This window comes from Microbulbifer sp. ABF4_107 (assembly GCF_056312215.1).
Genome location: NZ_CM149983.1, coordinates 230,686 through 288,356 on the forward strand (window position 1 = coordinate 230,686; position 57,671 = coordinate 288,356).

Annotated in this window: 45 protein-coding genes (2 of these 45 only partly in view); 38 read left to right on the forward strand and 7 right to left on the reverse strand. The window is 56.2% G+C overall.

Translation table 11 applies throughout. The annotated features are described in order from the left end of the window. From rpoC to tuf, 5 genes are all read left to right on the forward strand, one after another. On the forward strand, window positions 1-1,732 hold the end of the coding sequence (gene rpoC, locus ACYX4K_RS00820; RefSeq protein ID WP_476178745.1) for a DNA-directed RNA polymerase subunit beta'. It extends 2,498 nt beyond the left edge of the window; the window shows 1,732 of its 4,230 coding nt (coding positions 2,499-4,230); the start codon falls outside the window, past its left edge; the stop codon is at window positions 1,730-1,732. 273 nt (window positions 1,733-2,005) lie between these two features. Continuing rightward, entirely contained in the window at window positions 2,006-2,380 is a 375-nt protein-coding gene (gene rpsL / locus ACYX4K_RS00825; RefSeq protein ID WP_077406714.1) for a 30S ribosomal protein S12, read from the forward strand. Between the two features lie 128 nt (window positions 2,381-2,508). Next, window positions 2,509-2,979: a 30S ribosomal protein S7 gene (rpsG, locus tag ACYX4K_RS00830; RefSeq protein ID WP_010130334.1), complete on the forward strand. Its 471-nt coding sequence runs from the start codon at window positions 2,509-2,511 to the stop codon at window positions 2,977-2,979. 112 nt (window positions 2,980-3,091) lie between these two features. Next, window positions 3,092-5,200, forward strand: a complete 2,109-nt coding sequence (gene fusA / locus ACYX4K_RS00835; RefSeq protein WP_475090665.1) for an elongation factor G — start codon at window positions 3,092-3,094, stop codon at window positions 5,198-5,200. A 42-nt stretch (window positions 5,201-5,242) separates the two neighbouring features. After that, window positions 5,243-6,466, forward strand: a complete 1,224-nt coding sequence (tuf, locus tag ACYX4K_RS00840) for an elongation factor Tu (protein WP_475090664.1) — start codon at window positions 5,243-5,245, stop codon at window positions 6,464-6,466. A gap of 89 nt (window positions 6,467-6,555) precedes the next feature. Here tuf and ACYX4K_RS00845 read toward each other — a convergent pair whose 3' ends face one another. After that, window positions 6,556-9,309, reverse strand: coding sequence for a protein kinase domain-containing protein (locus ACYX4K_RS00845; protein ID WP_475090663.1), 2,754 nt, complete (start codon window positions 9,307-9,309; stop codon window positions 6,556-6,558). A 16-nt stretch (window positions 9,310-9,325) separates the two neighbouring features. Next, window positions 9,326-9,859, reverse strand: coding sequence for an ECF-type sigma factor (locus ACYX4K_RS00850; protein ID WP_475090662.1), 534 nt, complete (start codon window positions 9,857-9,859; stop codon window positions 9,326-9,328). A 240-nt stretch (window positions 9,860-10,099) separates the two neighbouring features. Between ACYX4K_RS00850 and ACYX4K_RS00855 the strand changes: the two genes are divergently transcribed. The 4 genes from ACYX4K_RS00855 (at window position 10,100) to ACYX4K_RS00870 (ending at window position 36,780) form a co-directional block, all read left to right on the forward strand. Beyond that, the gene (locus tag ACYX4K_RS00855; RefSeq protein WP_475090661.1) at window positions 10,100-10,315 is read left to right on the forward strand and encodes a hypothetical protein; all 216 of its coding nucleotides are present in this window, start codon (window positions 10,100-10,102) and stop codon (window positions 10,313-10,315) included. Window positions 10,316-10,462: 147 nt separating this feature from the next. After that, window positions 10,463-11,215 carry a SapC family protein gene (locus ACYX4K_RS00860; RefSeq protein WP_475090660.1) on the forward strand — a complete coding sequence of 251 codons (753 nt, stop codon included), beginning with the start codon at window positions 10,463-10,465 and terminating at the stop codon, window positions 11,213-11,215. 190 nt (window positions 11,216-11,405) lie between these two features. Next, on the forward strand, window positions 11,406-34,940 hold the full coding sequence (locus ACYX4K_RS00865) for a leukotoxin LktA family filamentous adhesin (RefSeq protein ID WP_475090659.1): 23,535 nt from the start codon (window positions 11,406-11,408) through the stop codon (window positions 34,938-34,940). Window positions 34,941-35,106: 166 nt separating this feature from the next. Then, entirely contained in the window at window positions 35,107-36,780 is a 1,674-nt protein-coding gene (locus ACYX4K_RS00870; protein WP_475090658.1) for a ShlB/FhaC/HecB family hemolysin secretion/activation protein, read from the forward strand. 90 nt (window positions 36,781-36,870) lie between these two features. Here ACYX4K_RS00870 and ACYX4K_RS00875 read toward each other — a convergent pair whose 3' ends face one another. Further along, the gene (locus ACYX4K_RS00875; protein ID WP_475090657.1) at window positions 36,871-38,376 is read right to left on the reverse strand and encodes an alkaline phosphatase PhoX; all 1,506 of its coding nucleotides are present in this window, start codon (window positions 38,374-38,376) and stop codon (window positions 36,871-36,873) included. 398 nt (window positions 38,377-38,774) lie between these two features. On the opposite strand from ACYX4K_RS00875, the gene rpsJ reads away from it, so the two are divergent. From rpsJ to ACYX4K_RS01020, 29 genes are all read left to right on the forward strand, one after another. After that, the gene (gene rpsJ, locus ACYX4K_RS00880; RefSeq protein ID WP_010133849.1) at window positions 38,775-39,086 is read left to right on the forward strand and encodes a 30S ribosomal protein S10; all 312 of its coding nucleotides are present in this window, start codon (window positions 38,775-38,777) and stop codon (window positions 39,084-39,086) included. A gap of 110 nt (window positions 39,087-39,196) precedes the next feature. Then, entirely contained in the window at window positions 39,197-39,832 is a 636-nt protein-coding gene (gene rplC, locus ACYX4K_RS00885; RefSeq protein WP_475090656.1) for a 50S ribosomal protein L3, read from the forward strand. An 18-nt stretch (window positions 39,833-39,850) separates the two neighbouring features. Next, complete coding sequence (rplD, locus tag ACYX4K_RS00890; RefSeq protein WP_255875714.1) at window positions 39,851-40,465, forward strand: 50S ribosomal protein L4; 615 nt, start codon at window positions 39,851-39,853, stop codon at window positions 40,463-40,465. Next, window positions 40,462-40,758 (forward strand): 50S ribosomal protein L23, encoded by a 297-nt coding sequence (gene rplW, locus ACYX4K_RS00895; protein ID WP_475090655.1) that lies wholly within the window; start codon window positions 40,462-40,464, stop codon window positions 40,756-40,758. The genes rplD and rplW overlap by 4 nt, the downstream gene beginning before the upstream one ends. A gap of 14 nt (window positions 40,759-40,772) precedes the next feature. Continuing rightward, the gene (gene rplB, locus ACYX4K_RS00900) at window positions 40,773-41,597 is read left to right on the forward strand and encodes a 50S ribosomal protein L2 (RefSeq protein WP_475090653.1); all 825 of its coding nucleotides are present in this window, start codon (window positions 40,773-40,775) and stop codon (window positions 41,595-41,597) included. A gap of 56 nt (window positions 41,598-41,653) precedes the next feature. Continuing rightward, complete coding sequence (gene rpsS / locus ACYX4K_RS00905) at window positions 41,654-41,932, forward strand: 30S ribosomal protein S19 (RefSeq protein WP_020411388.1); 279 nt, start codon at window positions 41,654-41,656, stop codon at window positions 41,930-41,932. Window positions 41,933-41,947: 15 nt separating this feature from the next. Beyond that, a complete protein-coding gene (gene rplV, locus ACYX4K_RS00910; protein WP_078084422.1) occupies window positions 41,948-42,280 on the forward strand; it encodes a 50S ribosomal protein L22 in 333 nt (110 codons plus the stop codon). Window positions 42,281-42,299: 19 nt separating this feature from the next. Further along, the gene (gene rpsC / locus ACYX4K_RS00915) at window positions 42,300-42,980 is read left to right on the forward strand and encodes a 30S ribosomal protein S3 (RefSeq protein ID WP_255875713.1); all 681 of its coding nucleotides are present in this window, start codon (window positions 42,300-42,302) and stop codon (window positions 42,978-42,980) included. Window positions 42,981-42,991: 11 nt separating this feature from the next. Then, window positions 42,992-43,405: a 50S ribosomal protein L16 gene (rplP, locus tag ACYX4K_RS00920; protein WP_010133841.1), complete on the forward strand. Its 414-nt coding sequence runs from the start codon at window positions 42,992-42,994 to the stop codon at window positions 43,403-43,405. Next, the gene (gene rpmC, locus ACYX4K_RS00925; protein ID WP_043320803.1) at window positions 43,405-43,596 is read left to right on the forward strand and encodes a 50S ribosomal protein L29; all 192 of its coding nucleotides are present in this window, start codon (window positions 43,405-43,407) and stop codon (window positions 43,594-43,596) included. Before rplP ends, rpmC begins: the two co-directional genes overlap by 1 nt. Window positions 43,597-43,598: 2 nt before the next feature. Then, window positions 43,599-43,862 (forward strand): 30S ribosomal protein S17, encoded by a 264-nt coding sequence (gene rpsQ / locus ACYX4K_RS00930; RefSeq protein WP_010133838.1) that lies wholly within the window; start codon window positions 43,599-43,601, stop codon window positions 43,860-43,862. 49 nt (window positions 43,863-43,911) lie between these two features. Next, a complete protein-coding gene (gene rplN, locus ACYX4K_RS00935; protein ID WP_043320805.1) occupies window positions 43,912-44,280 on the forward strand; it encodes a 50S ribosomal protein L14 in 369 nt (122 codons plus the stop codon). Window positions 44,281-44,300: 20 nt separating this feature from the next. Next, window positions 44,301-44,618, forward strand: a complete 318-nt coding sequence (gene rplX / locus ACYX4K_RS00940) for a 50S ribosomal protein L24 (RefSeq protein WP_066967187.1) — start codon at window positions 44,301-44,303, stop codon at window positions 44,616-44,618. A 14-nt stretch (window positions 44,619-44,632) separates the two neighbouring features. Then, window positions 44,633-45,172, forward strand: a complete 540-nt coding sequence (gene rplE / locus ACYX4K_RS00945) for a 50S ribosomal protein L5 (protein WP_475090652.1) — start codon at window positions 44,633-44,635, stop codon at window positions 45,170-45,172. Window positions 45,173-45,181: 9 nt separating this feature from the next. After that, window positions 45,182-45,487, forward strand: a complete 306-nt coding sequence (gene rpsN / locus ACYX4K_RS00950; RefSeq protein WP_043320810.1) for a 30S ribosomal protein S14 — start codon at window positions 45,182-45,184, stop codon at window positions 45,485-45,487. A gap of 27 nt (window positions 45,488-45,514) precedes the next feature. Then, complete coding sequence (rpsH, locus tag ACYX4K_RS00955) at window positions 45,515-45,907, forward strand: 30S ribosomal protein S8 (protein ID WP_475090650.1); 393 nt, start codon at window positions 45,515-45,517, stop codon at window positions 45,905-45,907. A 12-nt stretch (window positions 45,908-45,919) separates the two neighbouring features. Further along, window positions 45,920-46,453, forward strand: coding sequence for a 50S ribosomal protein L6 (gene rplF, locus ACYX4K_RS00960; RefSeq protein ID WP_475090648.1), 534 nt, complete (start codon window positions 45,920-45,922; stop codon window positions 46,451-46,453). 9 nt (window positions 46,454-46,462) lie between these two features. Continuing rightward, window positions 46,463-46,813: a 50S ribosomal protein L18 gene (gene rplR / locus ACYX4K_RS00965; RefSeq protein ID WP_043320815.1), complete on the forward strand. Its 351-nt coding sequence runs from the start codon at window positions 46,463-46,465 to the stop codon at window positions 46,811-46,813. A 10-nt stretch (window positions 46,814-46,823) separates the two neighbouring features. Further along, window positions 46,824-47,333, forward strand: a complete 510-nt coding sequence (rpsE, locus tag ACYX4K_RS00970; RefSeq protein WP_043320817.1) for a 30S ribosomal protein S5 — start codon at window positions 46,824-46,826, stop codon at window positions 47,331-47,333. Window positions 47,334-47,399: 66 nt separating this feature from the next. Next, on the forward strand, window positions 47,400-47,585 hold the full coding sequence (gene rpmD, locus ACYX4K_RS00975; RefSeq protein ID WP_010133829.1) for a 50S ribosomal protein L30: 186 nt from the start codon (window positions 47,400-47,402) through the stop codon (window positions 47,583-47,585). 1 nt (window position 47,586) lies between these two features. Continuing rightward, entirely contained in the window at window positions 47,587-48,021 is a 435-nt protein-coding gene (gene rplO / locus ACYX4K_RS00980) for a 50S ribosomal protein L15 (RefSeq protein ID WP_475090647.1), read from the forward strand. Window positions 48,022-48,033: 12 nt separating this feature from the next. Next, window positions 48,034-49,380 carry a preprotein translocase subunit SecY gene (secY, locus tag ACYX4K_RS00985; RefSeq protein WP_475090646.1) on the forward strand — a complete coding sequence of 449 codons (1,347 nt, stop codon included), beginning with the start codon at window positions 48,034-48,036 and terminating at the stop codon, window positions 49,378-49,380. A gap of 39 nt (window positions 49,381-49,419) precedes the next feature. Then, on the forward strand, window positions 49,420-49,536 hold the full coding sequence (gene rpmJ, locus ACYX4K_RS00990; RefSeq protein WP_010133825.1) for a 50S ribosomal protein L36: 117 nt from the start codon (window positions 49,420-49,422) through the stop codon (window positions 49,534-49,536). Window positions 49,537-49,934: 398 nt separating this feature from the next. Beyond that, on the forward strand, window positions 49,935-50,291 hold the full coding sequence (rpsM, locus tag ACYX4K_RS00995) for a 30S ribosomal protein S13 (protein WP_299596269.1): 357 nt from the start codon (window positions 49,935-49,937) through the stop codon (window positions 50,289-50,291). Between the two features lie 55 nt (window positions 50,292-50,346). Beyond that, entirely contained in the window at window positions 50,347-50,736 is a 390-nt protein-coding gene (gene rpsK, locus ACYX4K_RS01000; protein WP_043320820.1) for a 30S ribosomal protein S11, read from the forward strand. Between the two features lie 15 nt (window positions 50,737-50,751). Then, window positions 50,752-51,372: a 30S ribosomal protein S4 gene (rpsD, locus tag ACYX4K_RS01005; protein ID WP_043320821.1), complete on the forward strand. Its 621-nt coding sequence runs from the start codon at window positions 50,752-50,754 to the stop codon at window positions 51,370-51,372. Window positions 51,373-51,417: 45 nt separating this feature from the next. Further along, the gene (locus ACYX4K_RS01010) at window positions 51,418-52,422 is read left to right on the forward strand and encodes a DNA-directed RNA polymerase subunit alpha (protein WP_043320823.1); all 1,005 of its coding nucleotides are present in this window, start codon (window positions 51,418-51,420) and stop codon (window positions 52,420-52,422) included. 123 nt (window positions 52,423-52,545) lie between these two features. After that, window positions 52,546-52,938 (forward strand): 50S ribosomal protein L17, encoded by a 393-nt coding sequence (gene rplQ, locus ACYX4K_RS01015; RefSeq protein ID WP_010133817.1) that lies wholly within the window; start codon window positions 52,546-52,548, stop codon window positions 52,936-52,938. Window positions 52,939-53,057: 119 nt separating this feature from the next. Further along, window positions 53,058-53,318 carry a YeaC family protein gene (locus tag ACYX4K_RS01020; protein ID WP_475090642.1) on the forward strand — a complete coding sequence of 87 codons (261 nt, stop codon included), beginning with the start codon at window positions 53,058-53,060 and terminating at the stop codon, window positions 53,316-53,318. 49 nt (window positions 53,319-53,367) lie between these two features. Here ACYX4K_RS01020 and ACYX4K_RS01025 read toward each other — a convergent pair whose 3' ends face one another. The 4 genes in view from ACYX4K_RS01025 to uvrA are tightly spaced (at most 53 nt apart) and all read right to left on the reverse strand, a layout consistent with a single transcriptional unit that may run on beyond the window. Beyond that, window positions 53,368-54,300, reverse strand: a complete 933-nt coding sequence (locus ACYX4K_RS01025) for a 5-oxoprolinase subunit C family protein (protein WP_475090640.1) — start codon at window positions 54,298-54,300, stop codon at window positions 53,368-53,370. Then, the gene (pxpB, locus tag ACYX4K_RS01030) at window positions 54,297-55,055 is read right to left on the reverse strand and encodes a 5-oxoprolinase subunit PxpB (protein WP_475090638.1); all 759 of its coding nucleotides are present in this window, start codon (window positions 55,053-55,055) and stop codon (window positions 54,297-54,299) included. Before pxpB ends, ACYX4K_RS01025 begins: the two co-directional genes overlap by 4 nt. Then, window positions 55,046-55,798, reverse strand: coding sequence for a 5-oxoprolinase subunit PxpA (pxpA, locus tag ACYX4K_RS01035; RefSeq protein ID WP_475090636.1), 753 nt, complete (start codon window positions 55,796-55,798; stop codon window positions 55,046-55,048). Before pxpA ends, pxpB begins: the two co-directional genes overlap by 10 nt. 53 nt (window positions 55,799-55,851) lie before the next feature. Continuing rightward, window positions 55,852-57,671 carry the 3' portion of an excinuclease ABC subunit UvrA gene (uvrA, locus tag ACYX4K_RS01040; protein WP_475090634.1) on the reverse strand. It continues 1,006 nt past the right edge of the window, so only the last 1,820 of its 2,826 coding nucleotides appear in the window; its start codon lies off the right edge, out of view; it ends in the stop codon at window positions 55,852-55,854.

The window sequence follows — 57,671 nt, forward strand, 5'->3', positions numbered from 1 at the left end:
ATCCCTGGGTGACCGTATCCTCGGTCGTGTGGTTGCGCGTGATGTGATCAAGCCTGGCAGTGAAGAAATCGCGGTTCCGGCTGGCACCATGATCGACGAAGCCTGGGTTGAGCGTATCGAAGGTATGGGGATCGACGAAGTAATCGTGCGCTCCGCGATTACCTGTGAGACCGCACACGGCATCTGTGCCCAGTGTTACGGTCGTGATCTGGCCCGTGGTCACCGCGCCAACCCAGGTGAGTCCGTGGGTGTTGTGGCGGCCCAGTCCATCGGTGAGCCGGGCACCCAGCTGACCATGCGTACCTTCCACATCGGTGGTGCGGCGAGCCGTGCCTCTGCGGCGGACAGTATTCAGGTCAAGCAGCCAGGCACCGTGCGTCTGCACAATCTGAAGACTGTGAAAACCGAAGGTGGCAACCTGGTGGCGGTTTCCCGTTCCGGTGAGCTGGCCGTGGCAGATCCCGCTGGTCGCGAGCGCGAGCGTTACAAGCTGCCGTACGGTGCTGTAATCACCGTTGACGAAGGCTCCAGCATTGATGGTGGCCAGATCGTGGCCAAGTGGGATCCGCACACCCACCCGATCATCACCGAGGTTGCCGGTTGGGTGAAACTGTCCGGTATGGAAGATGGCCTGTCCATTCGCAAGCAGACCGACGAAATCACCGGTTTGTCTTCAATCGAAGTGATTGACCCGGCAGAGCGTCCGGCAGCGGGTAAAGACCTGCGTCCGGCGGTGACGCTGGTTGATGAAAATGGTGAAGAGCTGACCCTGGCCAACTCCAACGCGCCGGCGCACTACGCGCTGCCGCCGCGGGCGATTTTGAGCCTGAAGGACAGCGACAAGGTAAACGTGGGCGATATCGTTGCACGTATCCCGCAGGAATCTGGCGGTACCAAGGACATCACCGGTGGTCTGCCGCGAGTTGCCGACCTGTTCGAAGCCCGTAAGCCGAAAGAGCCGTCCATCCTGGCGGAGATCTCCGGTACTGTTTCCTTCGGTAAAGAGACCAAAGGCAAGGTACGTCTGCAGATCACCCCGAAAGACGGCAAGCCGCTGGCCAACGGCAAGGATCACTACGAAGTACTGATTCCGAAGCACCGTCAGCTGACCGTGTTCGAAGGTGAAACCGTAGAGAAGGGCGAGGTTATCTCCGATGGCCCGTCCAACCCGCACGACATTCTGCGCTTGAAGGGCGTGGAAGAGCTGGCGCGCTACATCACTAACGAGATCCAGGAGGTTTACCGCCTCCAGGGTGTAGGCATCAACGATAAGCACATCGAGACCATCGTGCGTCAGATGCTGCGTAAAGTTGAAATCCTCGAGATGGGCGACTCCGAGTTCATCAAGGGCGACCAGGTGGAATACCAGCGCGTGGTGGAAGAGAACGAGCGTCTGCGTGCCGAAGGCAAGCAGCCGGCTCAGTTCGAGCGTCTGCTGCTGGGTATCACCAAAGCGTCCCTGGCCACCGAGTCCTTCCTGTCTGCGGCCTCCTTCCAGGAGACCACCCGCGTACTGACCGAAGCGGCAGTTACCGGCAAGGAAGACAGTCTGCGCGGCCTGAAAGAAAACGTGGTAGTTGGGCGTCTGATCCCGGCCGGTACCGGTCTTGCCTACCACACCGAGCGCAAGCGCCGCCGCACCCAGCAGTTGACCACCGGCTTTGCCGAAGGTCCTTCTGCAGAAGAGGTGGAAGCCGCGCTGACCGAAGCCCTGAAATCTTCCGGGGAATAAGGTCTACAGAACGGAGTAGTCTGACCGGTTGGTTCGCTGTTTCAGCAGCTGACCGGTCTGTTCCGGATCGCAGTCGCCTGCCGATGTGAGTGTTTACTTCGGCAGGTGGTTGACTCGGGGTGGCCACGTTTATAGAATGCGGCCCCCGCTAATGGGGTGCGATTGTTTGTTGAACGTGAAGGGCGACCTTCGGTTCGGCGGCATATCGCGCACTGACGATAGGCCCTCACTGCTGTTCATGGTGGGGGCGTTTTATTTTTGGAGTGATTTTTAATGGCAACGATCAACCAGTTGGTTCGTAAGCCGAGAAAACGCAAAGTTGAAAAAAGCGACGTGCCTGCACTGCAAGCTTGCCCGCAGCGCCGTGGAGTTTGTACTCGTGTGTATACCACTACACCGAAGAAGCCGAACTCCGCACTGCGTAAAGTTTGTCGTGTGCGCCTGACCAACGGTTTCGAAGTAACTTCGTACATCGGCGGTGAAGGCCACAACCTGCAGGAGCACAGCGTGGTACTGATTCGCGGCGGTCGTGTAAAAGACTTGCCGGGTGTGCGCTATCACACTGTACGCGGTGCACTTGACTGTGCCGGCGTAAACGATCGCAAGCAGGGCCGTTCCAAGTACGGTGCCAAGCGTCCTAAGGCTTAATTGCCCTAGACAACATTGCGTTTCGGTTTAACGAATAACCGGAGTAAGGCTGAGCTCGCCGAGTTGTATTTACTATTTGTTAGTTAGTGCGGCGGCATCTCAGAGTAACCCTGAAGAGAGGCAATCCCATGCCAAGAAGACGAGTAGTCGCCAAGCGCGAAGTGCTGCCCGATCCCAAGTTTGGGAACGTGACCCTGGCCAAGTTCATGAACCATGTCATGATCTCTGGTAAGAAGTCCGTGGCAGAGAGCATCGTTTACGGTGCACTGGATCTGGTTTCAGAAAAGCTGAACAAAGATCCGATTGAAATTTTTGAAGAGTCCCTGGAAAACATCGCCCCGATGGTGGAAGTAAAGTCCCGTCGTGTTGGTGGTGCTACCTACCAGGTACCGGTAGAAGTGCGTCCGGCACGTCGTACCGCGCTGGCAATGCGCTGGCTGGTAGATTTCTCCCGTAAGCGCGGTGAGAAGTCTATGGCCCAGCGTCTGGCCAATGAAATGATCGATGCTTCCCAGAACAAGGGCGGCGCGGTCAAGAAGCGTGAAGACGTGCACCGTATGGCGGAAGCCAACAAAGCGTTCTCCCACTATCGTTTCTAAGATAGTGACGCTTCTAAGTCTGATGATTATTTCCATCGGAAATTAAAACCGAAAGGCAGCAAGGAAGGTAAAACTCCGCGCTGCCTTTTGCCGTTATATCGAGGATACAACTGTGGCACGTAAAACGCCTATCGAACGCTATCGCAATATCGGTATCTGCGCCCACGTAGACGCCGGTAAAACCACGACTACCGAGCGCGTACTGTTCTACACCGGTCTGTCCCACAAAATTGGTGAGGTGCACGAAGGCGCAGCCACCATGGACTGGATGGAGCAGGAACAAGAGCGCGGTATCACCATTACCTCCGCCGCAACCACCTGTTTCTGGGCTGGCATGCAGCAGCAGTTTCCGCAGCACCGCGTAAACATCATCGACACTCCCGGACACGTTGACTTCACCATTGAAGTAGAGCGTTCCCTGCGTGTTCTCGACGGTGCCGTGGTTGTACTGTGTGGTTCCTCCGGCGTTCAGCCGCAGACCGAAACTGTATGGCGCCAGGCCAACAAGTACGAAGTACCGCGCATGGTATTCGTCAACAAAATGGACCGCGCCGGTGCAGACTTCCGCAAGGTTGTAGGCCAGCTGAAAACCCGTCTGAACGCCACTGCAGTACCGCTGCAGATGACCATTGGCTCCGAAGATGAGTTCAAGGGCGTTGTCGACCTGGTAAAAATGAAAGCCATCCTGTGGAACGAAGAAGACATGGGTATGACTTTCGACTACGCCGACATCCCGGCTGACATGCAGGACGAGTGCGAAGAGATGCGCGAATTCCTGGTCGAAGCGGCTGCGGAAGCGACCGACGAACTGATGGAAAAGTACCTGGAAGAAGGTGAGCTGTCCGAAGAAGAAATCAAGGCAGCTATCCGTCAGCGTACCCTGGCCAATGAAATCGTACCGGTTCTGGGCGGCTCTGCGTTCAAGAACAAGGGCGTGCAGGCCATGCTGGACGCGGTAATCGAATACCTGCCGGCGCCGAACCAGGTGAAAGCGATCGAAGGTACTCTGCTGGACAAGGCCGAGACCGTTGAGACCCGTGAAGCGAACGACGACGCGCCTTTCGCTGCTCTGGCATTCAAAATTGCGACCGACCCCTTCGTTGGTACCCTGACTTTCTTCCGTGTGTACTCCGGTAAGCTGGAAAGCGGCACCGCGGTATACAACTCCGTGAAGGAGAAGAAAGAGCGTGTCGGCCGTATGGTGCAGATGCACTCCAACGACCGTAAAGAGATCAAAGAAGTACTGGCTGGTGACATCGCCGCGGCTATCGGCCTGAAAGATGTGACCACTGGTGACACCCTGTGTGCTGAAGATGCGAAGATCGTTCTCGAGCGTATGGAGTTCCCGGAGCCGGTAATCTCTGTAGCGGTTGAGCCGAAGTCCAAGCCGGACCAGGAAAAAATGGGTATCGCTCTGGGCAAGCTGGCTCAGGAAGACCCGTCTTTCCGCGTGAAGACCGACGAAGAGACTGGCCAGACCATCATCTCCGGTATGGGTGAGCTGCACCTGGATATCATCGTTGACCGTATGCGTCGCGAATTCAACGTGGAAGCCAACATCGGTAAGCCGCAGGTGGCCTATCGTGAAACTATCCGCAACACCTCTGAGATCGAAGGCAAGTTCGTTCGTCAGTCCGGTGGTCGCGGTCAGTACGGTCACGTTTGGGTGAAATTCGAGCCGGCAGAAGACGAGTCCCAGGAAGGTCTGGAATTCGAAAACGCCATCGTTGGTGGTGTGGTACCGAAGGAATACATCCCGGCGGTACAGAAAGGTATCGAAGAGCAGATGCAGAACGGTGTTCTGGCTGGCTACCCGCTGCTGGGCCTGAAGGCTACCCTGTACGACGGCTCCTTCCACGATGTGGACTCCAACGAAATGGCGTTCAAAATCGCCGGTTCTATGGCAACCAAGAAGCTGGCACAAGTTGGCGGTGCGGTACTGCTCGAGCCGATGATGAAAGTGGAAGTGGTTACTCCGGAAGAAAACATGGGTGACGTTGTTGGCGACCTGAACCGTCGTCGCGGTCTGATCCAGGGTATGGAAGACAGCACCTCCGGTAAAGTTGTAAACGCGGAAGTGCCGCTGGCCGAAATGTTCGGTTACGCCACTGACCTGCGTTCTGCAACCCAGGGCCGTGCTACCTACACCATGGAATTCCTGAAGTACGCGGAAGCGCCGAAAAACGTCGCTGACGAAATTATTGCCAAGAACAAAGCTTAAGCTTTAGTCCCTTTAAAACTTTTAAGTTAGAGGATCCTGAAAATGGGAAAAGAAAAGTTTGAACGTTCCAAGCCCCACGTAAACGTGGGCACCATCGGTCACGTTGACCACGGTAAAACCACCCTGACCGCTGCGCTGACTCGCGTATGTGCCGAAGTATGGGGCGGCGCTGCCGTTGCCTTCGACGGTATCGACAACGCTCCGGAAGAGCGTGAGCGCGGTATCACCATCGCGACCTCTCACGTTGAATACGAGTCCCCGACCCGCCACTACGCGCACGTAGACTGCCCGGGACACGCCGACTACGTTAAGAACATGATCACCGGTGCTGCTCAGATGGACGGCGCTATCCTGGTATGTGGCGCGACTGACGGCCCGATGCCGCAGACCCGTGAGCACATCCTGCTGTCTCGTCAGGTAGGTGTACCTTACATCGTTGTATTCCTGAACAAAGCAGACCTGCTGGCAGAAGACTGTGGCGGCGTAGGCTCTGAAGAATACGCAGAGATGCTGGAACTGGTAGAGATGGAGCTGCGCGAGCTGCTGGATCAATACGAATTCCCAGGTGACGACACTCCGATCATCGCTGGTTCTGCCCTGATGGCCCTGAACGGCGAAGACGACAACGAGCTGGGCACCAGCGCTGTTAAGAAGCTGGTAGAAACCCTGGACGAGTACATCCCGGAGCCAGAGCGCGCTGTAGACCAGCCGTTCCTGATGCCGATCGAAGACGTATTCTCCATCTCTGGTCGCGGTACCGTAGTAACTGGCCGTGTAGAGCGTGGCATCATCAACACTGGTGACGAAATCCAGATCGTTGGTATCAAAGAAACCACTTCTACCACCTGTACCGGTGTTGAAATGTTCCGCAAGCTGCTCGACGAAGGTCGTGCGGGTGAGAACATCGGCGCCCTGCTGCGTGGCACCAAGCGTGACGAAGTTGAGCGTGGTCAGGTACTGGCTAAGCCGGGCTCCATCACCCCGCACACCAAGTTCGAAGGTGAGGTTTACATCCTGTCCAAGGACGAAGGTGGCCGTCACACCCCGTTCTTCAAAGGCTACCGTCCGCAGTTCTACTTCCGTACCACCGACGTAACTGGTGCGGTTGAGCTGCCGGAAGGCACCGAAATGGTAATGCCGGGCGACAACATTCAGATGTCTGTGACTCTGATCTGCCCGATCGCCATGGAAGAAGGTCTGCGCTTCGCGATCCGTGAAGGTGGCCGTACCGTTGGTGCTGGTGTTGTAGCCAAGATCATCGAGTAATCTTTACTCCTGATCTGAAGCATCAAAAAAGCCGCAGTGGAAACACTGCGGCTTTTTTTGTGTCTGGGCCAGATCGGTCTGAAGGGCTGTTAAATCTGGTGTTTTAGTTCTTTGAGTAATGAATGGTAATACCCGATCACCGGCGCATCTTCCGGGAATATTTCCTCATAAGTGCGTGCCAGAAATTCGCAGCGTTCAATCGCTTTACCGATTTCCCCGGACTGTTGGTAAATCTCGATTTCCAGTGCATCGTTCTTCAGTACGATTGGGTGGTTCCGCTCAAAGGTTTTCAGCCGAATGGAGCGAGAGAGCGCGTTCAGGCGTAGCGCTTCGTTGAAATCCTTATCGTGCAGGGCGATACGTGAAAATCGCATATAAAAGCTCCCGACACCGTAATCCTCCGCACCATACCTGTCGATATTGTCCTGAAGTGCCTCATTTAGGATATGCATGCCGGCTTCTCGCTCACCAGTCAGTGCCATAATCTCGCCGAGATTCGTACGGGGCATGAGCGTCGAGCCAGAGCCGCTTGGGTAGAGTTCGGCGTAAATGGCTACTGCGCGGGCAAAGTCACTTTCCGCCTCGTCAATACGGCCCAGTTTGAAGTAAAACTCCCCGCGCTGGTTGTGCAGTTCTGCGCTTCCCTCTAGTGCAACTAGGTCTTCTTGTAGAAATTCACTAATAATTTCCAGCGCCTTTTCATGATCGCCAAAAGCGCTTAGCAGGCGGACATAAGTGAGGACGCAGTGGCGATAAATCTTACTGTCGGTTGAAAACAGGCTCTGGCTACTATGGTAGGCTTTTTCGGCGAGAACCCTCGCTTCATCCCAGCGACCAATTCGCATATAGCTCCTGGCAGTGAAGCGGTAGCTATTCAGTGTATCCGGGTGTGTATCCCCAAGTAATTGTATTCTCCGTGCCAGCACCTCTGATTCCGATTTCGCCGCCATTGGGAAGTCGGGTTTGTTGTAATAGGCGCTGGATAGACTGTGCCCGGTTGCGAGACCGAGCTCGCCTCCCTTATCGGGCATTTTTTCCCAGATTTGCTGCGCCTTAGTGAGTGTTGTAATGGCATCGTCGGGACTGCCTACACGTGAAATCAATTGCCCTTTTCGGTGTAGTGCTTGTGCCAGCAGAAAGTCATTTGGGTAAACACCCAAAATCCCGATCGCTTTTTCGAGGACGCTTTGTGCTTCGTTTGTCGCGCCGATTTCCCGCTGGTAGCGGCCTTGCTGTATAAGCTGTTCCGCTACATTGTGGGCTAGATCTTTGGGGAAATTTCGGGAAGTCAAATCGCCAAAACTCTCGAAATAGTTCAGCGACTCCTGTTGCAGCGATGCTGCATCATGATATTTGCCCAGGTTGTAATGTACGCGGGCGAGAGCGCTTAGTAATTGCGATTTAACTGCGGGCTCTTCATTGAGGGAGTCGCGAGTTTTGTTGGTGGCAATGTCTATCAATTCATCCACATTTACGGATCTCCCTTGCGCATGGGCAGGGGATGCAGCATCGAACATGTCGACGAGCAAGTCACTGGTTCTTCGTGCTGTACTGACCTGTCTCTTTATTTCTTCCTGTGCGGCCAAGAGGCTATCGCGCTCTCCTCGCAGCTGGTTTGCCAGATGCAAAGACGCGCCGAGCCCGGCAGTAATTGCCAGCACTACCGACGCCGATAGCGCACAGGCCAGCGGGTATCGCGAAATCAGCCTGCCGGTGCGATAAAAAAAACTTGGCGGTGTTGCCAGCACCGGTTCACTGCGTAAGTAGCGCTCGATATCCCGTTGCAATTCGCTGGCACTGGCATAGCGTTGTTCCGGCTCCTTGCGCAACGCTTTACCTGCAATATTGTCCAGATCTCCTCGCAGGGCTCGGCGTTCGGCAAAGGCCGCCGATTTGGCCAGCGCGCGGCTGGGCAGTGTGGGTTCCGTGCGACAAATCGCATCGATTACCTTCTCGGCACTGCTGTCACCTACATCGTGGGGAGACTGCTCGGCCAGCAAGCAGTAGAGCAGGGCGCCCAGTCCGTACACATCTGTTGCGGTTGTGGTGCGCAGTCCTCGCACCTGTTCCGGACTGGCGTAGGCCAGGGTCATGCCCTTGAGTGCGGTGGCATGGGTGCGATCGCCTTCCGCCTGCAGTGCTTTGCCGATACCGAAGTCCAGGAGTTTTACCTGACCGTTTTCAGTCACCAGCACATTTTCCGGTTTGATATCCCGGTGAATGATCAGGTGGCTGTGGGCATAGCTGACCGCTTCGCACACATCCGCAAACAGGCGCAGCCGGGCTTTCAGATCCAGGTTGTTATTGCGGCAATGCTCGTGAATCGGGCTCCCCGCCACATATTCCATGACCAGATAGGGGCGACTGTCATCGGTGGTGCCGCCGTCCAGCAGGGTGGCGATATTGGGGTGCTGCAGTTTCGCCAGTATCTGGCGTTCCTGGTGGAAGTGTTTCAGTTCCTCGCTGCTGGCAAAGCTCGGTGCAATCTTGATGGCGACCTGCTGTTCATAGTTGCCATCTGCCCGTCGCGCGCGAAATACGATTCCCATACCGCCGCGGCCAATTTCTTCTTCGATGGCAAAGGCGCCTAACATCTGCCCTTGCGGCAGGCTCTGGCTCAGGGTTTTCAGTTGCTGGCCGATGATACTGGTCTGGCTGCCATTTGTTGCTGCGGTGTCGTGAAAGGCCAGTAGGCGCTCCACCTCCTGAATTTCTGCAGGGGTGGCATTGCTCATATTCAGTAGCGCTTCGCGTTCGCTGCGGGGGGTGTCAGCGCAGCGGTCGAACAGCGCTTTGACGACTTTCAGTCGCTTGTCGGTCAGTCGCTTGTCAGTGATGGACATATTCGTAGGGGGCCGTTCAGGCGCTTGCCGGGTGGTGGAGTTCCTGGAGGCGGTCGGTAAGGAAAGCGCGTGCGAATTTCAGCTCCCTTTCCACCGTTGCCACGCTGACTTCAAGTACCTCTGCCACCTTGGCCTGTGTGAATCCAGCGAGATAGTGCAGCTCGGCGATACTCTCTAGCCGATCACTGATCTGCGACATCTCGGTCAGAGTCTGATCAATGGTCAGCAGGCCCAGGTTTACATCGATATCTCCCAGCAGACTATCCATCCAAACGGTACGCATGTGTTGCCCGCTGCGCTTCTGGGCTGATTTCGCGCGCGCGTGATCCACCAGCAAGTGGCGCATGGCTTTGGCGGCGCAACGGTACAGATGGGTGCGGCTTTCAAACTGGGTAGGGGACTCCATTAAGCGCAAACAGGCTTCGTGCACTACATCGGTTGTTTGCAGGGTCAACCCTTCCGACTGGTTTGAGAGGATACGGCGGGCACAGCGCCTCAGCTCCTCATAGAGCTGCCCGGTAAGTTCTGGCAAATGTACTTGCTGAGACATGGTGTCGCTATCTTCGGCTTGCTGTTTCGTTGTTCTTGTGAGCGCGGGCCTGATGCTTTTGGGCCCGCTGCTGTTTTAGAGGTTGTTGCAAAATTGATCAATAGAAAATCGCAAAAATAATTTTCCTCAATCATGAGGGAAAGTTCTGCTCAGTTACGTAACTACTTCTAAGGATTCTCATTTGCCATGAATGGCCAACGAATCAGTACCCGAAACGCCCTGACGGCGGGAGGCACACACATGCTCAAACAATTTCTGGTAGGACTTTCCCTGGGGGCTTCCGTGTTTTCATTTGTGGTGCTGAGCGCCCGATCAGAAGTGGGCGACCGTCTAATTTTACGCGGCGCTTCAATAAAAGAGGCCGAAGGCGCTGCTACGAGCAAGTTACCGGATTTCGGGCAGCTCTATTCATTGCCACACAACCTTTACTTACGTGACTTAACTGTAGAAATGTGAATGATACCGGAATTAATTCTAACTTCGTCACGAGAAAGTCGTTAAATTTATCACATTATTCTGTTCCCGCGGGCCTTTTGTAAGGGGCCGATTTATGAAGGGAATCATACAAAAAAATATATATCTAGATTTTTACGGAATAAGAAAATGCGCGAATTACTGTTCTATTCAAAACCTGTTGCCCTGAACCGGGAAAATCACCGCAATCTGAAATTTTCTCCCAGTGACAGATTTCGTTTCTCTAGCGAAATCAATTCAGTGCCCCTCACCGGTATTGAATTCTTCGAAGCCAGTCGCGATCTGCCCATCTTTTTCAGCCGCAATGAAGCCGGCGAGTACTTCCCTCTGGCACTACTTTCCCTGCGTAACAATCAGCACACCCAGGTGGATGAGGAGGGTATATGGCAGGGCAATTACGTACCCGCGTTTATTCGTCGCTATCCCTTCGCAATGACCGATAGCCAGACGGTCTGCTTCGACGAAGAGAGCGGCCAGTTCTCCGAGCAAGATGGTCAGCCGCTTTTTGACGAGAACGGTGAAAACAGCGAGACGCTAAACAATGTGCTGCAGTTTCTTACCAACTTCGACAAGTCTTTCAGGGTAACCCGTGAATTCTGCGCTGCGCTTGCCGAGCAGGACCTGTTCAAATCCTTTGATATCCAGGTGATGGCAGGAGACGGCAAGCCGGTACGCCTCGAGGGGCTGCACGTGGTTGATGAGGCCAAACTAATCGACGTCGATGCCGGCAAGGTGCAGGCCTGGTTCAAGACCGGCCAACTGGCTTGGGTTTATGCGCATCTGCACTCTCTGGGGGCGCTGCGTCAGATGTCCAAAAAGCAGCTGCAGGCAAATGCCGTGGCGGAGGCGCACGAGAAAGCCGAAGCCGGCGCACTGAACTAGCGCCAATTCACTGTGCCGGTCGACCGGCAGAAAGCCGGGCCTGTTGAAGTAGTCTGGTCCAAAGCAGTCGCAATCCGGAAAAACGGTGCGGCTGCTTTGCTGTTTTAGCAAATACTGAAATGGCGCCGCTTGCGCGCACGAAAAATTACAACGACGAAAACCATCCCAGCCGTTTTCAAGGATCCTGAGCATGAAGCCCTTCCGTCACCACCTGCTTGCCCGCGCTATTCGCTTTGCTACTCGCAGCAGCCAAAGTGCACAGCCGAGCCGGAATAAGCGTCCACATACCGGCAAGGCCGTCACCCTCGGTGCGGTGCTGTCCGGTGGCGCGGTGAATCTGTTGGCGGCGACCCATAATATTGATGCGGTGGATGCATTTACCGAGGTCGAGGACCTGGGTAATAACGTCGAAAAAGTTACCAGCAAATACAAAAACGGCAGCGTTGGGGTCAACGTCTTCAACGATTTTGTGGTTGGGGATCTGAACACGGTCAACCTGGAGCTGGATAGCGATATCGACCAGCTGGTAAATATCGTGCGCGACAGTCGCCCGGAAGTGCACGGAGTACTGAACAGCTACCAGGATGGCAGTCTCGGCGGCAACGTGGTGTTTGCCAGTTCCTACGGATTTCTCGTGGGTCCGTCCGGCATCATCAATGTCGGACAGCTCTCGGTAAAAACCCCTTCCCAGAGTGAACTGGACAGCTGGCTGGATCTCGGTGCGACGTCTTTCTCCGAGGATGGACTCGTCGCGCTCGACGACAATTCCTATACCGTTTCCAGCAGCGGCCTGGTAACTGTGTCCGGCAAGATCAATACCGCTACCGGCATCGATATCCAGGGCAATCAGGTGGTGGTGGATGCCGGCGCGGTGATGACCGCGGGCAACGCCATCCAGGCGATTTACGTGGATGCGGCGATGGTGAATGTGGGCGATGCCAGCGCCCCAACCGAGCTGCAACAGGACGGCGGGGGTATCTATATCAGCGCTGCTGGCGGAGGTGTGAATGGTGATCATGTGGCCATCAATGGCGACCTGTTTGCCGATGGCGGCATCACCATCAGTGCCGACAGTATCAATGTTTCCAGCACCGCCACCGTGGATACCCGAGATGCGGTAACGGCAAATGACATTGACTCGATTGCTACCTTTCTCGGGGATACCGTTAATCTCGCCGGTGAAGTAATGGCGAGCAACGTCAATATCACCGCGGATACCGAAGTCACCATCAGTGGCAATATCACCGCGCTGGGTACCGACGACGGCGATACCGTGACCATTGGACTGATCGATATTGACGGCGCTACCGCGACCATCGATGGCGGAGCCAATGCTGTGGTTCTGGCGGATACCGCCGGTGATGCCGAGGCGCTGTCCGCGAGTGCTGGTGATCTGGTACTCGTGGGTAATATCGATGCCTACGACCAGCTGGATATTACCGGCAACCGCGTGGTGATTACCGCGGGTAACAGCGTTTCTGCTTCTGACGCCAGCCTGCACAGCAGCGATATCAATATCGACGGCAGCCTGATTGCAGACGCGACTGCCGCCGACAGTAGTGGACGCATTACCCTGGACGGTGATGCGGACTACGGCGATCTCGATAATATCAGCGCGACTGTTGTGCGCGTCGATACCAGCGGTGACTTCACCATCACCGCCGACGCGACGGGTGTATCTGCCAGTGCCGGCGATATTGTGTGGGAGGAAACCGGTGGTGCGGTCGACCTGGGTTTTGCCCTGGAAGTGGATGCGGACAATGTCACCACGGAAATCGATGTCACCGCTGTGGATATCAGTCTCGCCGCAACCAATGGGGTGCAGGCAGATGGCTGGCTGAATGCTGCCGGCGATGGCACAACCCTCGGTCAGATCGGATTGTCTGGCGGTACCCTGGCTTTCGATTTCGCCAAGCTTTCCGCCGATGGGCTCTCGCTCACCACATCTAACAATATGGTGTTTGCGGCCAGTGCTAGTGACACCGCCTACACCGGCGCGGGTGCTAGTGACTTTAAACACCTTGGCAATGTGGATTTCGATGGTGACCTGACCCTCAACGCCGCCGCGGTAACGGTCACCAGTGGAGCGGATATCAGTGCGCGCAATATTGCCGTGCAGTCTTCCGCGACAGCGGTTGATGGCTCCCTCACCGCAGATTCCGGCAGTGGTAGCATCCGACTGATCGACGATGCGGATTACAGTATTCTCGACAATCTGAGTTTCGGCACCCTTGCCATAGAAACCGACAACGCCATCGTGCTCGCCAATAGCAGCAGTGATGGTGCCGTGACCGGCGCCGGTAGCGATGACATTGTCTGGGTCGACACTGGAAATTTCGATTTCAGCGGCAGCGATATCATTTTCGATGGCGGCGATCTGACCCTCGTAACCGACACCAGCTTTACCGCCGATAATATCGAACTGGATGTCGACAGCTTTACCAATAACGGCACTATGGCAGCGAGCGAAAGTATTCTGCTGCGCTCCAGTATCACCGACAGCCTCGATCTTTCCAGCCTGACCGCAACCAAACTTACCCTGGAATCCGACAGCCTCGTCTGGACCAAGGCGTTGATTTATGCCGGTGAACTGGCCTTTATCGCCGACGATATCACCATCGAATCTACTGCCGATATTTCTGCCGCGGCCATTTCCATGGAGGCGGATAGTATCGATGTAGCTGGCACCCTGCGCACCAGTGCAGGCACCGGCGATACGGTGGGCAATATCGAGTTGGATGCCGCCACCATTAACCTGGCCAGCACCAGTGTACTGGATACCGCTGACGGCGATACTGACACGACCGACGGCGATGTGATCCTTACCGCCACGCAAAAGGATTCTGTTGGCTACGCGTCTGCCAGTGCCGAAACCGGTATCACCATCGCCGGCGCCATCGACGCGAACAATGTCACTGCAACTGCATTCAGTTCTGCCATCAGTTCCATGTACGAAGAGATCGGTATGACCCTGGGGTTGAAAGCGGTGTCCGCACTGGGTGGTGTCGATTTCAACTATATGGAGGCTGATGCCGACGCAACGGTAACCGTGGAATCCTCCGCGGACATTACCGCTTCCGGCGACGTCAACCTGTCGGCCACGTCTCACGCTGTAGCCGAGGCGATGGCGTTGGTGATGGGGGGCGATCTGTTAACTGCATCACTTGCTGGCATCTATGTTGGCGGTAGTGCCACCAGCACTGCAAAAGTGAAGTCCGGCGCGACCATTTCTGCCGGTGGGGACTTGTCGGTTACCGCGCACAACGAGGCTTACGTATCTTCCAGTGCCTTTGTGTTACAGGCGGACGATGCCAATAAGGTGGTGGCTGCGGTCGCGGTGGGCGAAGCGGACGTCGACGCGAATGCAATTATCGAAACCGGCGCGAACCTGGAAGCCGATAACCTCCTGGTGGCCGCAGAAAACCTGAATCGCTTTTATGCCTCGGCGTCGGTCTATGGTTTGGCCAACACGCGCTATGGCATCGCCGTGGCAATTGGAGATTTTGATACCAGTGCCACCGCGGAAATGGGGGCGGACCTCGGAACTGATCTGGCGCAAGTGGGTGATGTCTCCGTGGTCGCCCTGGACCGCACCGTGGAGCAGCGTGTGCACTCGGGTGTAACTGTTGGCAGCAGTATTCTCGCGCGCACCATCGGCTCAAAGCTGGTCAAAGGGATGGGTAAGGTTCAGGGAGGTGTTTCTACCCTGGTAAGCAAGTTCATGCCGGACGGCGTCGAACTTAGTGAGTCGGATGACTCTGCCGATTCTAGTGACGACGCCGGTGATGATGCCGGGGATGAAGCAGAAGATAGCGCAGAAACGTCAGGCACCGTTACGTGGAAGGGAGGCCTCGCCTTCTCACTGAACCTCTCGGACAAAGAAGCCTACGCCTATCTCGGAAACAACGTTGGTGGTGCAGAAGATGCGCCGACCATCAACGCCAGCGGCAATGTGCTGGTGGCCGCTGCCACGGATCTTGGAACCGACAACGACGAAGTGATCGGCGGCGATGGTCGTGGAGCTGTTGGTGGTGACCAGGGTGGTTACCGCACCTCCGCGGAAGCGGTGGTAACTTCGCCGAAGGAAGGTACGGTCGGCGCACAGCAGACCAGTGCCGCAGAAAAGAGTGCCGCATTCGCGCTCAACTTTGCCATTCACGAAGGCGATGCGGTGGCGGAGATCGGCGATTACACCACGATAATTTCACAGAACCTCGGCGTGGTGGCAGAGCAGAAAATGCCCATCGTCTCCACCTATGACCGCTGGGAATCACTTTCCGATGTCATAGGCAAGTTCAACGGCACCGGTGGCCTGCAAAATAATATTCTTACCAGCTTCGCCAATGCCGGTGCGGGTGCCGACAAGGAAGCCTACGGTGGCAGTGTCGATGTTCAGTGGAACGAGATCGGTACAAAAGCGTGGATTGGCGACGGAGTACAAGTCACTACCACTGGTACAAGCGACTGGAGTGTTTCTTACGATCTCGATTCGGAACTGGCCAGCCCGGGTATCTTCAGTGATTTTGAACCTTTCAAGGACGTCACCTACAGTTACGACTTTGACAGCTCGGTGGCGGTGCGTGCCTATAACCTGATTGAAAGTGCCCATGTGGCCGGCAATATCGGTACTCTCGGTATCCTGCCAAATGGCAACGGCACCAACGACGAAGGTAAATCGGTCGGTGGTACCATCGCCTATGTCCAGCAGAATGCGCAGGCGGTAGCGGGGGTTGGTGATGCCAGTATTACCGCCGCCGACGATGTGGAGATTACCGCGGAAACCGACGAGCGCCATTTTGTTATTACCCCGTCTTCCGGCATGGGTACCGGTACCGGATTCAACGGGGTGATCGCGATTCTAAATAGTGAATCCCTCACCCACGCTTCCCTATCCAACAGCGCCTATGTCAGCGCGGATGACCTGGTTGTTGTCGCCGACCATCAGATGGGCAACTGGACCGGTGCCGGTGCAGTGAACTGGACTGCCGGTGAAAGCGCGGTGGGCATCGCCATCGCTACCAATATTACCCAGGGCGATACAAAAGCCTTTATCGGTGATAACAGCGAAGAAGCGGAAAAAGTCGATTTCAAAAACGGCACGCAGCCGGCCCCTACTGCTCCGACCAACCCCGAGCAACCGAGTTCGCCGGTGATTATTGCGCGTAACGTCGAAGTGCGAGGTAAATCCAGCGGCACCAACGGCAGTGTTGCCGCTGCCGGTGCTTTGCTGACAGAAGATACCGGTGAGCCTGGTGTCGGTCAGAAATTTGAAGACTGGTACGGTAGCAAATTCGGCAATTACTCGGCCGATCTTTCCAGCAATACTTCGGACAGCGCCAACAGCGCCAACAGCGCAAACAGCAGCTCGGGTGACAGCTCTATTGGTAAATCGTCCGAGAGCGGTTCCAACGATAGCGACAGCGCCAGCAGTGAGGAAAGTGTCGCGCAAGTAGACTCCGATGCGACCAGTTTCGCCGGCGCTGGTAGTGTCACTATTGTGGTGCAGAACCTGGATGCCAAGGCCATAGTGGATGGTGTCACCATCAAGGGACACACCGGTGAAGAGGTCACCCTGGATATCCAGGCGCTGCAAAAAATTGTTTCTGCTTCCGCCTCTGGCTCTGCCGCCTTCAACCTGTCTACATCGACCAAAACACCTACCAGCAGTGCCATGGCGGGTGCCATTGCCTACCAGATCAGCTTTAACGATGCTTTGGCGTGGTTAATTGATTCCGATGTGCGCAACCTGGATGACCTCTCGATTCAGGCGCTGCACGGTGGTGAACTGACTTCGGTTGGCCTGGCATTGGCTGTGGATAAACCCTCGCAGGGCGGAAAGTCTACATCTGCGGGTCTCTCTATTTCCGGTGCCCAAGTGCGCGATGGCACCTCCGCGCGTATGGAAGGCACTGTGGTCAGCGCCAGTGGTGTTGGCGACAACGATTTTGAAGTTTCCGCCTACAACAATACCGATATCGGTGTGGGTGGTGGCACCCTGTATGGTGGTGGCCAGCAGGGTTACGGCCTGGCAATTACCTTTGCGGATATCGACGATCCGGGCAACCTGATCGGCGACAGTAACCCCGATGGTAACAATGTTCTGTCTTCGGCTTACAACGAGGACGTATTCAGCGGCAAGGCCGTTGAGGCCATCGTTACCGATTACGAGAAGGGGGGCTTTTTCTACAACAGTCAGATATATAACTTTGACAACATTGATATCAGTGCGCGTGGATTACAGCGCATTGGTATTGGTGCGGCCGGGGTCGGTTATAACGATAACGCTGAAAACTCCATGGGCTACATGGGCAGCTTTGCTATCGGCTCGATCAAGGGCGACACCAAAGCGTTGCTTGAATACGTCACTATCAATGGAGCAGATAGCGTTGCAGTCAATGTGGCTGGCGCCAAAGTAGGTAGTCTCGACAGTATTCTCGATGGACTGGGCAACAGCGAAGTCAACAAGGATTATGATTTTACCGGTGCTGCGGCCATCGACAATACCGAAGTGCATACCAGTGACGACGGCACCGGATCTGCTTATGACTACAGCTCTGAAGGGGAGCGGATTATCGCGGTCGCCGGTGTGGTGCAGGTGGGTAAATCCAACCTGGGCCTTTCCTACGCCCATGCGGATGTACAGACCGAAAAAACTGCGCGTATTCAGTACTCCGATATCAATAGCGGCGATACTGCTGCAAGTAGTGTTGATGTATCAGCGCGCAACGAAGCACTGCTGTACAGCGTTGCCGCGGGTGTCGGTGTCGCCACTGGCAAGTGGTCCGGTATCGGTTCTGTTGCGGTAAACAGTGTCAACAATACTGTAAAAGCGGAAATAGGTGATTGGAACGGCTACGACTACGGCACCATTAATACGGATGACGTCTCGGTGCTGGCTCAGAACGATATGGATCTGGTGAACGTTGCCGGCGCGATTGGTGTTTCCACCGGCAGCGGCGCAGCGGTGGGCCTGGCGGTTGCCATGAACCTGATCGGCGATAGCGGCCACGAAACCCGCGCGCGTATCGGCAACGTGGATCTGCAGGCGTCCGGCGACGTAACCGTTAAAGCCGCCAGTGGTGCAGATGACGATCACAACCTGCTGGTGGGCAATGCCATTGCGATTGGCGCGTCTACCGGTAGCGGCGGCCTCGGCTTCGCCGGCGCGCTCAGCGTGACCGATCTGGATCAGACGGTGCAGGCGGGGATCAAGAATACCGGCGATAATTCCGCAGGCTCCGCGAGCAGTACCGGTGGCAATATCAATGTCCTGTCCGGGGACTTCACCGACAGCGTATCCACTGCGTGGATGGGCGCCGGCTCTTCCAGCGGTTCTGCTGGTGGTATTGCTGCGGCGGTGAATCGAGTTGACTCCGATGTGACCAGTGAAATTCTCGGCAACGGCAGCAGTGACACCAGTGCCAAGTTCAAGGCAAAAAATGTCCATGTGATTGCCGAGCGGGACAACTGGCTGCTGACCATCGATGCCGGTGTCGCAGCGGCGAAACAGGTGGGCATTGCCCCGTCGATTGGTACCGGCGTAGTGGATGGCAATGTCACCGCGCGCATCGCCGATAACGCCCATATCAATGCCTATGGCAATGTCACTGTGGAGGCGGAAGCCAATACGGAAAATCTGGTGGGCAGTGGTGCCGTGGGCGTGGGCCTGAGCGGCGGTGCCGGTGCGGTGGCAATTTCCACCGCGGCGGAGTACGGAAAAACCCAGGCGTATATCGAAAACGCCACGGTGAAAGCCCTGGGCAATGCGGGCGACTACGCCATCAACAGTGGCGAACTGGTGGGCACAACCGATCTGCCGGATCTGTCCGCCACCGAAGAAGACGGCGACGGCAATTCCAATGCGGTGGGTAACTCCGATGTCAGCATGGATGATCTCACCACCGCGTTTGGCTCACAGAACCTGAGCGAGCGCACCGAGCGGGTTACCGGTGTGGTGGTCAATGCCACCAGCTATGTCAAACAGCAGGCGATTACCGTTGGCGGTTCCGGCGGCAAGAATGTGGCGATTACCGCAAACGTCGCCACCAACGTGTTTGAATCCAGCACCGATGCCTACATCAAGAATTCCACCATCAACAGCGGTGTGTCCGGCGAAGACAATGCAGATGTGGTGGTGCGTGGCTCCAGTCACGATTACGGCCTCAGTGTGTCTGCCGGTATTGCCCTGTCCACCGGTGGTGCCGGTGTGGGTGGCTTTGCCAGCAACCATATGGGCAAATCCGCAAGCGCCGAGATCAACGGCTCTAGCATCAAGGCGGACGAACTGACCCTGGACGCAAACTCCACCCAGCTGGCGCAGGCGGTTTCTGCCGGTATTGCCGCGGGCGTAGGCGCCGAGGGTGGCATCGGCGGCACCGCTTCGGTCACCATCAACAACATGCTCGGCGGTACCAAAGCCTGGCTGCACGACAGCACCGTCACCGCTTCCGATGTGGTGGTAAATGCGGAGCGCCGTCAGGACGTTAATTCCGCAGCGGGCTCGGCCGGTATCGGCACTTCCGTGGGGGTGGGGGTTGGCCTCGCGGTGAATGTGATCGGCGGTAACAGCACCGCATTGATCGGCAACGACCTGGACGATTCCGGCGATGCGGATAGCACCGTAATCAAAGCCGACAACGTCACCGTGGATGCGGATCGCCTGGAAAGCGTGAACAGCTATTCCCTGGGTGCTGGTGTGAGCACCGGCTTTGGCATCGCGGCGATGATCAACGTCACCGAATTCCGCGGTGAGACCCGCGCCGGGGTGCACGGCCTGCTGCACGACAACGGCACCAGTGGCGATAGCGCCGACGATTACTTCACTACGCAGATTCTCGGTAAAGACGGCGCCTCCGATGCCACCAGTGTAACCGTCAATGCGCAGGAAATTCTCGACGTCGACCAGGAAACCCTGGGTATCGGTGCGGGTAATACCGTGGGCGTGGGTGCTGTGGCCAACGTGGTACTCGGCCGCAGCCAGGTGTACTCGGAAGTGGTGGGTTCCGATATCGACGCGACCCTGCTCGATATCGACGCCACCGCACAGCGCGAAGCCTGGATGATTTCCATGGCCGGTGGTGCATCCACCAATGTGGGCGCGGCGGTGAGTATCGGTGTGGCCCTGTTCGGCCAGGGCAATACCACCACCGAAGACGGCACCAACGCGGAAAACGAATTCGATCCTTCCCGCCAGGCCGCCAACAATGTGATGTCGGAAGACACTGCGGCCTACAACCCGCATCTTTCTGACGATGATATTGCGGCGATCGAAGAAGAGAGTGGCGTAACCATTGAGGCAAGCGCCGTACCCTCTACGGCCACCAGTACCGAATCCGGCGAGTCACTGAAAATCGGTGGCGAAAGCGTGGTGGCTGCGCGTATTTCCGGCGGCGATATCGATGTGGACACCCTGGATGTGGACGCGCAGACCATGCTGTTCACTTATCAGGGCCTGGGTGCAGTCTCCCTCGGCAGCATTGCCATCTCTGGTGCTGTGGGGGTTACCCGCCTGTATGACATGACCATCGCCACGGTGGACACGGATCTTACCGCCAACGACGTCACCGTCGATGCGCAGGTGATGAATGTGTCCGACGACGATGCGGCCGGTGAAATGAAATCCTGGGTGGTCAGCGGCGGCGGCACCGGCGTGACCGTCAATTACAACGATGTGCGCAGTGAATTGCGCACCGTGGCCGGTGTGACTTCTGCAACCGGTGACGACACCGGGGATATTTCCGTATCCGCCCGCGATACCACCGAACTGCGTGTGGGCGACCTGGACAGTGGCAAACCGGATGACCCAACCGAAGGCTCTCTGAGCGTTACCGTCGGTGCCGGTGCCATCGGCGTTTCCATTGGCTTTGCGGAAAAGAATAGCGATGTGGATGCCTGGCTGGGTGAAGCGGGCCAGGCCATCAGCGGATTCAATAATGTCGAGCTGGAGGCATTCTCCGGAGGTTTGGTAACAACCAGTGCCTTTGCGTTAGCCGGCGGTTTGCTGGTTGGTGTTCAGGGCGTGATTACCGATGCCCGTGACGAGTCCAATGTCAATGCCACGGTACACGGCACCATTGATGCGGATGGTGTGGTGAATATCGATGCCCAGGCGACTCCGGAAGTTTTCTCCCGCGCATACGGCGTTACCGTAGGCGGCGGTGGAGCCATGGGTGGCTCCTTCTCCTATGCCATCGCCGATACCAAAGCACAGGCGGAAGCCGGTGACGGTACCTATTTCACCGGTACCGCGGATGTAAATATCCGCGCGGAAACCGGCGATGGTTCCGATGACGATTATGTCAGCGCCGATGCCAATGCGTTCGCCGCATCCGGCGGTTTGCTGGCCGGTGTTGCCGGCTCCGAAGCATTGGCAGAAAACAGTTCCCAGGCTGTAGCCAAAGTCGGCGACGGTGTGCGTATTCCGGATAACGATTTCGGTGTTTACGCGCGCAATACCGCGGTGCAGTACGCGGATGCCAATGGCTACTTTGTTGGCCTGTATGCGGGCGGCTTCAACTGGTCCACCGCGGAATCCAGTACCTCTGCGCGGGTGGAATACGGCAGCAACCCGATTTCCAACGCGGTGCTGCGTACCGGTGATTTTATTCTTGACGCCTACAACTACGACGAAAACCAGAGCTTCACCACCGCGGGAGGTGGCGGTTACTACTCCGGTTCCGCCGCCGTCTCCAATGCCAACAGCTACAACAATTCCAGTTCCAATAAGGCGGCCAGTGTAGAAATCGCCGATTGGGCCTCAGGCTATACCGCCGTCCCGATCATGGGTGGCGAAGTGCGACTTTCTGCGGCACACGAAAGTCAGTTCTTTGCCGGTACCGATTCCACCACGGTTTCCGTGGTTGGTGGTTCCGGTGCGGTATCCAATTCCGATATCGATAACGATGCGGAAGTCATCCTCGGCAACAACGTCAGCTTTGAAGCGCTGCAAATCGAAATTGAAGCGGACAACGCGGCGCTGCAAATCCAGAATGCCGCCAAGTCCGGTTTCGAAACCAGTATCAATGCCGGTGCCGGCGGCGCAGCCAATGGCTCTGCGGGTCTGTCCTATCAAGATCTCACTGGTGTCGATGCGGCGGTGGAAATTGGCAACAACGCCGTGCTGGCCATCAGCGACCTGGCTTGGGTCGACAGCACATACGATCACGGCATCTTTATCGATGCTCACACCCGTTTCTATGTGTATGACGCTGCCGTTCTGAAAGTGGGTGGCGCTTTGCAAGGAGCCGGTTCCGAATCCGATGTGGATGCCAAGTCCAGCAATACGGTCACCATCGGCGACGGCGCATTGTTGTACAACCCGGTAGGTGAAATTGGAATTGGTACTTACACAATTGGCTCGGCCACCGCGCAGGCGGAAACCAGTGTATGGGCGATTGCCGGCGTCGCCGGTGGCGTTTCCGATGTAAATGTCACCGTCAATAACAAGGTGGATATCGGGGAAGACGTAATCATCAATGCCCTGGAAAATGTCGGCATCTACGCCGGCCGCGGTTCCCGTTATCTGTTTGAAAACCAGCTGGTGGCAGACGCGCGCACCAATGTATACAACTGGACCGCGGTACCTATCCCCGCGGGCAACAAAGCTGACGCGGACGTAAATGTTACCAACAAGGTTGTTTTTGGAGATGACATCGATATTGGCAGCGACAGTCATGTCACCATTGAAGCCAATGAGGGTTCTGTGTATGCCAACGCGGACGGTGTAGAACGCAACCCGTACCTGGAACTTTTCTCTACCGAAACCACTTTCGGTTCCAACGATACCGACAGTGAAAATACCCTGGTATTTGAAGGCTCCGGTTCCGTGGTTGCGGGGCAGAATGCCTATCAGTGGGTTGATGTGGATGACGAAGGCAATATTACTTCCGACCTCGCCGGGTACGGTACTGCGGAACAGTTAAGTGATAAGTTCTCTTCCCGTGCGAGCTTGCAGGCCTATATCGATGAATTGCAGACCCTGGTAGATGAGTACGAAGCCTGGACCGATGCTGGTACCAGTAATGACGGTAGCAAGGCGGATGGCAATGAGGACACTGGTGATACCGGCAGCGGTGGATCCAGTACTGAAACCAGCACCGGTAGCTCCGGTGAGAACCCTTACACCGACGAAATCAATGAGCTGAACACAGAAATTGCCGCTCTATCAGTAATCCTCGATACCTTGTCGGCAGAAGAAAACAATGTGATTTCTGTGACCGATATCTATGCCTCTGCCGGTAACGTGAGTCTGGTGGCGGACAGTATTGACCTTGAAGGTGGAAGCAGTAATCACCCGGAAATTATTGCCCGTGGTGACGCTTACATTGATGTTAGTAATCGCGATGACCAGCATCTTCTGGTTGGTAATTTATACATTGCTAATCAGACCGGCGGTAATGTCTATGTCACCGGCGGTGCGTCACTGGATGCGGCGTATATCACTGAAGAAGACAGCACGACGACCGGTGTAAGCTCCGGTATTCATATTAATCACAACCCGGCGGGTGACGATAAGCTGAATTCCGATGTGATTGTGGATGGTGCTATTACAAATTTGCTCTCTACGGTAAATATCACCCTGGAAGAGGGTGACCTACTCCAGCAAGCTACTATCGAAGCCAACACCATTAATTTAACGGTGGAAAATGGCAGCTTGGTGGTGAACGCAGGCAACAGTGATGTTTACTACGGCCGCTCGCCGTCTTCGCTGGTTAACTTTGTCGACAAGTGGAAGCCTACGGATGCGCAAGATTTTGTTCAGTACTGGATCAACTACACCTACGAAGATGATATTGATGCGACCGGTATAGATGAGTTTAACAACTGGTTTTATTCCTGCGCTACTGCCAAAGACTGTTACATTAGGGGTGTTGAAGACAACAGCGAAGACCCCTACTACGCCGGCGATTATGACACCGTCCATGTTTTCTTTAACTGGGGCTTCAGTGATTCACAGGAGTATGAAGGTGCCGATCAGATTCGACTGAAGTTTAAAATCGACAGTAGCAGCCGCGGTGGTAGGAACTGGCGCTTCAAACCAGTGGAGGACAAGCAGAGTAACCTGATCCGCACCGCGAATTATTCGAGCGTGAAGAGTGATATCGGAGCGCCCGGATCCACGATCGTGGGTGAAAAGGTCGTTATCAATGCGCGCCGCGTCGACCTGAATGGCACCATTGAGGTAGGCACCGACAACAACTGGTCGGTTAGCGTGGGTAGTGGCTTTGATGCGGCGATTGCCGAATACATCGATAGGATGGGGCTATCCAGCGGAGACCAGATTGAGCTGGAACCCGGAGAGACACTGCGGGTAGAAAACCCGGCGTACGTGAATGATTTTATCACTCCGTTTGAACAAGAATACATCTACATAGATCCGCAGATTTCCAAGGTCAGTGGTGCAGAGAGTATTACATTGACCTATGACGTTGCCTCCGGTCAGTTGCTGGTGGATGACGTGCCGGTCTCCGGCGGCGGTTACCTGTCTATCAATGCCAAAATTTCCTCTACCAGTGAAGATGGAAAAATTCTGGTGCGCGATGGCCTCGGTCAGATTGATATTGACAATGCGTCAAGCACCGAACTGGTGATTAACAGTCTGGATGCCGGTGATGATGCGGTGGGTATCGTGCGGATCACCGATTACAACTTCACCAAAAATATGAATGACGGTGGCAGTACCAGTGATTACTTTAGTCACTGGTATGTACACAGCCCCGGCGGCAAGATTCAGGAGTACGAAACCACTTCATACGCCACCAGCTATGAAGACGGCACCTTTATCGGGACCTCTGGTGGTACCGGTACTACGTCGAGTACGACATATACCCCGCTGACCGGGCAGCTGTATTACATCCGTGAAGACGCCTCGGTTAGCCGGACCTATACCGACTTCGAAGATGGATATCTGGCGAAATACCCCAATACAGTGGGCGAGTGGCAGGGGACCGGTGCCGGCGGTGCGCTGGAGTGGAATGTGGAGGCCAATTACTACACTACCTGTGCAGCAAACCCGGATGTGTGTACCAATGGCACTGCGACGGATTATATTCGCCACGAATTCGATGCAGATACCATTCGTCGCTATTGGTGGGCGATTGGCTACAGCTACGACAAATACTACGGCTCCAATTGGACCGATACTGACCCCAGTGTGTATATCCCGTATTACCTCAATATGGAAACGCACACCTATGTAAAGGCGGATCACAGTATCGGCATTTCTTTTACCGGTTTGGCTACCGGTAGTATCGATATCGACTCTACAGCCAATGTCACGATCAACGGTAATATCTATAACCCACTGGGTACCACTGACATCAATACCCTGGGTGCCCTAAATGTGGGGACAGGCTCCTCGTTCGATGCAGAAACCCTGCGGCTGTATGCCGGGCAGGGCGATCTGGGTACGCTGGACGACCCGCTGAATATTGCTACCAATACGGTATCTCTGGATGCAGATAACGGCTCTCTGTACTTCGATATCACCGGTAAATCCGGTGCGGTGCAGCTGGAGAAATTCCGTGCGCGATATGACATCGTCGGGACCGTAGACAAAGGTCTGGAAGGGGTGGGCAGTGGCACCCATATCCAGGGTGATACTCTGGACCTGGTGAGTTACTCCGGCAGTATCGGTTCCGCGGGCACTATTGGTGAAACCTCCACTTACGACTACATCAACCTCGATGTAAACGAAGTGACACTGGAAGCGGCAGATGACATTGTGATCTCCCAGGCCTCCGGTGATCTCGCGGTTAATACCATTACTGCCAGCGAAGATGTGGTAATCAGACTCGGCAGCGGTAGCCTGATTAACGGCATCGGTCAGAATGAAAAGACCGATGAAGAACTGGCCTACTTGCAGACCGTATGGGATCGCCTGGGTCTTCAGGATGATGATGCCGGCGAGGTCGCGGTCACCGGTTATGAAAACCAGTTCACTAGTAAGTATCACAGTTACTGGTTGATCAAGCAGCGCCTGAGTGATTCTTCTGAAGCGGGTTTCACCATCGACAGTGCCTTCGAAGAAACCTTTATGAGCCGCTACGGCGTTTCAACCGTGGCGGAAGCCACCGCGCTGGCGAAAGAGGAATTCCTCGGTCTGGAAGACTGGTTTGCCGACCAGGTCGCGGCGCCAGATGTCTATGCCAATGAGGAAGACGCCATCGGCGTAGAGCAGAAGGGGACTCTCGAAGGTTACGACTACGGTGACCTGCTCTCCAGCAGCTACAACAGTGACTATGCCCTGGTGATTGATGAAGCCAGCGGCTGGTACGCCAGCCTGGTAGACGGCGCCCAGTGGAGCCAGAGCCAGCTGGATATCAGTATCAATGCCGCAGCACTGAATGCCGATGCCCAGGCGACGTTGACCAACCGCGAAGCCAATGTTGTCGCGCCGAACCTGGACATCAGTGTCAGCGGCGGCAGCGTGGGCGAAGACCTGGCAGACCTGGTCTTCGCTATTGATCGCAACAACCCGACCATAACCGACGCGCAGAAAATTGCCCTGCTGGAAGCGGGCCCCGGAGATATCGAAACCACGGAATCCGGCTCACTGGTGATCTTCAACGTATCTCAGGTGGACCCGATCAAGATCGACACCACCGGCGTGCTGAATATTACCGCCAGTGAAGAAATTTATGCGGAATCTGCCAGCGGTCTGACCCTGGGCAGCATTGTTTCCAGCAACGGGGATGTGCGCCTTGCGGTTAACGGTGCGATCGATTCGATCAGCGGCACCAATATCTCCGCGAACGATCTGTATCTCGCCAATACCCAGGGAGATATCGGCAGCGAATCCCATTACGTACAGGTGGATTTGAGCGGCGTGCTGCGTCAGGCCGGTGCCGCCAATAACCTGTACCTCTCCCAGGTGGGTGGTGATCTGGTGGTGGATGCCGTCAGTGCCGGGGGTATCGCCAACCTGCTGAGTGGTGGCGGTGTTTATGGCCTGGACAGCGACAGCGTCATCTCCGGTGATGGGATTCAACTGGAAGCCAGTGATGATCTGGGAAGCGTATCGCAGGCACTGAATTTGCGTATGTCCGGCGGTGGTGACCTGAGTGTTGAAGCAGTTAATGCATGGCTGAATATTGCCGGTACTTCGGAAGCACGCCTTGCGGCCGAAGTTAACAGTGTGTTGAGTGTCAATGCCAGTGGCAATCTGGTGATTGACGGTGATATCAGTGCAGCCGAATTGGATCTCTACGCCGCTGGCGACATTCGCGATAGCGATGCGTTCACGGTCACCGTAACCAACCAGGCAAAGCTTTCTGCAGATAATATCGATGTCGATGCGGTCAGCTTCAACATTGGCAGTGGCGATTTCGATGCAACTGCCGGTAGCATGATCCTCGGAGATATCACTACTCGCGGAGACCTGGATCTGTTGGCGACAGGTCAGTTGCAACTGAATGGCAATCTGGATATCGCTTACACCAGTGCTTCCAGTGGCGGTGACGCCGGTCTTCTGGCGGATGCCCAATCTATTGCCATGGCTTCCGGTAAAAAGATTCAGAGCGAAGGCGATATACAGCTTCTCGCGATCGACAGCTTAAACCTGCAGACGTTGATTGCCGGTGGCGATATTAATCTCACAGCCCTGAATAATCTGGACAGCGCCATTGGCGGTATCGACGCCGTGTACCTGCAGGCGAGAAATGTCTTTGCGGATGCGCAGGCGGGATTGCAGATCGGCGATGTCGATGTCAGCGCCTCTCCATTGGGTGTGGTCGACCTAGAGGGGGAGACTCTGCTCGTTACAGGCGATCTGCTTGGTAGTGGACAAGTCAGTCTGACCGCGGAAAATGGCCTTGAGGTGCAGGGAAATATCGGCAGCGCGACGAGCAAAGTCGCTTCGATTTCGTTGCAATCCGGTATCGGCGTCATGAACCTCGGAGGGGATGCCTATACATCTGGGCAGTTCACCGCAAATGCGGGCGGCCTCTTCACACTTTCCGGCGGCAGCCTGGTGGATGCCATGGGTATCAACATTAACGCTGACGGTGTTTCTGCGGCGGCCACCAGTAACTTCGATGCCATTGTCTCGGCATCTTTTGCTCTCGGCGATTCCGACAGCACCTTCGGCAGTATCAACGGCGGCTCTGCCCTGCAAATTGATAGCGGCAGCGATATTACCTTCGGCAATACGGTGATCACTTCGGGCCACCTCAGCCTTGAAACCCTTGGTGATGTGTTTGTCTCTGACGGTGTGACACTGGATGTCTCGGGTAACTTGCGCGGCATCAACGGCAGTCCTCTGCTGGCGCAAAGCTGGCAGATGGCCAGTGGCAGCCAACTGTTGGTCGGCAACAATGCCGAAATTGAAACCACCGCGGGGCAGCAATTTGAAGCACTGACCGTTAGCCGAAACCTGACTCTGCGCGCCGGTGACGATATTGCGTTTAATGGCAATACGAATATCGGTCGCAGCTTTCACCTGACCACTAGTGGCGAACTGTCTCTGACCGGCGACCTCGCCGTTGGTACCGCGGCGACGTCCGCAATGACCTTGCTGGTAGATGGCACTGTGACACAGGCCGCCAACCAATCGAGCAGCGCCAGCGGCGCGGTAAATGTAACCGCAGGCGCCTGGCTTGCGGATGCCAGTAGCCTGCTGGAAAGTGGTACTGCAGCCACACTCGATTTCGCATCGGCGAGCCAGTTCGGTTCACTAACGAGCGGCGGCAATCTCACGATCGACAGCGATAGTGACATTACATTCCTGAACGATGTCATGGTCGGCTCTGCTGCCTCCCCGGCAAATGCGAATCTTGATTTGAGTGGTTCGGTAACCCAAACAGCGGCAACCACGTTTGATGTTTCTGGAGCGCTCACTGCTTCCGCCTATCGTTGGAACATGGGTAGCGATGCATTGCTCAAAACGGGCGATGCACTGGGTATTTCCTCTGCAGCGGGTATGGACCTGGCGCAACTGGATAGTGCTTCCAGTGTCACGCTGAATAGTGGTACAGAAATCGCCTTGCGTGAGTCTCTTGTGGCAACCGGCGTTGTAACTCTGACTGCAGCCGACGCGATCGCCATGAGCGAGAATGCCTTGCTGCAAAGCGGTAGCGATCTTTCCATTACCGGCAACAGCTTTGCCATGGGCAGTAATGCGCTGCTGGATATTACCGGTGGCTTTATTGCTGGCACCGATGCTGAGCAGTTCTACGCAAAGGTGCAGATTGACGGTGATTCCGAACTCACAGTCGGCGGTAATATTACCTTCAGTGAAGCAGCGGATTTTGGCGGTGTACTTACTGTTATTGACGGCAATAACCTGAAACTGGTGGGTGATGTTACGGTCGGATCAGCTGGCGCTGGTTCTGCCAACCTGACGCTGCGTGGCAATGTTACGCAGTCCGCTGCACAAACCTTCGATATTGCGAGTGATCTAACTACATCTGTAAACAGCTGGAGCATGGGCGACGGCGCGCTGCTGAAAACCGGCGGGGCTGTGGATATCTCCACTGCTGCGGGCATGGATCTGGCGCAGCTGAACAGCGCTTCGAGCGTAACGCTAAATAGCGGTGCAGAAATCAAATTGCGTGAGTCCCTGATTGCGACCGGCGCGGTTACTCTGACAGCCGCCGACGCGATTGCCATGAGCGAAAACGCCTTGCTGCAAAGCGGTAGCGATCTTTCCATCTCCGGCAACAGCTTCACCATGGGTAGCAATGCTCTGCTCGATATCGCTGGCGGCTTCACCGTGGGTACCGATGCTGAGCAGTACTACGCACAGGTGCAGATCGGAGGTGATTCTAAACTGACGGCCGGCGGCGATATCAGCTTCAGCGAAACTGCCGACTTCGGCGGTGCGCTTACTGTCATTGACGGTAATAGCCTGAACTTGGTTGGCGACGTAACTGTTGGTTCCACAGGTACTGGCGCTGCCAATCTGAACCTGCGCGGAGACGTCACTCAGTCCGCAGCGCAAACCATCGAAATAGCCGGTGCCCTGACCGCATCCGCCAACAGCTGGACCATGGGCGACGGCGCGTTACTTAAAGCCGGCGGCGCGATGAATATATCCACCGTTGCGGGCATAGATCTGGCGCAGCTGTTCAGCGCTTCGAGCGTAACGCTGAACAGCGGTGCAGAAATCAAATTGCGTGAGTCCCTGATTGCGACCGGCGCGGTTACTCTGACAGCCGCTGGCGCGATTGCCATGAGCGAAAACGCCTTGCTGCAAGGCGGCAGTGACGTTTCTATTTCCGGCAACAGCTTCTCCATGGGCAGTAACGCCCTGCTCGACATCGCTGGTGGCTTCACTGCGGATACCGATGTTGAGCAGTACTATGCACAGTTGCAGATCGGCGGTGATTCAGTGCTCGCCGCTGGTGGTGATATCAGCTTCAGCGAAGCGACCGATTTTGGTAGTGCGCTGACAATCGTTGATGGCGACAATCTGAATCTGGTCGGCGATGTAATAGTAGGTTCCGCAGGCACCGGTTCTGCCAACCTGACGCTGCGTGGAGCCGTCACTCAGTCCGCAGCACAAACCTTCGATATTGCTGGTGATCTAATTGCATCTGCTAACAGCTGGAGCATGGGCGATAGTGCGCTTTTGAAAACCGGCGGTGTGATGGATATTTCCACCATCGCAGGTATGGATCTGGCTCTGCTGAACAGTGCATCCAGCGTAACGCTCAGCAGCGGTGCAGAACTCAATCTGCGTGAGTCCATGGTCGCGACTGGGACGGTTACTCTGACAGCAGTCGATGCGATCGCCATGAGCGAACACGCGTTGCTGCAAAGCGGTAGCGATCTTTCCATCACTGGCAACAGCTTTACCATGGGCAGCAATGCGCTGCTCGATATCGCGGGTAGCTTCACCGCGGGTACCGATGCTGAGCAGTACTACGCACAGGTGCAAGTTGACGGCGATTCTGAACTCACCGCCGGTGGTGATATCAGCTTCAGTGAATCAGCCGATTTCGGTGGTGCGCTCACTATCATTGACGGTAATAACCTGAACTTGGTTGGCGACGTAACTGTTGGCTCTACTGGAGCAGGCTCTGCCAGCCTGACTCTGCGCGGTGATGTTACCCAGTCTGCGGCACAAACCTTCGATATTGCTGGTGATCTGATCGCATCCGCCAACAGCTGGAGCATGGGCGACAGTGCGCTATTGAAAACCGGCGGCGTGATGGATATTTCCACTGTTGCGGGCATGGATCTGACTCAGCTGGACAGCGCTTTCAGCGTAACGCTGAGCAGCGGTGCAGAACTCAATCTGCGTGAGTCCCTGATCGCAACCGGTGAGGTTACTCTGACAGCAGCCGATGCGATCGCCATGAGCGAAAACGCTTTGCTGCAAAGCGGTAGCGATGTTTCTGTGACCGGCAACAGCTTCACCATGGGCAGCAATGCTCTGCTCGATATCGCAGGTAGCTTCACCGTGGGTACCGATGTCGAGCAATACTACGCGCAAGTGCAGATCGGCGGTGATTCTGAGTTGACTGCCGGCGGTGATATCACCCTCAGCGAAGCGACCGACTTTGGTGGTGCGCTGACAATCGTTGACGGCAATAACCTGAACTTGGTTGGCGACGTAACTGTTGGCTCTACTGGAGCAGGCTCTGCCAACCTGACTCTGCGTGGAGCCGTCACTCTGTCCGCAGCACAAACCTTCGATATAGCCGGCGACCTGACCGCGTCTGCCAACAGCTGGAGCATGGGTGACGGCGCGTTGCTTAAGACCGGCGGTGCGATGGATATTTCCTCCATCGCGGGTATGGATCTGGCTCAGCTGGACAGCGCATCCAGCGTAACGCTGAACAGCGGTGCAGAGATCGCTTTGCATGAGTCTCTTGTGGCAACCGGCACTGTAACTCTGGCTGCAGCCGACGCGATCGCCTTGAGCGAAAACGCGTTGCTGCGAAGCGGCAGTGACCTTTCCATTACCGGCAACAGCTTCACCATGGGCAGCAATGCTCTGCTCGACATCGCCGGTAACTTCACCGCAGGTACCGATACAGAACAGCTCTACGCACAAGTCAAAATCGGCGGTGAAACAGAACTGACAGCCGGCGGTGATATCAGCTTTACCGAAACAGCCGACTTCGGCGGATCCCTGACGATCGTAGATGGTAATAGCCTCAACCTGATCGGTGATGTCGCGGTTGGTACAGCGAGCCCAGCCAATGCAAACCTGAGCCTGCGCGGTGCTGTGATGCAGGCGGCCGGTGAGCGTTTCACCATCAGTGGTGATCTGGTGGCCAGCGCGCACTCCTGGACAATGGGCGATGCCGCGCTGCTGCAGGTAGGCGGCCTGATGGATCTCAATATCGCGAGCGATCTGGATCTGGCGCAGCTGGAAGTTGGCGGCGACTTTAATCTGCTGAGCAGCGGCGATTTCTCGATTCGTGAATCCCTGATCGCCGGCGGCGCTATTTCCATCGATGCTGACGGTGCTGTCAGCCTTAGCGATAGTGCGCTGCTGCAAAGTGGTGGTGACCTGACGTTGGCCGCTGCCCAGTTCACTATGGGTACCGATGCTGAGCTGATGGTTGCGGGAGATCTGGATGTACTGACTTCCGGTCTGCAGCGCTACGCACTGGTGGATGTGGAAGGGAACGCGTTGCTGGCAGCCGAACGCGGTCTGGGGAATCTTGTTTTTAATCAGCAGGCAAACTTCGGTGCAGACCTCACTATTAATGAGTTCTGGAACCTGGAGATGAACGGTGATGTTGCCGTGGGCTCCAACACCATAGGCGATGCGACGATCACGGTACTAAATCGTCTGACTCAGGCTGCAGGCCAGAGCTTTACCAGCAGTGGTGCGATCTACGCCGGTGCGGGAAGCTGGACCATGGGTGACGACAGCCTGATCCAGAGTGGTAACTTTGCGACCCTGTACGCGTGGCGCGAAATGGACATGGCTCGCATTGACAGTGGCAGTGTGCTGTCCCTGAAGAGCTTCACTTCCGATATTACGTTGCGCGATCACCTCACTGCCGCAGGCCCGATTTATTTGTCTGCTGCTGGCGGAGTGCATGTTGATCCGAATGTAGAACTGCATAGTGGTGGCGCTTTCGCGCTGGAAGCCGATCACTTCGAAATGGGAGCAGGCAGCCTGCTAGACGTGGCTGGTGCAACCGATATCGATAGCGCCCGTGATGTAGTGTTGGCGCAGTTTATCGGCCAGGGCAATACCACCATTAATACGGGCGGTATGCTCCAGTTTAATGAGCGCGCAGAATCCTTCGGCAGTATGCAGCTGGATGTCGTCGCTGACCTGTTGCAGGCAGAAGGCCAGCATCTGGTGGTACACGGTGATTTGGCAGCGTCCGCTGGCAGTTGGCAGATGGCTGCTGACGCACGTCTGCAGGTACTCGGCGACGGCAGCCTTGACCTGCAAGGCGATGCGGATCTGCAGCTACTGAACCTCGGGGGTGCACTTGCGCTCGCCAGTGCCGGTAACGTTGCCTTGCGCCGCAATGTCTACACCGGTGGCGCGCTGACGATGCAGGCTGCCGGCGACATTACCCAGTCAGCCAATACGCTGGTGAAAGCCGGCGACACTGTGGCCATAGAGACCAATCGCTGGACCATGGGTGCCGGTACCCGACTCGAGTCTCTGGGCGGTATTCGCGTGCACAGTAGCGAAACCATGTTGCTGTCCGAACTGAGTAGCAGCTGGAGCGGTGACTACGCGTTTGACCTGCGCAGTGGTGGTCGCATCGACGGCCGCAGCGATGCCGAGCTGCATCTCGAAGCCGCCGCCGGAAGTCGCAGCTACCTCAGCGCCGCCACCGGTATTGGCGATGCGCTGGTCATGGACCTTCCCTGGTTCTCCGCAACAACCGATGACGGTGATATCAACCTTGTATTGCTGAACGACGCCCACGCGGAATTGCTGTCCGCCCGCAATGGCGATGTGCGTATGCGCGCGTTCGGTGATCTGGATATCGCTGAGCTGGTAGGTACACCGCACCTGTGGATTGACGGATTCCTGCTGGCCAATCAACTGACGATTCCGGAAGGTTCGTTTATTGCCAATGATGGTATCCAGCTGGATCAGGTGTTTATGACTGCTTCCGGTGAGCTGGAGCTGCGTGGCCCAACCATCGATATCAATGTCGACAGTCAGGGACATGACGAATTGTTCCTGACCCTGACCGATATCGGCGGTGCCGCGGCGCAGTGGGTGGGTGTGAATGTGGATAATTCCGCGCGACTCACCATCGATCGCCTGATGACGGATTACGGTGCCATCCGCACCAGTGGTGATTTGCGTATCGAGAGCGCGGAAGTGATTACCGAGCTGGATATGCAAACCGGCACCTTGAGTATGGCGCTGGACAATGCGGACATGTCGCCGCAGGACGTCAGTGGCCAGCTGGTAACACCCTACGGTGAATTCTGGCTGGATACCCAGGGCAACCTGTTGCTGACCAATGCGCAGGTGACCCGCTACCGCAACCCGCTGGTCTTGACCTATCAGGGCAAGGACGGCGAGTACACCCTTGGCGAACCGGGCTTCACCCGACTGTCTATCGAACATCAGCTGGAGAATGCCGTAGACGGTGAGCGCGCCGAAGGCGAAGACCTGTGGCGCCTGTGGTACAGCCGTCCGCTGGATTACCTCAATGCCGACGAGTACTTCTGGAACCCGGTCGATTGGCTGGACCCAGACGAGTACAGCGAGCTGGACCCGGAGACAGATGAACCCGGCTATGCGGAAATCAATTTGGACGAAGCGTTGGCCATGCGGGACTGAGAGTGAGGTCCTTGTGGCCATCGAACAGAAAAATGAACTGGTGTGCTCTCTAAAAAGTAAAACAACCGGCCCGATGCCATGGTGCAGGGGCTGGTCACTGATAAAAGTGGTGATTGGGGTGGTAAACAGAATCGCAAATCGAATAGCGCAGTTTTGTCGGGGGGGAATGGCCCTGGTAACGGTGGCTGCACTCACCGTGGTGGCAGCTGGCGCACGGGCTCAGGATGAGGGCGCTGTCCCTGCCTATATCCCGGGTGCGGATGCCGGCGCTCAGGCGACGGAGCTACGCCGCCGCGAGCAGCAGTTTATGGATCGCCCGATGCAGCTTGCGCCGGCGCCGATCAATGAAATTGAGGTGGAGGGAGACCCTGCTGATCTGGAAGGCCCGGTATTTGAGTTGCGCAGTGTGCGCTTCAGTGCGTCTGAGTTGCTGAGTGAGCAACAACTCCGGGACATCGTATTGCCATACCTGGGGCAGCAGGTGGCGCATAGCCAGCTGATGGAAATTGTTGAGGCGGTAAACCGTACCTATCGCGAGGCTGGGGTTTACACCGCGGTTGCGGTCTTGCCGCAGCAGGAAGTACGCGAAGGTGTGGTCGTGATCCGGTTAATCGAAGGCAAACTCGGACAAATTCGATTCGAGGGCAACGAATATACCTCTGAGGCGTTCCTTTCCCAGTGGATGGCCCGGCACCAGGGGCAGGAAACCGTCGATATGCCGCGCCTGCAGGCGGATATCCTCGAGTTTAACCGGGTTCACGATGAGCGCATCCGCGCCGAGCTGCGCCGGGGAGAGTCCTTCGGATTGACCGATATTGTGGTGACCGTTCAGGAGCCGGAGCGCGGATTTTTTCAAACGTTCGCAGACAACTATGGCTACCAGAGCTCCGGTCGCGAGTCCCTCGGATTTATGTACCGTCGTCAGAATTTGCTGAGCGACGGTGACCGCTCAATCGCCTACCTGTCTGGCAGTGAGGGCGCCCAGTCTCTCAGCCTGAGTTACAACCGCCCAATGGCTGGATCCCGCTGGCGCCTCGGCGGCAGTGCATCCGTGACACGCACGGATTTGACCGAAGGCGATTTTGCCACTTCGAATGTTCAGGGTGATTCTCACCGCCTGGGTCTGGAGTCCTCCTGGCTCGCCTGGTCTGGCGAGCGTGTGTGGCTGAACCTGCTGGGAGCGGCAGGCTACACCCGCTCGACTACCGAGATTGCCGGTGTGGTGTTCAGTGATGACGCGATTCTGCAGGGGCAGCTGGGTGCCGACCTGAACTGGGTGGGGAGAAACTGGCAGGTTACCGGTCGCCAGATGCTCGCCTATACCGACTTTAATGATAAATCCGATGTGGGCGATGCGCGCCAGAGTACCGAGGAAACCTTGTATAACGGCAGCCTAACCGGCTACGTTCGGGCGGGTAACAGCGGTTTCTATGGATTGTTCATTTCCGCCTGGCAATTCAGTGACGATGCTCAGCTACCCGGTTCCCTGTCGTTTTCGCTCGGCGGTCCTGCCAGTGTCCGCGGGTATCTCCCCAGCGCGGTGAGTGGTGACCGCGGCTGGTATGGGCAGACAGAAATCCATTACGACGGCTGGCGCCCCTGGGATGTGACCGTCGAGCCGTATCTGTTTTACGACTACGGTGAAACCAAATCCCTGGATCGCCGCCAGGACGGCGCGGAAGATATTCATGTGAAAACTGCGCTGGGTGCTGTAGGGGTTGGCCTCGCCCTGTCCGGGCGTCTCTGGTCTCTGTCCATGAACTACGCGGAGCCCTCCAAAGAGGCCATTCCCGAGCAGGACACTGCGGTGTTCTATGCCCGGGTCAGTATTCGTTACTAACGCTCTTTAAAAGCACCAGGACGAAAAAAGCCGCAGCGAGTACGCTGCGGCTTTTGCGTTTATGGTACAGCACCGGAGGTGCATGGCTCGTTACAGCGCGCCTTTATGCCATGGGCCGCGAATAGCAAAGGTCACGCCGGGGGACTGCACATTGGCAAACAGCCAGTCACCATAAAAGGTGGCGCCGGCCCATTCCCGTGAACGGAAATCGCCGGTGTGACTGTCGTGGAAGTGCTCCCGGGTGCCGGGATAAATTGCATCGATTTTGTCCAGGTCGCCGTCTGCCAGCTGAATACGGTTCTCTGCAAAAGGAAAGGTCTCACCACCGCGGCTGAGGCCGATCAGCCGCTTGGGGTCCGAGCGCCCATCTTCACACAGAATAATGCCGCCCCGGGGGCTGATGGCGATATTGTCCGGGCCGTCCACATCCGATGCATCGGTCGATTCATAAGCCAGCGTGAGGGTCTCCCGGCGCGGGCTGTACATCCACACCTGCCCGAGTCCGGCGGTACCGCCGTCGGTGGATACGAAGTAAATATTGCCGCTGTCCTCCCAGCAGCCCTCGCCGCGGGAAAAAATGGCTGCGTTGGGGGCCGAATCAAAAGCGCGGCCGTGGATGCCTTCCGGGTCTGTCACCAGCTCCCAGGTCACATCAAAAGTGTCGCCGAGGGTGAACCCGCCGCGGAAATTTTTGGAGGGAGCATTCTTGGCCACCAGGGCGTACAGGGCTCCGCCGTCGCGTAGTCCTTCACCGCGGCGGTGGCGGCTGCGCCAGTTACGGTGTCCTGCGCCGGGCTGCACGTACTTATAGAAGGCGCTGCTGCCCGCGTCTTCGGTTTCGTACACGATACCGGTACGGGGATCCACGGCGACGGCTTCGTGGGAGAAGCGCCCGGCCGCGCGGATGGGTTGACCGTTACTGATGCCGAATGCGGGGACATCGAAGATGTAGCCGTGGTTGTATCCGTCGGGGCGCCAGGTGTGGAAGGTCTCTTCACAGGAAATCCAGGAGTCCCACGGGGTCGGGCCGCCGGAACAATTGCGGATTGTGCCGCCGAGACTGGTATAGCTGTGGGTGAACTGACCGCGCACCAGGTCAAACTCGGGAGTGGTGGTACCGCCATATTCGGCCGGGTTATACATGCCACCATCGACCAGGCATTGATTGCTTTCACCCGCAGACAGTTCATGGTTGCGGACCATGGCAATGGTGCGGCCCCGGCGACCGCAAACGGCCATTCCGTCATGATCCGTGGGGGTGGGCCGTCCGTCGTCCATCAACTGTCCGGTCCAGCCGAATGACAGATACTCGAAGCCGACTGGCAGGGCCAGCAGGGTGAGCCCTGTCGACTGACAGGTCGCAGGCTTCAGCGGGCCGTAATCGGGGGAGTGTGGCTTGCGGTAGCGTTCGCGCTCTCCGCGCCCGCGATCGTGGTGGTTGCGCGCCTCCGCGGAGAGGGCGCCAAAGGCGAGACTGGCTGCGCCGCCGATAAGGCTGCTGCGAACAAAGCCCCGTCGGCTGAGGGTGTTGGTTTCTTTGCGAGCCTGGTTGTCTGCTTGCAGCTCCGCCATTTCATTTGGGTCGAAAGTCTCCATACGATCTTCCTTATTTGTTACGCCTGTTGAGATTGTGTGTTGGTGGTTCGAGGTGGTCCTCGCGGTGCAGGCTGCGAGACGTCTGTGACCGCCAGCGGGGCGTCGTGTGAAGCTTTTGCGACCGGAGAGGAATAGGGCAAGGGATCATAGGATCAAGGGGATACAGGCGCCCCAGGGAGCGCGACTGACTGTTTGGTTATGTCCGTGCTTGTTTCTTTATATATAGATACGGAAAAGCCGGAGGGCGCTGGCTCGCGAGCGATAGGGCACCACTGGAAACTATCCGGATAACTGGTTGACAGGCCAAAAATTCACCCGTAGACTTCGCGCTCCTTTTCGCCCGCCCTCGGGGCTGCGTAAAAGGACGTTCTTTAGATTTACAACTGGAGTTTGATTCCATGCAGGGTCAACGCATCCGAATTCGCCTGAAGGCGTTCGATCACAAGCTGATCGACGCGTCTACTCAGGAGATCGTAGAGACGGCCAAGCGCACTGGCGCACAAGTACGCGGTCCCATCCCGCTGCCGACTCGCAAAGAGAAGTACACCGTACTGATTTCTCCGCACGTCAACAAGGACGCGCGTGACCAGTACGAAATCCGTACTCACAAGCGTTTGCTAGACATCGTAGAGCCTACCGAGAAAACCGTTGACGCGCTGATGAAGCTCGATCTGGCGGCCGGTGTAGAGGTTCAGATTAGTCTCGGCTAACACTTCAAATTAACTACCGAATCCCAGGCGAAAAAGGTCTGGGTAGTGTAACGCTCTGAAATTGGGCGGCCGCAGTGGGTTAAAGCCCCGTGCACTGAGAGGTTGAAAAGATGACTATAGGTATTGTCGGCCGCAAGAGCGGCATGACTCGCATCTTCACTGAAGATGGCGCTTCTATCCCGGTAACTGTTATCGAGGTAGCTCCGAATCGCGTCACCCAGGTGAAAACCGTGGAAACTGATGGCTACTCCGCAGTTCAAGTGACTGTGGGTGCTCGTAAGGCTTCCCGTGTCTCCAAGCCCGAAGCGGGCCACTTCGCCAAAGCCAATACTGAGGCTGGCACTGCTCTTTACGAACTGCGCACTGACGGTTCTGAAGAGTCCTTCGACATCGGTTCTGAAATCACTGTATCTGGCTTTGAAGCCGGTCAGAAGATTGACGTAACCGGTACTTCCAAAGGTAAAGGTTTCCAAGGCGGCGTTAAGCGCTGGAACTTCCGTACCCAAGACGCTACTCACGGTAACTCTCTGTCTCACCGCGCTCCCGGTTCTATCGGTCAGTGCCAGACTCCTGGCCGCGTGTGGAAAGGCAAGAAGATGGCCGGTCACATGGGTGCCGAGCGTGTTACCACGCAAAACCTGGAAGTAGTTCGTGTGGACGCCGAGCGCAACTTGCTGCTGGTCAAGGGTGCCGTACCTGGCGCACCTGGCGGTAACGTTATCGTTCGTCCGGCAGTTAAAGCCTAAGTCTGAGGGGAAATAGATATGGAACTGAATATCGCAACTCCCGAAGGCGCTAAAGGCACTGTTGCAGTCTCTGAAGTGGCTTTCGGTCGTGAATTCAATCAGGACCTGGTACACCAGGCAGTCGTCGCCTATATGGCTGGCGCTCGTCAGGGCACCAAGGCTCAGAAAAACCGCGCTGCGGTTTCCGGCGGCGGCAAAAAGCCGTGGCGTCAAAAAGGTACTGGCCGTGCTCGTGCCGGTACTATCCGCAGCCCGCTGTGGCGTTCTGGTGGCGTAACCTTCGCCGCTGAGCCGCGTGATCACAGTGTTAAGCTGAACAAGAAAATGTACCGCGCTGCACTGCGCTGCATTCTCTCCGAGCTGGCTCGTCAGGAGCGCCTGGTTGTGGTTGAGTCCTTCGACGTTGAAGCGCCGAAGACCAAGCAGCTGGTAACCAAGCTGGCACAGTTCGATCTGTCTGAAGCGTTGATCGTGACCGAAGAGGTAAATGAAAACCTCTACCTGGCCGCGCGCAACCTGCACAAGATCGACGTTCGCGACGTACAGGGTATCGATCCGGTAAGCCTGATTCGTTTTGACAAGGTCGTGGTTACCGTTTCTGCACTGAAGAAAATTGATGAGGTGCTGGGATGAACCAAGAGCGAATCTACAAAGTATTGCTGGGTCCGGTAATTTCCGAGAAAGCTGCTGTGCTGGCGGATGCCGCCAACCAGGTAGTGTTCAAGGTGACCACCGATGCCACCAAGGCTGAAGTAAAAGCTGCGGTAGAAAAGCTGTTCAACGTAACTGTTGAACAAGTTCGCACCGTAAACGTTAAAGGCAAGACCAAGCGCACCCGCTACGGCATGGGCGTGCGCAATGATTGGAAAAAAGCCTACGTTCGTCTGGCCGAAGGCAGCGACATCAACTTCGAAGCCGCTGAGTAAAGGGGAAATTTGCAATGGCTATTGTAAAAACAAAACCGACCTCTGCCGGCCGTCGTCACCTGGTCAAGGTTGTTAATTCCGACCTGCACAAAGGTGCGCCTTACGCTCCGCTGGTTGAGAAGAAATCCAAGACCGGTGGCCGTAACAACAACGGTCGCATTACCACCCGTCACATCGGTGGTGGTCACAAGCATCACTACCGTATGGTGGATTTCAAGCGCAATAAGGATGGCATTCCGGCCACCGTTGAGCGTCTGGAATACGATCCTAACCGTACCGCGCATATCGCTCTGGTGTGCTATGCCGACGGTGAGCGTCGTTACATCATTGCACCGAAAGGCCTGAAGGCCGGTGCCAAGATCCAGTCTGGCGACGCTGCGCCTATCGCTGTAGGTAACACCCTGCCGCTGCGCAACATCCCGGTTGGTTCCGTGATTCACGCTATCGAGCTGAAGCCTGGTAAAGGTGCTCAGCTGGCCCGCTCTGCCGGTGCCTCTGTTCAGCTGGTTGCCCGTGAAGGTCAGTACGCGACTATCCGTCTGCGCTCTGGCGAAATGCGTAAAGTGTTGTCTGAGTGCCGCGCCACCCTGGGTGAAGTGAGCAACTCTGAGCACAGCCTGCGCAAACTGGGTAAGGCTGGTGCCAAGCGCTGGCGTGGTGTTCGTCCTACCGTTCGCGGTGTGGCGATGAACCCGGTAGACCACCCGCACGGCGGTGGTGAAGGTCGTACCTCCGGTGGCCGTCACCCTGTGACGCCTTGGGGTGTTCCGACCAAGGGTAAGAAAACGCGTAAGAACAAGCGCACCGACAACATGATTGTACGTCGTCGCGGCAAGTAATTCTCAATAGAGAGTTAGTCGCGCACGATGTGTGAGCATCTAAAGAGGAATCTAAAGTGCCACGCTCATTAAAGAAAGGTCCCTTTATTGATCTGCATCTGATCAAAAAGGTGGAGGCAGCGATCGAAGCCAATGATCGCCGGCCGATTAAAACCTGGTCCCGCCGTTCCATGATTATGCCGGAAATGGTGGGCCTGACGATTGCTGTTCACAACGGTCGTCAACACGTACCGGTACTGGTCAACGAAGAAATGGTTGGCCACAAGCTGGGTGAATTCGCTGCTACCCGCACTTACCGTGGCCACGCCGCGGACAAGAAAGCGAAGAAGCGCTAAGCCGAGGTTATAGAGATGGAAGTACAAGCAAAATTACGCGGTGCTCGTCTGTCGGCACAGAAAGCGCGTCTGGTAGCTGATCAGATTCGCGGCAAAGGTGTCGAGGAAGCCCTGGACATCCTGGCTTTCAGTCACAAGAAAGGTGCTGCGATCGTCAAGAAGGTTCTGGAATCTGCAATCGCCAACGCTGAGCACAACGACGGTGCTGACGTTGACGAGCTGAAGGTTTCCACCATCTTCGTGGATGAGGGTATGACCATGAAGCGCATTAAGCCGCGTGCCAAGGGTCGTGCCGATCGTATTCTTAAGCGTACTTGTCACATTACTGTGAAAGTAGCCGAGAAATAAGAGAGCAGGCGAGAAAACCATGGGACAAAAAGTACATCCTACCGGCATTCGTCTGGGTATCGTTAAAAAGCATACCTCTGTTTGGTATGCCGGCAGCGACGAGTACGCAGACAAGCTGTACACGGATCTGAAAGTTCGCGAATTCATTCGCAAAAAACTGGCCCACGCTTCCGTGAGCCGCATCGAGATCGAACGTCCGGCCAACACCGCTCGTGTGACCATTCACACTGCGCGTCCGGGCATCGTGATCGGTAAGAAAGGTGAAGACGTAGAGCGTCTGCGCAACGAGGTGAGCAAGCAGATGGGTGTGCCTGTGCACATCGACATCGAAGAAGTGCGCAAGCCTGATCTGGACGCAACCCTGGTTGCCCAGAACGTTGCTCAGCAGCTGGAGCGTCGCGTTATGTTCCGTCGTGCTATGAAGCGCGCCGTACAGAACGCTATGCGCCAGGGCGCTGAAGGTATCAAGATTCAGGTTGGTGGTCGTCTTGGCGGTGCCGAGATTGCCCGTACCGAATGGTACCGTGAAGGCCGTGTGCCGCTGCACACTCTGCGTGCCAACATCGACTACGGCACTTATGAAGCCAGCACTACCTACGGCATCATCGGTGTGAAAGTTTGGATCTTCAAAGGCGAAGTCATCGGTGACGAAATCCCCGAAGAGAAGCCAGCGAAGACTCGCAAGAAAGCTGCTAAGTAAGGGGTGCGCAGATGCTACAACCGAAGCGTACAAAATTCCGCAAGGTACAGAAGGGTCGCAACCGCGGTCTTTCGCAGCGCGGCTCTAAAGTGAGCTTTGGCGAGTTCGGCCTTAAGGCCATCGGTCGTGGACGCATTACTGCGCGTCAGATCGAAGCGGCTCGTCGCGCAATGACTCGTCACGTTAAACGTGGCGGTAAGATCTGGATTCGTGTGTTTCCGGACAAGCCCATCACCAACAAGCCTCTCGAGGTTCGGATGGGTAAAGGTAAGGGTGGCGTTGAGTACTGGGTTGCCCAGATTCAACCAGGAAAGGTCCTCTATGAAATGGAAGGCGTTTCTGAAGAATTGGCTCGCGAAGCTTTCGAGCTCGCCGCAGCCAAGCTGCCTGTAAAGACAACTTTCGTTAAGCGTTCGGTGATGTAATGAAGACTGCAGATCTACGCTCAAAGTCAGTTGAGGAGCTGAACCAGGAACTGCTGAGCCAACTTGAAGCACAGTTCAAGCTGCGCATGCAGAAATCCACTGGTCAGCTGACTCAGACTCATCTGCTGAAGCAGACTCGTCGCGACATTGCTCGCATTAAGACTGTGTTGACCGAGAAGGCAGGTAATTAATCATGGCTGAAGCAAAACTGAAGCGTACTCTGACCGGTAAGGTCGTGAGTGACAAGATGGATAAAACCATCACCGTTTTGATCGAGCGCCGTGTTAAGCACCCGATCTACGGCAAAATCGTGAGCAAGTCCACCAAGCTCAAGGCACACGACGAAAACAATGAGTGCGGCATCGGTGATGTTGTGACCATTGAAGAATCTCGTCCGCTGTCCAAGAGCAAGTCCTGGTCCTTGCAGACTATTGTAGAGCGTGCGGCGAAGGTTTAATCCTGGCCCATTGACTGTGAAGACCTAAACAGGTTTTCGGAGAGGAACAATGATTCAAGCAGAATCCTACTTAGAAGTAGCTGATAACAGTGGGGCTCGCCGTGTCATGTGCATCAAGGTGCTGGGCGGCTCCCACCGTCGCTACGCTGGCGTTGGCGACATCATCAAGGTAACCGTTAAGGAAGCAATTCCCCGCGGTAAAGTGAAGAAAGGTCAGGTGATGAACGCGGTTGTGGTTCGCACCAAGAAAGGTGTGCGTCGCCCGGACGGCTCCCTGATCAAATTCGACGATAACGCAGCGGTGTTGCTGAACCAGAACCATGCTCCGGTTGGCACCCGTATTTTTGGCCCGGTAACTCGCGAGCTGCGCGGTGAGAAGTTCATGAAGATCATCTCCCTCGCTCCCGAAGTTATCTAAGCCACGAGCGGAGAAGAGTAATGCGCAAGATCAAGCGTGACGATGAAGTGATCGTTATCGCCGGTCGCGACAAGGGCAAGCGTGGCACCGTACGTAAGGTGTTGAACGATGGCCGTCTGATCGTATCCGGTGTCCAGATGATCAAAAAACACCAGAAGCCGAACCCCCAGCTGGGCGTTGCCGGTGGAATCGTTGAAAAAGAAGCCGCTATCCAGGCTTCCAACGTTGCCATCTTCAACCCGAATACCCAAAAAGCTGACCGGGTAGGCTTCAAAGTACTGGAAGATGGCACTAAGATCCGCGTCTTCAAATCCAGCGGCGAAGCCGTTGACGCATAAGTCAGGTGGAAAAAATGGCAAGGCTTAAAGAGCTCTACACCAAAGAACTCGCGTCCAAGCTGAAAGAAGAGCTGGGACTTGAGAACGTAATGTCCGTGCCGCGCATCACCAAAATCACCGTCAACATGGGTGTCGGTGAAGCCATTGGTGATAAGAAGGTACTGGAACACGCAGTCAGTGACATGACTGCTATTACTGGTCAAAAACCTATTGTGACCAAAGCGCGTAAGTCAATCGCGGGCTTCAAAATCCGTGAAGACTGGCCGATCGGCTGCAAGGTAACTCTGCGCGGTGAGCGTATGTATGAGTTCCTGGAGCGACTGATTGGTATCGCGATCCCACGTATCCGCGACTTCCGTGGCATTAGCCCGAAGCAGTTCGACGGTCGTGGTAACTTCTCAATGGGTGTAACCGAACAAATCATCTTCCCGGAAATTGACTACGACAAAGTAGACAAGATCCGCGGTCTGGATATTTGTATCACTACTACAGCAGCTAACGACGACCAAGGTCGCGCACTGCTGAAAGCATTCAACTTCCCTTTCAAGGGTTAAGAGGATTCCATGGCGAAGAAATCCATGATTGCGCGTGAGAACAAGCGCGCTCGAACCGCAGCTAAGTACGCTGAAAAGCGTCAAGAGCTGAAGGCGATCATCGCCAGTGCCAACGCTTCCGATGAGGAGCGTTGGGAGGCTCAACTCAAGCTGCAACAACTGCCGCGCGATGCAAGCCCGGTACGTCAGCAACGTCGCTGTCGTATCACTGGTCGCCCCCACGCTGTATACCGCAAGTTCGGCCTGTGCCGTAACAAACTGCGTGAAGCCGCTATGCGTGGTGATGTCCCCGGTCTGGTTAAGTCCAGCTGGTAAAACGGCAGACTTGAGGAGTCTTAAGTAATGAGTATGCAAGATCCGTTGGCAGATATGCTGACCCGCGTCCGCAACGCTTTGGCGCGCGGCAAGGGCAGTGTTTCTATGCCTTCTTCAAAACTGAAAGTAGCCGTAGCCAACGTACTGAAAGACGAAGGTTACGTTACTGGCGTAGCGGTCGGCGAAGGTGCCAAGCCTGAGCTGACTATTGAACTGAAATACTTCCAGGGCAAGCCGGTAATTGCTGAGCTGGACCGGGTTTCCCGTCCAGGCCTGCGTAACTACGCAGGTAAAAAAGCATTGCCATCCGTTCGCGGCGGCCTGGGCATCGCTATCGTCTCCACCTCTCGTGGTGTGATGACTGATCGCGCAGCCCGTCAGGCTGGTGTCGGCGGCGAAGTGCTCTGCACCGTATTCTAAGCGGGGGTTAATATGTCTCGAGTAGCTAATAGTCCCGTAAGTATCCCCGCTGGCGTGTCCGTTGACCTGAAAGGTCAGGACATCGCTGTTAAAGGTGGTAATGGTAACCTGAACTTCAACATCCACTCTGACGTGGAAGTGAAGCAGGAAGAAAACCAGCTGACCTTTGCTGCACGCAACGGTTCCAAGCAGGCACGTGCCCTCGCCGGCACCACCCGCGCGCTGGTTAACAATATGGTGGTCGGCGTCAGTCAGGGTTTCGAAAAGAAACTGCAGCTGAACGGTGTAGGTTACCGTGCGAAAGCATCTGGTAAATCCGTGAACCTGACTCTGGGCTTCTCCCACCCGGTAGATTACGACCTGCCGGAAGGTGTTACCGCAGAAACCCCGAGCCAGACTGAAGTTGTACTGAAGAGCAGCGATAAGCAGCTGTTAGGTCAAGTGGCCGCAGAGATCCGCGCATTCCGTCCGCCGGAGCCCTACAAAGGTAAGGGTGTCCGTTACGCCGATGAGCGCGTGTATCGCAAAGAGGCCAAGAAGAAGTAAGGCATAGATATGAACGTTAAGAAGCAATCCCGCTTGCGTCGTGCACGTCGTGCCCGCGCCAAGTTCCGTGAGCTGGGCGCCGTTCGCCTGACAGTGAACCGCACTCCCCGCCACATTTACGCACAGATCCTGTCTGCCGACGGCGACAAGGTATTGGCCACTGCCTCTACTCTGGACAAGGACCTGCGTGAAAGCAAAACCGGTAACGTCGACGCTGCTACAGCTGTTGGTACCCTGATCGCTGAGCGTGCGAAAGCCGCTGGTGTAGAAACGGTAGCCTTCGATCGTAGCGGCTTCAAATACCATGGCCGTGTTAAGGCCCTGGCAGACGCTGCCCGTGAAGCCGGTCTGAAATTCTAAGGGTTGAGTTATGGCTAGAGATAAAGTCGAGAAGAGCAACGACGAAGGCCTCCAGGAGAAACTGGTCCAGGTCAACCGTGTTGCCAAAACCGTAAAAGGTGGTCGTATCTTCGCGTTCACCGCTCTGACCGTAGTTGGCGATGGCAATGGCCGCGTTGGCTTTGGTCGTGGTAAAGCGCGCGAAGTGCCAGTTGCCATCCAGAAAGCTATGGAAGCTGCACGTCGCAACATGATCCAGGTAGACCTGAACGGTGACACCCTTCAGTATGCTACCAACGGTCGCCACGGCGGTTCCAAGGTATACATGCAGCCCGCTTCCCAGGGTACCGGTGTAATTGCCGGCGGTGCCATGCGCTCCGTACTGGAAATGGCTGGCGTCCACAACGTACTGGCAAAGTGCTACGGCTCTACCAATCCGGTAAACGTCGTCCGCGCTACCTTCAGTGCTCTGGGCAAAATGAGCAGCCCGGAAGACGTTGCCGCCAAGCGTGGCAAGTCTGTGGAAGAAATCCTGAACTGATTCGGTTTGGGTCGCAGCCGCTCTATCGCTGCGACCCACTCTGAACTTGCTTTGAGTGAATGAGTCATGGCTAAGAAGACCATCAAAGTAACCCAGGTCAAAAGCATCAACGGTCGTCTGAAGAATCATCAGGCGTGTGTTGCTGGTCTGGGTTTGCGCCGCATTGGTCACACTGTGGAAGTGGAAGACACTCCCTCTGTGCGCGGCATGATCAACAAAGTGAATTACCTCGTAAAAGTAGAGGAGGCGTAACATGCGTTTGAATGAACTGTCTCCCGCTGAGGGTCACAAGCACAGCGCCAAGCGCGTTGGTCGCGGCATCGGTAGCGGCCTGGGTAAAACCGGTGGCCGTGGCCACAAAGGTCAAAAATCCCGTTCCGGCGGTAGTGTTCGTCCGGGCTTCGAAGGCGGTCAGATGCCTTTGCAGAAGCGCCTGCCGAAGTACGGTTTCTCCTCTCGCGTCGGCCGCTTTGTTGCGGAAGTGCGTCTGGCGGAGCTGGCCAAGGTTAAAGGGGACACGATTGATTTGGCAGCGCTGAAGAATGCCGATATTATCGGCAACCACATTAAGCGCGCCAAAGTGTTCCTGTCTGGTGAACTGACCAAAGCGGTTACCGTGAAAGGTCTGGGTGTCACCAAAGGTGCTAAAGCGGCCATCGAAGCTGCTGGCGGAAAAGTAGAAGACTAAATCGAGGCCCCAATGGCACGACCAGGATCTGGTGTTAACTCCCTGGGCAACGGCAAGGGATTAGGCGAGCTTTGGGCTCGCCTTCGTTTTCTGTTTCTCGCGATTCTTGTTTATCGCATAGGGACCCATATTCCGGTGCCCGGTATTGATCCGGAAAAGCTGGCGAACCTGTTTAACCAGAACCAGGGAACCATCCTTGGTCTGTTCAACATGTTCTCCGGTGGTGCACTGGAGCGGATGAGTATTCTGGCGCTCGGCATCATGCCTTACATCTCCGCGTCCATCATCATGCAGTTGATGACCGCGGTAACGCCTTCACTGGAGGCGTTGAAGAAGGAAGGTGATGCAGGCCGGCGCAAGATCAACCAGTACACCCGTTATCTGACGGTTTTGCTGGCCCTGATCCAGGGTATCGGTATGACCTTTGGTCTCGCCGGTCAGAACCTGGCTTACTCCGCGGAACCGGCATTCGGATTTTACTTTGTGGCCGTAGTGTCACTGGTTACCGGTGCAGTGTTCATGATGTGGCTGGGTGAGCAGATCACCGAGCGCGGCGTCGGCAACGGCATTTCCATGCTGATCTTTGCCGGTATCGTTGCGGGTCTGCCCAGTGCCATCGGTCAGGCTTTCGAGCAGGCGCGTCAGGGTGAGTTACACATCCTGATGCTGCTGGCCATCGGCTTTGTTGCACTGGCGGTTGTCTACTTCGTTGTAGTGATGGAACGCGGCCAACGTCGCATCACCATCAACCACGCCCGCCGTCAGGCTGGTCGTTACTCTCAGGCGCCGGCGGCTCAATCCAGCCACCTGCCTCTGAAGGTCAACATGGCCGGTGTGATCCCGGTGATCTTCGCCAGCAGTATCCTGCTGTTCCCTGCGACTCTGGCGCAGTGGTTCGGCCAGGGCGGCGAGGGCATCGGTGCACAGATTCTGCAGTGGATGGCGCTGCAGTTGGGCCCGGGTCAGCCGCTGAACATTATCCTGTTCGCACTGCTGATCGGCTTCTTCTGCTTCTTCTATACGGCGTTGATGTTCAACCCGAATGAAGTGGCAGATAACCTGAAAAAATCCGGTGCATATGTGCCCGGTATTCGCCCCGGCGAACAGACCGCTCGTTACATCGACAGCGTGCTGACTCGTCTGACTCTGGTGGGTGCCTGTTACATCGCATTGGTATCCCTGCTGCCGCAGTTCCTGGTAGTTGGGCTGAACATTCCTTTCTATCTGGGAGGTACCTCGCTGCTGATCGTTGTGGTCGTAGTGATGGACTTCATGGCGCAAGTGCAGTCGCACCTGCTGTCCCACCAGTACGATGGGTTGATGAAGAAGGCAAATCTGCAAGGTTACGGCCGCCGTTGATCGGCAGCCGTCGCAGCAGGATTGAATTGAGGTAAGGTCATGAAAGTACGCGCTTCTGTTAAAAAGATCTGCCGTAACTGCAAAATCGTACGTCGCAAAGGTGTTCTGCGGGTTATCTGCAGCGCCGAGCCCCGTCACAAGCAGCGGCAGGGCTAATCGACGCTCCGGCGTCGATTAGCGCGACTCACCAGGGACGGTGAGTCCGGTGACCATATCAGGGATAGGGCTGGTCACCAATTGATCGTGAAAGTATTTGCCTCTTTGCACCGCCCCGTGTAAAAAGGCGCACCGCAGAGCGATATGCCTGCGGCGAAACTGGAAAGTCACCTTCGGGTGGTATGAAAGTTTCAAAAAAGGGGGCGTTGACTGTCGTCCGTTTTACCTTGGGTTCAGGCCCTGGGAAGGCGGGCTATTGCAATTTGGTGTATGAAAAGCTATTCTTGCGCGCCTTTTTGGTGGTGTTGATGGCTTTTTATTCGCTGTCAGCGCCGAAATGAGAAATGAGCTGCGCCATTACCAAGTTGCGCTGTTCACAATACGTGGAGTACGCCTCTATGGCACGTATTGCTGGTGTAAACGTACCAGACCACAAGCACGCCGTGATCTCCCTGACCCATATCTTTGGTGTCGGACGCACTACGGCCAAGTCTATTCTGGCAGCGGTAGGTATCGCTGAATCCACCAAACTTCGTGATCTGTCCGAAGACCAGATCGAAACCATCCGCGGTGAAGTTGCAAAACTGACCGTTGAAGGTGATCTGCGTCGTGAAGTTTCCATGAACATCAAACGTCTGATGGACCTGGGTTGCTTCCGCGGTCTGCGTCACCGTCGCAGCCTGCCGCTTCGCGGTCAGCGCACCAAGACTAACGCCCGTACCCGTAAGGGTCCGCGCAAGCCGATCCGTAAGTAACTCTTTGTTACTGCGTCGCGCAAGTCTTCACAAGTACAGGATTTAGGATACAGGTATGGCTAAGCCAAAAACTACTGTTCGCAAAAAGGTCAAAAAGACCGTTGTCGACGGTGTTGCCCACATCCACGCATCGTTCAACAACACGATCGTGACGATCACTGACCGTCAGGGCAATACTCTGAGCTGGGCTACCGCTGGTGGCTCCGGTTTCCGCGGTTCTCGTAAGAGCACCCCTTTCGCAGCCCAGGTTGCCGCTGAGCGCGCAGGTACTGCCGCTCAAGAGTACGGCCTGAAAAACCTTGATGTCGAAGTTAAGGGCCCCGGCCCTGGCCGTGAATCTGCCGTTCGCGCCCTGAACAACTGCGGCTACAAGATCACCAACATCACCGACGTGACGCCGATCCCGCATAATGGTTGTCGTCCGCCCAAGAAACGTCGCGTGTAAGAGGGGGTTGACGAAATGGCACGTTATATTGGACCAAAATGTAAGCTTTCCCGTCGGGAAGGTACCGATCTTCAGCTGAAAAGTGGCGTTCGCCCGCACGACTCCAAGTGTCGTGCAGAAACCAAGCCGGGTGTTCACGGCGCTGGTCGCGGCCGTCTGTCCGACTACGGTATTCAGCTGCGTGAAAAACAAAAAGTACGTCGTATCTACGGTGTGCTGGAAAAGCAGTTCCGCAACTACTATAAGGAAGCGGCGCGTCTGAAAGGTGCAACCGGTGAAAACCTGCTGCAACTTCTGGAAAAACGCCTGGACAACGTGGTTTACCGCATGGGCTTCGGCTCTACTCGTGCTGAAGCACGTCAGCTGGTATCTCACAAGGCGATTCTGGTGAATGGCGCTACCGTAAACATCCCTTCTTACTCTGTTAAAGAAGGCGACGTTATCTCCATTCGTGAGAAGTCCAAAAAGCAGATGCGTATCCAGAACTCCGTTTCCCTCGCTGCACAGCGCGGTGACGTTGAGTGGGTAGACGTGAACGCGACCAAGCTCGAAGGTACCTTCAAGCGTGTTCCGGATCGCGTGGATCTGCCGGCAGAGATCAATGAAAACCTTATCGTGGAACTCTACTCCAAGTAAGGCTCTGTTCCATTTAAGGAATAAAACTGTAATACAGGTATGGCTATGCAGACTGCTGTCAACGAGTTTTTGACACCTCGTCGTATTGACGTCACCGAGTACAACCAGAACCACGCCAAAGTGGTTCTGGAACCGCTGGAGCGTGGTTTCGGCCACACTCTCGGCAACGCACTGCGCCGCATCCTGCTGTCCTCCATGCCAGGCTGCGCCGTCACTGAAGTTGAGATCGACGGTGTTGAGCACGAGTACAGCGCAATCGAGGGTGTGCAGGAAGACGTTATCGAAATCCTGCTCAACCTGAAGGAAATTGCGGTGGTGATGCACGGCAAGGACCAGGCAGTGCTGAGCCTGAGCAAGAAAGGCCCAGGCGCGGTTACCGCTGGCGATATTCAGGTGGACCACGACATTGAAATCGTGAACCCTGAGCACGTTATCGCCAACATCACTGGCGACGTGGAACTCAACCTGCGTCTGACCGTCGCACGTGGTCGTGGCTACCAGCCCGCCGACGCGCGTCGCGAAGACGAAGAAGAGACCCGCGCTATTGGCCGTCTGCAACTGGACGCCTCTTTCGGCCCGGTTCGCCGTGTTTCCTACAGCGTGGAATCCGCGCGTGTAGAACAGCGCACCGACCTGGACAAGCTCGTTCTGGACCTGGAGACCAACGGTACTCTGGATCCGGAAGAAGCCATCCGTCGTGCCGCCACCATCCTGCAGCAACAGCTGGCAGTGTTTGTGGACCTGGAAGGCGAGAAGGATGCAGCGCCAGAAGCCAAGGAAGAGGAAGTTGATCCGGTGCTGCTGCGCCCGGTTGATGACCTGGAGCTGACCGTACGTTCGGCAAACTGTCTGAAAGCAGAAAACATCTACTACATCGGCGACCTGATTCAGCGTACCGAAGTAGAACTGCTGAAGACCCCGAACCTGGGTAAGAAGTCCCTGACCGAGATCAAGGACGTTCTGGCCTCCCGCGGTCTGTCCCTGGGCATGCGCCTCGAGAACTGGCCGCCGGCCAGCCTCAAGGGCGACAGCAAGCTGAGCCCCCTGTAAAGCGTTTGTGGCGCGGGTGATTCACCCACGCCATGTGAGAAACCCGAGTGGTGTGTGTCGTTAGCAGATACCACTCACAGACGACTTGCTGAGAAAGCAATTGAAGTCGTGAGGAATTGAGTTATGCGTCATCGCTATAGTGGCCGTAAATTCAGTCGTACCAGCTCTCACCGCAAGGCCATGTTCAAGAACATGACCGCTTCTCTGGTAGAGCACGAACTGATCAAAACCACACTGCCGAAAGCCAAAGAACTGCGCCGCGTTGCCGAGCCGCTGATCACCCTGGCCAAGAAAGACAGTGTTGCTAACCGCCGTCTGGCTTTCGCCCGTATCCGTGATAAGGATGCTGTGCGCAAGCTGTTCGACGAACTGGGTCCCCGTTACGAAGCCCGCCCGGGCGGATACATCCGCATTCTGAAATGCGGTTTCCGTGCTGGCGACAAGGCTCCAATGGCCTACGTTGAGCTGGTGGATCGTCCGGTTGCGGACGAGACTGCAGAAGCTGCAGAAGCCTAAAGCATTTTGTTTTAGGTTTTCGGAACTCGCATCAGCGGTTTCCGGACATGGAAAAGCCGGTCATTGACCGGCTTTTCTTTTATCCGCCCCATGTTTTTCTGAAAAGAGATTAGCCTCAGATGTTCCAGTCTCTCGATGATTTATTGAAAGTGCTCAATCCGCAGATTGTTGGCAGCCTCAAGCGTGCCATCGAATTGGGTAAGTGGCCGAATGGTGTCGCGCTGACTGCAGAACAGAAAATACTGTGCGGTGAGGCGATCGCCTACTGGGAGCAGCAACACGCGGCACCCACCGAGCGAGTTGGTTATGTGCCTCCCAAAGCGACCCCTTGTGCGGATAAGTCAGACGTAGAGGAAACGGTCACCTGGGTGAAATCCTAGGCTCTCTTCATTTTTTGCCTGAGGCATGGTGTACCCGCTGCGTAGGGACTTACAGCAGGTCAGGTAATTTCATCAGTAGACTGGCTTTCTCGCGCTGGATCTGCCGTGCTACCTCTGCATCGATCGTTTCCAGGTTCAGCGGTGTTCCAGCCGTCAACTGACCAAGCCGGTGGACGTCGGCACTGATGACATGTGCGATACGTGGGTAGCCGCCGATCGTCTGACCTTCCACAAAGCTGATAATGGGCAATCCATTCGGCGGTACCTGGATTGTGCCTGGGCACAAAGCGGAAGACACCTGCTGCGGCGCGCGCTCCTGGGGTAGGGGTTGGCCGTTCAGGCGGATGCCCATGCGGTTGCTCTGGGGGGAGACGGTAAAGTTCCCCGCACACAGTTGCTGCCGGGCGCCCTCTGAAAAGTAGTGTGCCTCGACACCGTCGACAGTGCGTAGCAGCGGTCGGCTCCCATAGTCCAGGCGGTACGGACCCGGAAGGCTGTGTGTCTTTTCTATTCGGCAATTGCGCAGGGGCAGCTGATCGCCAGCTTGCAGCGCGCGTCCCGCGAATCCGCCAAATCCGGCAATCACATTTGTGGAAAGGCTTCCCATACGGGGGGCGATGGCAAGCTCTGCTGCCAGAGCAATATACGCACGGGCCCCCGATCGGAGTGCGCCGAAGCGGAGGATGTCGCCGGGGCGCATCTGAAGTACCTGGTCGTTGCCCACCGGCGTGCCGTTGTGTAGGAGATCGAATTCTGCGCCGCAAATGACGATGGATAGCTCGCAGGTAAATTCCAGCTCCGGGCCGGTAAGGGCGACCTCAAGGCAGGGATGCGATAACGGGTTTGCGAGCAGCAGATTAGCCAGGGCCATGGCAAAAGTATCCGCCGCGCCACCTCGCGCCACCCCCCATTGCAGGTTGCCGGGGCGCCCCGCATCCTGAACAGTGGTCTGTAGGCCTGGTTTCAAAACGCGCAGGGTCACTGCTGTACTCCCCTTGTGGAAAGCGCGCAGAGTGGCATTTTTTCTGGCTCGGAATGCGGGTCGAATTGCGCAAATTCTTGCATGCTTATCTGCACAAATTTGACTCGGTCCAGGGGGCGGGCAATAAACGGCTGCGCCTGATCTGGCCGAAACAATGCCAGGGGCGTGCGGCCGATAATCTGCCAGCCACCGGGAGTGGCCTGGGGGTAAATACCAGTCTGCTTGCCACCGATCCCCACAGAGCCAGCTGGCACACTGAGTGCCGGTCGCGCCTTGCGTGGGCTGTGCAGCGAGGTATCCAGTCCGCCGAGGTAAAGGAACCCCGGGGTGAACCCGAGCATATGCACCAGGTATTGCGGTGCAGTGTGACGGGCGACGATTTCCGAAGCGGTCAGCCGGGACTGCGCACACAGTGCGGGCAAATCCGGTGCGAATTCGTCGTCGTAACACACGGGAATGCGGATCAGTTTGCGGGTGCCGGAAATCGACGTCGGGTGTGCAAGCGTCGTTTGGGTCAGCGACATCAGCGCGTCCAGCAATCTGGTGGTTTCTGTCACATGCAGCGGATCGAAGCATACAGTGAGACATTGGTAGGCTGGGACCAGCTCGGTGACGGCATCCAGGGAGGCCGTTTCGATAGCCTCGGCGAGGGCAATGATGGTCTCACTCAGCTGTTCACTGGGCTCGGCTGAAAAACGGATATCGAAGGCCGCGTCGCCATTTGGTAGTACCTCAAACCCCCTTGCTAACGGCATAGTCTGTACCCGGCGCGCTGCAGAGCCTGCTGGAGGTTTTGTGCAATCAATTCCGCCTGGGGGTTATCCCCGTGCAGGCAGATACTATCGACGGTAAATCGCAGCGGCTTTTTATCGATCGAGGAAAAGGTGGTGCCCGCGGTGAGCGCCAGTACCTGCCCGAGGCATTGATCAAAATCTTCGATAACGGCTTCGGACATGCTGCGGGGCGACAGCTGATGGTCGTTCAGGTAGCGGCGATCCATAAAACCTTCACGCAGCACAGGGTAACCGTGTCTGCGCGCCGCCCGTTCAACGGCTGCATTGGCGAGGGCAAGTATGTTCAACGTGGGAAAAGCCCGGCTAAACATGCGCACAAGGTCGTCGGCGAGGGTGTCATCGGCTTCGGCGTCGTTATACAGGGCGCCGTGCAGTTTGATATGGGTAAGCGCAAACTGTTCCTGAAGTGCCAGGCTTTGCAGCGCCTGAATCTGCTCCTGTACCGAAGCCAGTAGTGCCTGCCGTGGCATCGTCAGGGAGATGCGGCCGAAGTTTTTCCTGTCCGGATAGCCCGGGTGCGCTCCGGCGGCGATCTGGTGTCTGTGCGCATTGATCAGTGAAAGCCGCATGGTTTCGGCGTTGCCGGCGTGACCACCACAGGCGATATTGCAGCGGGAGATATACCGCATGATGCGCGCATCCCGCGCGCAATGCAGCTGGTCTTCTCCCTCGCCAAGATCGCAATTGATGTCTATGGTTTTCACAGTTTGCGTTCCGTGCCGTTGTCGTGGTGCCGATGTCGTGGTGTGGTGTAGTTCTACTTTTTCAGCATGGGCTTCAGGAAGCGCCCTGTATGTGAACCTTTTACCTTCGCCACCTGCTCCGGTGTACCGGTGGCAATGATTTCACCACCGCCGGATCCGCCCTCCGGGCCCAGGTCTACGATCCAATCAGCAGTCTTAACCACATCCAGATTGTGCTCGATCACCACAATGGTGTTGCCGTGATCGCGCAGCCGGTGCAGTACGTCAAGCAGCAATTGAATATCGGCAAAGTGCAGGCCGGTGGTAGGTTCGTCGAGAATATACAGGGTTTGCCCGGTATCCCGTTTCGACAGCTCGCGGGACAGCTTAACCCGTTGCGCCTCACCACCGGACAGCGTGGTCGCAGCCTGGCCCAGTTTGATATAGGACAGGCCCACGTCCATCAGCGTCTGCAGTTTTTTGGCGATCGAGGGAACCGGGTCGAAGAATTCCCGTGCGTCCTCTACTGTCATCTCCAACACCTCGTGGATGCTCTTGCCCTTGTACTGAACCTCGAGCGTCTCGCGGTTGTAGCGTTTGCCTTTACAGGTATCGCAGGGCACGTAGATATCCGGCAGGAAGTGCATTTCCACCTTGATCACGCCATCACCCTGGCAGGCCTCGCAGCGGCCGCCTTTGACGTTGAAACTGAAACGGCCGGGCTTGTAGCCGCGGGAGCGGGCTTCCTGGGTGCCGGAAAACAGTTCGCGAATCGGAGTGAAAATACCCGTGTAGGTGGCGGGGTTCGAGCGCGGCGTACGGCCGATGGGGCTCTGGTCGATGTCCACGCACTTGTCGAAATGATCCAGTCCCTCGATCGCTTTGTGCGGTGACGCTTTCAGTGTGGTGGCCTTGTTCAGTGCGGTGGCCGCCAGCGGATACAGGGTGGTGTTGATCAGGGTGGATTTGCCGGAGCCGGACACGCCGGTGATACAGGTGAACAGGCCCACCGGAATTTCCAGGTCCACATTTTTCAGGTTGTTACCAGTGGCGCCTTTGATGCGCAGAAATTCGTCACCGACGGGGTTGCGCTTTTTCGGTACCGCAATCTGTTTGGTGCCGGAAAGGTATTGGCCGGTCAGCGAGCGCTCACAGGCAGCAATCTCGTCGTGGGTACCGGCGGCGACCACCTCGCCCCCGTGTACACCGGCACCGGGGCCGATATCCACAATAAAATCTGCCGCGCGGATGGCATCCTCGTCGTGCTCGACCACGATCACGGTGTTGCCGATGTCCCGCAGGTGGGTGAGGGTATTCAGCAGACGCTCGTTGTCCCGCTGGTGCAGACCGATGGAGGGCTCATCGAGAATATACATTACGCCCACCAGGCCGGCGCCGATCTGGCTGGCCAGGCGGATGCGCTGGGCCTCACCGCCGGACAGGGTTTCCGCGCTGCGGTTGAGGGTCAGGTAATTCAGTCCCACATCCACCAGGAAGCGGAAGCGGTCGCGCAGTTCCTTGAGAATCTTGTCCGCGATTTCTTTCTGCGCGCCCTTGAACTTGAGCTGGTTGGCAAAGTACTCAAATGCATCGCCCACCGGCAGCTCAGTAATCTGTGCCAGTGTTTGGTTGTCCACAAAGACGTTGCGCGCTTCGCGCCGCAGGCGGGTGCCGTGGCATTCCGGGCACTTCTGCGAGCTCAGGTATTTGGCCAGTTCCTCGCGCACCGACTGGGATTCGGTATCCCGGTAGCGGCGCTGGAAGTTGGGAATGATGCCCTCGAAGGTGTGGCGACGCACGGTGATATCGCCGCGGTCGTTGACGTAACTGAAATCAATCGGGGTGTCGCCGCTGCCGTGCAGGATCACAGCGCGATATTTCTTGGCGAGTTTTT

What these genes read in the sequence shown, in the direction of transcription:
- rpsL (WP_077406714.1), top strand. Translation starts at nt 2,006, where the DNA reads ATGGCAACGATCAACCAGTTGGTTCGTAAGCCGAGAAAACGCAAAGTT.
- rpsG (WP_010130334.1), top strand. Translation starts at nt 2,509, where the DNA reads ATGCCAAGAAGACGAGTAGTCGCCAAGCGCGAAGTGCTGCCCGATCCC.
- tuf (WP_475090664.1), top strand. Translation starts at nt 5,243, where the DNA reads ATGGGAAAAGAAAAGTTTGAACGTTCCAAGCCCCACGTAAACGTGGGC.
- ACYX4K_RS00845 (WP_475090663.1), bottom strand. Translation starts at nt 9,309, where the DNA reads ATGTCCATCACTGACAAGCGACTGACCGACAAGCGACTGAAAGTCGTC.
- ACYX4K_RS00850 (WP_475090662.1), bottom strand. Translation starts at nt 9,859, where the DNA reads ATGTCTCAGCAAGTACATTTGCCAGAACTTACCGGGCAGCTCTATGAG.
- ACYX4K_RS00855 (WP_475090661.1), top strand. Translation starts at nt 10,100, where the DNA reads ATGCTCAAACAATTTCTGGTAGGACTTTCCCTGGGGGCTTCCGTGTTT.
- ACYX4K_RS00860 (WP_475090660.1), top strand. Translation starts at nt 10,463, where the DNA reads ATGCGCGAATTACTGTTCTATTCAAAACCTGTTGCCCTGAACCGGGAA.
- ACYX4K_RS00865 (WP_475090659.1), top strand. Translation starts at nt 11,406, where the DNA reads ATGAAGCCCTTCCGTCACCACCTGCTTGCCCGCGCTATTCGCTTTGCT.
- ACYX4K_RS00870 (WP_475090658.1), top strand. Translation starts at nt 35,107, where the DNA reads ATGGCCCTGGTAACGGTGGCTGCACTCACCGTGGTGGCAGCTGGCGCA.
- ACYX4K_RS00875 (WP_475090657.1), bottom strand. Translation starts at nt 38,376, where the DNA reads ATGGAGACTTTCGACCCAAATGAAATGGCGGAGCTGCAAGCAGACAAC.
- rpsJ (WP_010133849.1), top strand. Translation starts at nt 38,775, where the DNA reads ATGCAGGGTCAACGCATCCGAATTCGCCTGAAGGCGTTCGATCACAAG.
- rplC (WP_475090656.1), top strand. Translation starts at nt 39,197, where the DNA reads ATGACTATAGGTATTGTCGGCCGCAAGAGCGGCATGACTCGCATCTTC.
- rplD (WP_255875714.1), top strand. Translation starts at nt 39,851, where the DNA reads ATGGAACTGAATATCGCAACTCCCGAAGGCGCTAAAGGCACTGTTGCA.
- rplW (WP_475090655.1), top strand. Translation starts at nt 40,462, where the DNA reads ATGAACCAAGAGCGAATCTACAAAGTATTGCTGGGTCCGGTAATTTCC.
- rplB (WP_475090653.1), top strand. Translation starts at nt 40,773, where the DNA reads ATGGCTATTGTAAAAACAAAACCGACCTCTGCCGGCCGTCGTCACCTG.
- rplV (WP_078084422.1), top strand. Translation starts at nt 41,948, where the DNA reads ATGGAAGTACAAGCAAAATTACGCGGTGCTCGTCTGTCGGCACAGAAA.
- rpsC (WP_255875713.1), top strand. Translation starts at nt 42,300, where the DNA reads ATGGGACAAAAAGTACATCCTACCGGCATTCGTCTGGGTATCGTTAAA.
- rplP (WP_010133841.1), top strand. Translation starts at nt 42,992, where the DNA reads ATGCTACAACCGAAGCGTACAAAATTCCGCAAGGTACAGAAGGGTCGC.
- rpmC (WP_043320803.1), top strand. Translation starts at nt 43,405, where the DNA reads ATGAAGACTGCAGATCTACGCTCAAAGTCAGTTGAGGAGCTGAACCAG.
- rpsQ (WP_010133838.1), top strand. Translation starts at nt 43,599, where the DNA reads ATGGCTGAAGCAAAACTGAAGCGTACTCTGACCGGTAAGGTCGTGAGT.
- rplN (WP_043320805.1), top strand. Translation starts at nt 43,912, where the DNA reads ATGATTCAAGCAGAATCCTACTTAGAAGTAGCTGATAACAGTGGGGCT.
- rplX (WP_066967187.1), top strand. Translation starts at nt 44,301, where the DNA reads ATGCGCAAGATCAAGCGTGACGATGAAGTGATCGTTATCGCCGGTCGC.
- rplE (WP_475090652.1), top strand. Translation starts at nt 44,633, where the DNA reads ATGGCAAGGCTTAAAGAGCTCTACACCAAAGAACTCGCGTCCAAGCTG.
- rpsN (WP_043320810.1), top strand. Translation starts at nt 45,182, where the DNA reads ATGGCGAAGAAATCCATGATTGCGCGTGAGAACAAGCGCGCTCGAACC.
- rpsH (WP_475090650.1), top strand. Translation starts at nt 45,515, where the DNA reads ATGAGTATGCAAGATCCGTTGGCAGATATGCTGACCCGCGTCCGCAAC.
- rplF (WP_475090648.1), top strand. Translation starts at nt 45,920, where the DNA reads ATGTCTCGAGTAGCTAATAGTCCCGTAAGTATCCCCGCTGGCGTGTCC.
- rplR (WP_043320815.1), top strand. Translation starts at nt 46,463, where the DNA reads ATGAACGTTAAGAAGCAATCCCGCTTGCGTCGTGCACGTCGTGCCCGC.
- rpsE (WP_043320817.1), top strand. Translation starts at nt 46,824, where the DNA reads ATGGCTAGAGATAAAGTCGAGAAGAGCAACGACGAAGGCCTCCAGGAG.
- rpmD (WP_010133829.1), top strand. Translation starts at nt 47,400, where the DNA reads ATGGCTAAGAAGACCATCAAAGTAACCCAGGTCAAAAGCATCAACGGT.
- rplO (WP_475090647.1), top strand. Translation starts at nt 47,587, where the DNA reads ATGCGTTTGAATGAACTGTCTCCCGCTGAGGGTCACAAGCACAGCGCC.
- secY (WP_475090646.1), top strand. Translation starts at nt 48,034, where the DNA reads ATGGCACGACCAGGATCTGGTGTTAACTCCCTGGGCAACGGCAAGGGA.
- rpmJ (WP_010133825.1), top strand. Translation starts at nt 49,420, where the DNA reads ATGAAAGTACGCGCTTCTGTTAAAAAGATCTGCCGTAACTGCAAAATC.
- rpsM (WP_299596269.1), top strand. Translation starts at nt 49,935, where the DNA reads ATGGCACGTATTGCTGGTGTAAACGTACCAGACCACAAGCACGCCGTG.
- rpsK (WP_043320820.1), top strand. Translation starts at nt 50,347, where the DNA reads ATGGCTAAGCCAAAAACTACTGTTCGCAAAAAGGTCAAAAAGACCGTT.
- rpsD (WP_043320821.1), top strand. Translation starts at nt 50,752, where the DNA reads ATGGCACGTTATATTGGACCAAAATGTAAGCTTTCCCGTCGGGAAGGT.
- ACYX4K_RS01010 (WP_043320823.1), top strand. Translation starts at nt 51,418, where the DNA reads ATGCAGACTGCTGTCAACGAGTTTTTGACACCTCGTCGTATTGACGTC.
- rplQ (WP_010133817.1), top strand. Translation starts at nt 52,546, where the DNA reads ATGCGTCATCGCTATAGTGGCCGTAAATTCAGTCGTACCAGCTCTCAC.
- ACYX4K_RS01020 (WP_475090642.1), top strand. Translation starts at nt 53,058, where the DNA reads ATGTTCCAGTCTCTCGATGATTTATTGAAAGTGCTCAATCCGCAGATT.
- pxpB (WP_475090638.1), bottom strand. Translation starts at nt 55,055, where the DNA reads ATGCCGTTAGCAAGGGGGTTTGAGGTACTACCAAATGGCGACGCGGCC.